We start from the raw sequence: 48788 nt of genomic DNA, 5'->3' as shown, positions 1-48788 counted from the left end.
ACGGAGCAGCCGCAGGAATCATTTCCATAAGGGCAACGACCCTGTAAAGGAGCAAGAAACGGCGTCCACCTCCTGAGAGGCCGAACGAAGGAATGTAAGGGCAAAGACCCCGCGTGACATGGGAGGGTAAGCCGTCAGGAGACAGGTGTGGATATCCAAAGTGCGATCACAGAACGTATCCTTGGGTTGGGGATGAATCCCCCGCTCTCTATTCCCGCCACCGGCTTCACCAGAAAATAATGTCATCCTTACATGACTTCTCCAGCTCTCAATCTGTCTATGGCTGAAAATCTTAGAACGAGTGAGTAAACAAGAGTATTTATTAATTTATAGTGGGAGTAACCTTAACTCATTTAACTATGACTTCCATTATACTGCGGCATAATTCTCATCCTAATGCTCCAGATAACGCAGCTGAATGATATCTCGTTCAGCCTTCTTAAGCCGCCCCAATGCCAGTTCCAACAGCTTCGACTGCCGCTCCAGTTCCACTTCCACTTCCCTGCCCGTATTCCATACTGCTATATTCTCCGTCGTCCGGCTTATTGCATTGGTAGATCCATGATTCCGAGGCTCCGGGTTGGCCGTGAGTGCCTCCTGGCGCCGCACGAATCCAATCTGTCGGTACACACGAACCGGTTCCAAGTATACTTCCACCAGGCGACGGGCCTCTGTTTCGTCGATCCGGAGGATGTCAAAAGCCAGTTGGATTGCTAATTTATACTTCGAATGAAGGTAAGTGATTGGACCCCCGTCCCGGCCAAGGCCAAGGTAGTGGGGGTCTTTGTATATCACTCTATAAATTTTTTTAACATAAATGTAGTTTATTCCATCGTGGCTAGTTATTTGTGGCAAAAAAAGGAAATTGGGCATATAACTATTTTGAACGCAAAAACACGATGAAAGTAGGAATCGAAAAATGAATTATTATCAATCTGGGTACAACTTTCCTTACCCAACTTACCCAGCGCAAACAGCATATCCTCAGACATCAGAAAGCAATTATTCACCGCGAGACAATACATTTTCAACACGCCGTATCCAATTCGATGCCGCAGGTGCAGATGGAAACAATTTAGATGTTTTCATTATCACTAATTCACTCGAACAGCCGATAGTAACTCTCGCAGACAAAAATGGATTCCCCTATGTTAGAGACTTCTATGCTAAGGCTATTGAACATCATGGATATAAAGGAATTCGTTTGACACTTCGTTTTGAAGGAGCAGCCCGCGGAGGTCGAGGATTTGCTGTCAATATTGCACTGCCTGGTATGAACGGAAACTTCGCTGTTTTTCCGATAAGTTAGGCACTGTTTGTAGTTACTTGAAGACTACATCAGATTATTCAATTCTAATATGTGCATTCCCCCTCCAATTCAAGGTAGGGGTTCTTTTGGGTTCTCTATTCACCTTCCGTTAAGCTTTTTCCGTAGCTCCATGTTCTCCTGCAGCAGGCACGCGTTTTTTTTCACGCAACGCTTCATATGACTCGAGCTAAAGATAGGCGCGCTCGATATTCGCCTGGTGTTTGGTAATCCTGCCGCCCTGCAGATGCTTTTCAATCAGTTGAGTTTTTCGTTCCATAACATGAAGCTCCTACTAACGCTTGCTCCGCTTTCTTTCACCGATTTTATGAATAATGTCAGCCAGAATCACACCGCTCTGGATCCTTTTAGATGCGTCCTCTTTTGTTCATGATGGCCAGCTGCCCTCGGGTAATCAGAATCAAATTATTGGGATCGAAGTTCTGCCTATCTCCATCCCCGAAAATGATTGCGTGTCCCTTCGGAACCAAGCGGCCGCTGTGCTACTCACAAACGATCAGGTGCTTCCAGCGCCACTTATTCGGATCAGCAATCTTGATGTCTACGTAATCATCCCCTTTTACCCTCTCAGAGCCCACAGGAACGTAATTATGAGGCTTATGCGAAAACTGAAATTAAAGAAAGCACGGTGGAACAACGCGAGGTCACACTTTTGTTGATATTTAAGCACATTTCGAAAATTAACATTAACAAAATTACCACTCGACAGTATCAAAAGATACTTCATAAATTATTTGATGACGCGAGTATTCGAAATCCCAGCTTGATAGCGTTAATTCGGTAACAAACATGATATTTGTAACACTAACGAGATCAGGGTAACCAAAATGCTCCATACCCCAAAAAAACAATATGTACCGGGCTAAGGTTACTCCTCCCAAGACGAATGGTTCTGTTCGTACGTTTTCCTTGGATGAGAGTATCATCAACAGGCTTAATGATTTCAAAGAAATTCAAAGCGCTAGACAATATCGTTTTATACAACAAAATTCAGATTCTTTTGACGGGAACTTCATCTTCTCCAGAGACAACGGTCGGCCGATCAGTCAGAAAACACTTAACAATCAATGCAAAGCATTGTGAAGTATACATTGATTCAATGGAGAATCACACCTCATATTTTTAGGCACACATGTAAACACGAAAAAAATAAAAAAAAGATGCCTCCGAAAAAGTGAAGATTCACTTTGGAGACATCCTTGATACTGAATGTTAGCAAGAAATGTGATTTTACGTGATTTACAACCCTCGAGAACACCTAAAAACCCTTTATTATCAACAGTTACAATGCTTCATTAAACTTGTCTGCTATTTTAGCACGGATTTTGGCAAAATTCTCTGAAAAGTCTTGGGTCTCATCGACGTCGATCCACTGAATCTCTTTCATGTGGCGAAACCATGACAACTGTCTTTTGGCGAATCGGCGGGTATCGCGTTTAAGTAGTGTCACTGCTTCATCCAACGTCATTTCGCCCGCGAGGTATGCGGCAATTTCCTTGTAGCCCAATCCCTGCATGGACACCAGGCTTCTGCTGTAGCCGCGTTGCAGCAGTCCTTCCACCTCAGTGACGAGTCCTTCCGCCAGCATCTGATCAATTCGGTCTTCAATACGTTTATATAGTATTTTCCGGTCCATTGTTAAACCGATCAGGCACAGCTCATACGGGGATTCCTTTTTCTGATCCGCATGGGATTCGGAAAGTGTGACCTTTGTCTGATGGTGAATTTCAAGCGCACGGATGATCCGGCGGCGGTCATTGGGATGCAGTCTGGCAGCGCTGACCGGGTCCACAGCAGCCAGGCGGGCATGCAGCGCCTCAGCTCCATGCGCCTCTGCAAAGGCATCCTGCTCGCTGCGGAATGCTTCGTCTGCTACAGCCTCTGAGAAGCGGAAACCGTAGCAAAGGGACTCAATATATAAGCCTGTGCCGCCTACTATAAAAGGAAGTTTCCCCTTCCGGCTGATCTCTTCGATCAGCCGCCCGCCCTGTTCCTGAAATTCAGCAGCAGAATAAGAATCCTGAGGATCATGAATATCGATCAGATGATGGGGAATTCCCATCATTTCCTCAGGTTTGATTTTGGCCGTTCCGATGTCCATCCCCCGGTAGACCTGCATCGAATCACCGGAGATAATCTCCGCATTATAGGCCTCTGCCATTTCAAGGCTAAGCCTGGTTTTGCCGACTGCTGTCGGGCCAAGCAGCACCAGAACCCTCCGTTTTGTCTCAGTTGTCAATGGATATCACCCCGTACGAAGTTTTGGCGCTGGCCCGAAGCAGCTCGGTGAAACCAAGCCGGGAGAATTCCCCGCTTAAGGCTTTTTCTTTCAAAAGAACCGTTTTGCGGGCGACTCTGACGGCCTCAGCGACACTCTCCGGTGACAGTGCCGCCGCATTCGCGAACTGGCGCAGAGGGGATATCGCCGCCGAATCCGTCAGCGGTACCCGGAACATGGGGTCAAAATAGACAATATCGATACTGTGATCCGGCTGTTCCCGCAAATAAGCCAAATGATCACTGTGCACAACACGCACCCGTCGGAGTGCAGCATTCACTTTTTCCTGTCCCGAAACATAATGGCTCATGCCTTCGAGAAGCAGCGCACAAAGCGGCAGGGAGCTCTCTAGTGCCGTAACCATGGATTCTTCGCCGCCGTGCACCGCAAACAGCAGAGAATCGCTGCCCAGTCCTGCCGTACAATCCAGCACACTGTCGCCCGGCACCATACCGGCGGCTTCCAGCATCGGATCATGCTCACCCCGGATAATCCGTTTAGCCCGGACAAAACCCATGCTGGGATGGAATTCCATCGGCGGCATGCCAGGAGTAATCAGCCGCACTGCCTCCTGCAGAACTACCAGAATCTCTCCGTCCCCGTATCGTTCCACCATCTTGGCCATGGACAATTTGCCTCTTTGCGCATAGATTGTACCCGTTTGTATGGCTAGGTTCTTGGCCCGTATTTCAATTTCCGGGATCGGGTCAAAGCCCGTTGTTATAATCATGTTGCCTCCGTTCCTGCTCACAACAAATTCCATTATTCAATTACATTACACGTTTGAACAGCTTCTCTAAATCATACGAGGAAAAGGATACCACAATCGGCCGCCCATGCGGGCAGGTATAGGGCTGACGGCAAGCAGCCAGACGTGAGAAAAGCGATTCCACTTCATGCTCTGTCAGCTTCTGGTTAGCTTTGATAGAGGCCTTGCAGGAGCAGAGAATCGATGATTTCTCACGCAGTTTCGCAAGGTCAATGGTACGCTCGCTCAGTACCCACTCCGCCATTTCTTCGATGACCGCTTTCTCATCCCCTTCCGGGAACCAATATGGAAGGGAGCGGACCAGAAAGGTCTGGCCTCCAAAGTGTTCCAGATACACTCCGGCCTGCTGGAACCAGTGCAGCCGCTCACTGAGCTGCCGGCTCTCGGATGGTGTGAACTCCAGTGTAATGGGCAGCAGCAGCTCCTGTGAAGCGTCTTCTGGACGTCCGAATTTCTCATAATAATATTCGTAATTCACCCGTTCATGCGCAGCATGCTGATCAATCAGATACAGCCCACTGTCATTCTGGGCAATAATATAGGTTCCATGATGCTGGCCGATATAGTTCAGCTCCGGAAACTGCGGAAGACCAGCCTCTTCACTGGAGGGCGGAGCATAGAGTTCTTCTGTGGAGGGCATCTGGCCCCGAGTGGCATTCGACATCGGGAACTGGCGGTAGCCCCCGGCACCTTCATTCGAACGCGTAACGGATGGCGGAGTGCTGGCGCCACTATAGGCTGTCGCTGTTTCCCGTGCCTGGAAACCCGTTCCTGAGGTATTGCTGTAGCGTGATTCTCTTCCGCCAGCAGCTCCTCCGAACAGTGGAGCATCGCTGCCGCCGCTGCTCTCACGGACCTGGGGAACCTGGGACTGGAGGCCGCTTAACGGTCCTTCGCTGCTTGACGAACCACCATGCCGCTCTCCTTGGGCAGATTCTATAGTACCGGTTGCAGCAGCAGGACCGCTGCGTGGATTAACCATGTCCTGGTCGATGCGGCTGCCTGTACCATCCTGAGGTGGCGGAACAGCTCCCTTCGAAAAAGCAAATTGCTCTTGAATAAAGGAACTGCTACCCTTGGAACCGATCATTTCTCTACCGGGCCGGGGGATCAGGCTCTGACCAAGCAATACCTTACGTATTTCCTGCTCAACAAAAGCGTAGAGCTCCACTTCTTTACTGAATCGGACCTCCAGCTTTGCCGGATGCACGTTGACGTCCACAAGCGAAGGGTGCATCTCAAGCTGCAGTACTAAGAGAGGGTAGCGGTTGATCGGCAGGAGTGTATGATAGGCCCGCATAATGGCTGCATTCAGGCCATTGCTGCGGATATACCGCCCGCCAACAATGGTAGTGACCGCATTGCGGTTGGAGCGCGTCCACTCCGGCCGGCTGACATAACCGGAGAGTCGGTAATCCGGATCTTCCGCAGCAACCGGCAGCATTGCTTTGGCAGCGGAGGTGCCGTATACAGCAGCAATAACCTGCAGCTGATCCCCGTTGCCAAGCGTATGCAGCAGCTGATTGCCGTTGTGATGAAGGGTGAAGGAGATGGACGGATGCGCCAGTGCCGTGCGGTACATCGCGTCTGAAATATGGCCCAGCTCCGTCTGTACGCTTTTCATATATTTCAGCCTTGCCGGAGTATTGTAAAATAATTCCCTTACCGCAAGATCGCTGCCCTTGCCGGAGGGCTCATCCTCATTCCGGATCAGCTTGCCGCCTTCGATATCGAGCGCTCTGCCCTTTCCATCCTCATTGCTTGATGTAAGCAAAGACAGCTTGGACACAGAAGCAATACTGGGCAGAGCTTCCCCGCGGAATCCCAGACTGGTGATTTGAAACAAATCCCTGCCGTTCAGGATCTTACTTGTCGCATGACGGTAGAAGGCAGTCTCACAATCCTCGGGATCAATCCCTGAGCCGTTATCCTTCACCCGGATGCTCTGTAGTCCGCCCTCCTCCACCGACACTTCTATGCGGGTGCTTCCGGCGTCGATGGCGTTCTCCACAAGCTCCTTTACTACCGAAGCGGGCCGTTCGACCACTTCCCCGGCAGCGATCTGGTTGGCAATATGCTCGTCAAGCACATGAATCTTGGCCATGTTCATTTCACCTCGCGAATAGGCTTTTTATAGATATATTACATTACTTAATTAACAAATAAACGGCCCTTGAAATAGAGCTACAATGATACTTATAGGGTCAGCTCTTTGGCTTTGATCTTCAACTCGTTCAACAGGCCCATTGCCTGTAGCGGCGTCATATTCATCAGGTCAGCCCCCTGAACGGCGGAGATCAGCTCCTTAAGCAGCGGATTCTCTTTTACGGTCGCCACTGCAGCCCCGCCTTTGCGGTTCTTGCGCGGTTCTTCTTCTCCAAAGATAGAGAGCTGTACAACTTCATTGTCCTCTTCACCTGCGGAAGAAGCAAGTGAGACGGCCGTTTCAAGCTGAGCCGCCGTTGTTGAAGCTTCGATAGTACCGCCACCAGAATGAACACTGCCGCTGCGCGCTGAAGAATAGGCTTGCCCAGCCGTGGATGGACCTCCTTCAGCATTTGGCTGCAGAGGTAGGACCTTGTTTTCCTGAATACCCTGCACGGTATGTTCATTATAGCCTGAGCCATAATTCAGCGAAACACTTCCCGGAGGGGCGGCCTGTTCAATGTTCTGAAGAAGGCCGTAGGCGCGGTCGATAATGCCTTCCGGAAGTCCTGCCAGCCGTGCACAATATATCCCGTAGCTGCTGTCCGCCGCTCCCGGTACGAGCTTGCGCAGGAAATTCACTTTATCGCCGCTTTCCTGTACGGCCATTGAATAGTTGCGGAGCCCTGAGAGGCTCTGCTCCAGATGGGACAGCTCATGGAAATGCGTGGAGACCAAGGCCTTGCAGGCAATGGTATCATGCACATATTCGATGACCGCCTGGGCAATCGCCATCCCCTCACTGGTCGAAGTGCCACGGCCCAGCTCGTCTATGATGATTAGGCTGCGCGATGTTGCTTTTTCCGTCATCACCTGGATATCAGCCATCTCCACCATAAAGGTGCTCTGGCCGCCGATCAGGTCATCCGCTGCACCGATACGCGTAAAGATGCGGTCAATAAGCGGTACCTCGGCACTGCCGGCTGGCACAAAGCAGCCGATCTGGGCCAGGATGCAGATGAGGGCGACCTGGCGCATATAGGTGCTTTTACCCGCCATGTTCGGGCCGGTGATCAGCAGGATATTTCCTTCTGCCTTGCTTAAAGTGCTGCCGTTGGCAATAAACGCCGAATCCTTCAACACCGCCTCTACTACCGGATGGCGTCCGCTTTCCAGCCGCAGATCATAACCGTCGGAGAGCTTTGGCTTCACAAAACGGTGCTCGGCACTGACCGCTGCCAGGCATTGGTAGACATCAATTTCGGCCACCTTCTCGGCTAGTGCCTGAAGGCGGGGAATCTGCGCCCCGATCCGGTCGCGAAGTTCGATGAACAGACTGTATTCCAGATCAGTCATTTTGTCCTGTGCCTCCAGGATCAGAGCCTCTTTCTCCTTCAGTTCAGGTGTAACAAAACGCTCTGCATTTGCCAGCGTCTGCTTGCGTTCATACCGGCCTTCCGGTAAAGAGGAAAGATTGGAGCGCGTAATTTCAATATAATAGCCGAATATTTTGTTATATCCGATCTTTAGGGATTTGATGCCCGTGGCCAGGCGTTCTTTGGCTTCCAGCTCTGCAATCCAGCGTTTGCCGCTGCTGCTCGCTTCCCTCAGCTCATCCAGACGCTCATGGTAGCCTGTTCGGATCATTCCGCCATCACGCACCGATACCGGCGCATCTTCAACGATGGCTGATTCGATATCCTCACGAAGCTCCGCGCATTCATCCATACTGGCTCCGATCTCCTGCAGAGTTGCCGAACCGGAATCCAGGCACATTTCCTTCAGCGCGGGAATCTGGGCGAGCGACAGTTTCAGCGCATTCATATCCCGGCCGTTGGCGCTGCCAAAGGCGATCCGTCCAACCAGCCGTTCCAGATCATAGATCTCTTTCAGCGCTCCGCGCAAATCCTCTCGGACGATAAACTGGTTGTACAAATAATCGACTGCCTCCAGCCGGCGCTCAATCGGGGCACGCTGGAGCAGCGGCTTATCTATTCTGCGGCGCAGCAGTCGGGCGCCCATGGAAGTTTCGGTCCGGTCGAGAAGCCACAGCAGCGAGCCTTTTTTGGAACGCTCACGCACCGTTTCGGTCAGTTCCAGGTTGCGCCGGGTGAACGGATCCAGAATCATATAATTACCCGGCTCGTACGGTGAAATCTGGCTCAGCTGGCCCAGAGAACGCCGCTGGGTTTCGCTCAGGTAAGAGATCAACAGCGCAAGGCACTGGCCCCGCTCCTTCTCCAGGCGCACCCAGGCGGCTTCGCCGAACTGACGGCGCGCCAGCTCCTCTTCGCGTTTCTCCCAAGGCGTATATACGACCGGTTTTGCCAGCAGCGAGGCCTCACTCCGCAGCATGTCCAGCAGCGCTGCATCCCCGATAATCTCGGCAGGTTCATAGATGCCGATCTCATCCCTCAGCCATTCATCACCCGCGAGCACGGAAGTGACATATAGCTCACCCGTGGTCAAATCACAGGCAGCCAGCGCCATCATCCCGTCCTCCTCGGTTACACAGACGAGGTAATTGTTATTTTTGTCGGAGATGATCTTGCCATCCATTACCGTGCCCGGTGTCACTACGCGGACGATGTCACGACGAACCATCCCCTTGGTGACTGCGGGATCGTCCAATTGCTCGCAGATGGCAACCTTGTAGCCTTTTTCAATCAGGCGCTGTATGTAACCTTCGGCGGCATGATAAGGCACTCCGCACATGGGAATGCGCTCTTCGCCTCCGCCTTCGCGGCCCGTTAATGTAATCTCAAGCTCCTTGGAGGCCAGTATCGCATCCTCAAAGAACATTTCGTAGAAATCACCCAGACGGAAGAAAAGGAAAGCGTCCTTGGCTCCTTCCTTTACTTTTAAATACTGCTGTATCATCGGCGTATAATTTGCCATCTTCAACCTCCATACCTGCATCATACTGTTCTCTATTATAGCAGAAACTCGCCCGGCAAAGTCACCCTGTGCATGTTCGTCACACCTGTGGCCTCTGCTCCTGAGCTGAAATTCCATCTGCACCGCAGGCTGTAATCCACAGTGAAAACAAAGTAATCCTTGGGCCACAAGGCTTGGAATGGTGTGCTTTTAAGTCCTGATGCAGTAAAATCACTATAGAAGATGAACTTAAAAAAACAAAAATGGACAAAATCCATAATAATAATCCAGAGTTCAACTTCGTAAGTGTTTTAACATTTCATAGATAGATCCGAGGAGGGAATCAGCATGATCCGTAAACTGGGTGAGGCCGACCGGGAGCCGTTGATGTCGCTGCTAAGCAACGATCCCGCAATCAATTTGTTTATTATCGGAGATGTAGAGAACTTTGGGTTTGAACAGGACTTCATGGAGCTCTGGGGTGAGTTCAGAGAAAATGATGGCCGGCTTAACGCCGTGTTGCTGAGGTTTTTCGGCAGTTTTCTGCCCTATGCGGACGGCCCCTTCGATGCCGCGGGATTTGCAGCGCTGATGAAGAGGAGTCAAAAATTCGAGATGGTATCAGGTTCTGCGAAGGTGGTTAGGGCTGTTGCCGAACATTTGAGCATCCGGACGGAGAAGCAAATGAGGTTCGCCGAACTCCGCAAGCTCAGCAGTACAGTACATACAGCCGCAGCATCAGCACATGTTATCCAGAAGGCAACCGTTTCCGATGTGGAAGCGATCTGTTCGCTTACGGATCAAATTGAGGAATTCATAAGCAACCCGGACGATTCGCGCAAAAGTCTGCGAAAAACACTGGAGACCGGCACAGGCCGGACCTATTATATCGAACAGAATGGCCAGGTGATTGCTACGGCCTCCACCTCAGCGGAAAGCTCCATGTCAGCGATGATCGTGGCCGTTGCCACCCACCCCGCATTCAGAGGACAAGGATTAGCCAGCCAGGTGGTGGCCCGTTTATGTACCGACATGAAGACAGAAGGCAAAACGCCTTGCTTGTTCTACGACAATCCGCAGGCCGGCCTGATCTATCACAAACTTGGTTTTCAGGATATTGGGTTTTGGACGATGCTGTACATCTAATAAAAGCTAGAGCCTGTGGTGGGTCACGCTAAAATGGCAGAACAACAGACGACTATTGAAAGAAGAAGACAGATACCACTGAAATCAAGAAATAGTCGGGCACCTGTGAACACTTGCAGAGCGTTCACAGGTGCTTTTTGCCGCACCAAAGCCCGCGGATGTCGCGTGATTCATCCCAGGTCTGTTCAGCGGCAATACTGCTGAACAGAGGCTCTATATAGCGAGCGGCCTGCCCATAGCCAGGCAAGGCGCGAATCTGCGCTGCAAGCGGGGGGAACACAGCGCGCAGCGGGGACTTGTCGCCGCTGTAGTAGGCGGCGTGCAGGTCATCCCGGTCGAGCGGGCGTAGCCTCAGGTCTTCATAGCGGCTCACGATCAGGTGAGCCAGGAAGACCGCCCCCTTCGCGATGACCGGGGACACCAGGAAGCTCGGCAGGGTCCGGTATTCAAAGCCGCCATGCGGCTGAAGCCGGAAATCGCCGAGCCCCCCGTATCTGGGACGCCGTGCCGCTGCACGGGCGTCCTCCAAGAGCATCAGCGGCAGCGCGAGATAGTTGTCGAGCGCGCGCAGGAGCGGCGCGCACAGCGCCACGCCGCTAAAGTGCAAATGGCCGCCGAGGGCCCAGCCCGCCAGCGGCATGCCTCCCGCCCGCCAGCGCAGCGAGCGGTCGGCGATGAGCCGATCCGCCGTGCGCGCGGCGGACATCAGCTGCGCCAGCAGCGCGCGCGGTTCCCCGCGCGGCGCAGGGCGCAGCTCGGCGACCGGGAACGTGCCCCGCGTTCCCGGAGGTCCGGCGTCGCAGCCGGCGACGCCGTCCGTGGGCAGGTACCGCGACGCCGGCACGACGCGGCCCGTGGATTCCCGGAGCAGGAGGAACTCCGGGTCCATGCCCAGCAGCAGCCCGGGACGGCCGGGCTGCTCCAGAGCCAGGGAGCGCGTCAGCGCCAGCGATGCTGCGCGGTAGGGCTCCGGCAATGCCCCGCTGGCGGCTGCCGGAAGCGGAGTCACCTTATCTACTCTGTAGCGGCGGCCACCCATAGCTTTCAGCAGCAGCTCACCGCTATCTAGCCCAAGGCAGTACAACGCCTTTACCGCGGTGTCCCTTATTTTCCCCGCCGCACCGCGCCGGTGGCCGGAGGATACAGGATAGGCTGCCCTTCCTTCATCCATCCCGGAAGTTCCCAGTCTCCCGGCCGTGACTGTACCTTTTACAGGAGGTAATGACGCTGGATTCATCGCTGCACCCGTCCCCAGCGGCCGAATTTCAAGAACCGTCAGATTGAATACAAGGACCCGATAGTACTGACTGTAAAGATTTTCTCCCGGTGCCATTCCATATGTATTCTCCCCTGTGCCTGAACTGCCGCCCTGTGTAAGCAAAGCTTCCAGGCCACTGCGTTGAAGCCTGTCTTCCCGTTGGGCAGCAGATAATTTCTGGTAGACCCGAAGACCTTCATTCATATCTCCGCCTCCTTCTGAAAACTACCGTAATAAGGCAGCATCATCCCTCTTTAAATTGCAACTGCTGCACGCAGATAAATAAAATAAAAAAAGGAGGGCATTCGCCCTCTCGCCGCCGCCCTCACTACATATAATGGATCATAACCCATTCGATAATCAGTTGGCGGCGGCGCTCCTCTTCCTTACAGCTCATCATCCAGGGCGTCAGGGTCCAGATCCTCATAATCGAAGCTTTCACCGTCAAAGTCATAATCCTTGTCTTCCGGATCGTCGCTTTGATCGGTGACAAACACGCGGACTTTGGTCTCAGCCACCAGTTCCGCCTCGAACTCCCGTTCTACACGCAGCGTCACACTTCCTCCTCCTGGAGAAACGCCCGCTTCCACACAGTTGGGTTCCTGCGTTGCCTCCGCAGAAACCTCGACCGTGGAAGCACGGTGTCTGGGATCCAGGTATGACAGTGGAATAAGTTCCACATAGGAGACCGTTTCCTTGGCTACCTCGGTCTGCTTGTTCTTGTCATACGAGTACCAGATGTTCACATCGTAAGTACCAATTACTTCGATTCCGTTCCCGGCGGCAACCGCTTCGTACTGGTGGTTGATAATCCAAGCCCCCAGAATACTCGTCGGATGGTGTGGCGGAGTTACGGTATGGGTTGCTGTAGAGAACTTACGACCTTTGCCGCAAATTGCCTTCGTAATGATCTCCCTTGTTTGACGTTTATGGCTTAATGACATCTTTAAACCTCCTCCATACAATCATTCACTATCAAGTGTATGCACGTTCTGGGCATTTGTTGATTGTTAGAGTAGAAATAAATTTGGGTAAGCCCTCCAAGCCGCTGCCCGGGAAGAGTTATACTTCATTTTATTGTGAAATTTGTCTGGATATGAGTACATAATCGAATTCCCGCCACAAGAAAAAAGAAAAAATACGTTTTCACCCGCAGCCTCCTGAATATCTCCAATTCGCAAAAAAACCCCGCAAATACTCTGCGGGGGTCCTTTTCATCTATTCTATTGCGGTAGGACACGTACAATTCCAAGGGTTCTGTGCTTGCTGAGATCAATGAAATCCTCACCGATATTTACCAAAGGACGAAGCGGATCATGCGCCAGAATCATAATAATTTTACCAATCTGTCCGTCTGTTAGAAGTGCGTCGTTGCCTATCATGGACTGCATCAGCTTATTGATAAATACACTGCAAATATAAGGGTCAAGCTTGCCGAATGAGTTATCCTCCATTTGCTTAAGGACTTCATACAGAGGTGCTGCTGAACGGTAATAACGGTCAGAAGTCATGGCATGAAATATATCCGTGACGGCTACGATTTTGCTGAATTCCGTAATGCGGTGTCCCAGCACCCCGAACGGATAGCCGCTGCCGTCCATTCTTTCGTGGTGCTGAAGTGCCACGAGTGCCTGCATATGCGACGTTCCTACCGTATCTCTGATCATCTCGTAGCCGAGCGTAGTATGTTTTTTCATGATGGTAAATTCCTCTTCATTTAGAGGCCCCGGTTTGGTAAGGATTTCGGCCGGAATCATGATTTTGCCGATATCATGAAGGGTTGCGGCAATCGTCAGCATGCCCAGGTCTTCCGGGCTTAGCTTAAGCCACTTCCCAAGAAGTGTGGATAATATGCCTACAGCAACATTATGTCTGTATGTATAGTCATCTTTAGACTGCAGTGCAGCCAATATCCCGAAAAAATCATTCTTCTCACTGACTTGCTGGATGAAAGGAATGACCTCGTTTCTTAGCTCCAGCATAGGAAGCCGTTTGCTCTTGGTATAGCGGAACTGCTCAAAAATATTCTCCATAGCTTCTGTACAGTCATCCACTGCCAGCTGATAGAAAGCCTCACTGTCCAACTGAATCACATCATGCGGCTGGAGAATAATCCGATGCTGGGTGATTAGCCGGATATGCTCCGAGCTCAGCAGTGTCATAGCAGGTAATACAAAGACACCGTTGTGATTAAATAGATTGTCTATAAGCTGTTTGCCTATATATTGTTCGTTGCTGTTATTCATCTTCCTCACCTGCCAGTGCAGAATTATTCACAAGATGTGAAGTAGCTGCTGTAATTTGGAATATATGCCGCCCCATTCAGCTTGTAATACTATGATGTCCTGGCTCTGAATCCTATTGAACGCAGCCTTAAATAAGCACACGCATTTTGCTCCTATATCTTTTATCGTTATTTCGTACCAAAATGTGAATACCTAAATTCTTCCTTCAGCCTTATGCTGAACTAGGCCGTTTCACCGGTTTGATATCAACCGGCATTTTATACCTTTTGGCGATACTCAGATACAGTGAGAGCTCACGGCATAACTGCAGAATAGCTGAACGGACCTCGAATTCCTCACGGGTTTCCGGCAGATCCATTCTTTGAAATTCCTGCTCCAATACTTCCAGCAGTTTTTCGGTCCGGCCCGTATATTCTTCAGCCAACACATCATTGCTGAGTTGATCGAACAAATCTGCAACCATGTCCCCGTGAGGCAACTGCCGGTAGACCTGCGAGAGGAGCTGCATCATATTCTGAATCGATTCGAGCTGTTCCTTGCGCATATAAAAGTAAACATTCCAGGCTTCATCCGGATGAATCACATGGTTCTCCATTTCTCTGGAGGCTGCTGTCAGCCCCCGCTGTACCGCTTCATTCGCACCGATCAGTTCCTTACCGTCCCAGAGATATCCCGGGTCACGGAGTGTACGAGCCATCTGTGTAAAAATAACCGAGAAGTAGCCGTCCACCTCTTTACGGATGGCAGCAATGACACTTCCGGTCTGAGGCATATAAATCAAATTAATCAATCCGGCAGATCCAAGGCCGATGAACAAGAGCTCAATCTGCTGCAGCAGTACATGTACCGACAACTCAGCTTGTCCAAATACCCGGAATACGATAACAGAGCTGGTAACAATCCCCTCCTTGTAGCCGGATTTTACGATCATCGGGAACCCGATGAGTACATACATCCCGAGCACCCAATAATGGAATCCCAGGAAGAAAAACAAAATACAGCCGAAAAAAAGTCCCACCAGCGATGCCAGAAACCGCGCTGTGATCGTACGCAGACTTCTTTTGCGTGTCGTTTCCACACCCAGAATCGCGAGCAGACCCGCACTTTGCGCATTCGGGATGCCCACAGCGGCTGCCAGCAGGATCGACAGCAGTGTAGCAGCCGCTGTTTTGATAACTCGAAATCCCATGAAAATACCTCTCCTTGCGATCTTGTAAGTCAAGCAGTTCCAGTTTAGAATCATTCGATGCATTACCCGGGAACGCCAGCTTATTATGTTAACTATAAGTTTCAAGTGAAGATATAGACATGGTACAAGATTTTGCGAAGCTGCACAATATGACATATTTTTCACCGTCGTGACAAAATCAGCTTCTCCACATATACCACCAGTTGATACATGGCAGTGGCCACAGCGGCAATAATCAGCAGACTGGACATCACAAGTGTGAAATTGAACACCTGAAAACCGTAGATAATCAGATACCCAAGACCGGATTTAGCCACCAAAAACTCGCCAACAATGACACCCACCCAAGACATGCCCACATTCACCTTGAGCGTGGATACGACCGTGGGGAAGGAAGCCGGCAGGATCACCTTGCTGAATATCTGTACCCGCGAGGCCCCAAACGACTTTGCCACCTTCACCAGATTCGGGTCCACGCTGCAAAAGCTGTTATACACCACAAGTGTTGTAATTATTACCGTGATAGACAACGTTGTCACCACTATCGCCGTAAAGCCTGCACCGAACATTACGATAAAAATCGGCCCCAGCGCGACCTTCGGCATACTATTAAATACAACCATATACGGATCAAGCACTGCCGATAAAAAAGGCGACCACCAGATCACGATGGCAAGAAGTGTGCCTAGAAGTGTCCCCAGCACAAAGCCGACAACCGTTTCGCCAACCGTCATGCCCAGATGCGGCCATAGGCTTCCGCTAACCATATCACTCCAAATCTGCCTGAAAACCTTGGTGGGGTAGCTGAACAGCAGCTCATCCAGCCAGCCCAGCCGTGCCCCTGCTTCCCAAAGAACAAAGAACAGCACGAGCAGACTGCCGCGGACACCCGTCACCCGGGCGCGCCATCGCCGTTTTTTCTTCTGATACTGAGCATGCTTCTCTTCCAGCCATGACGCACGGGAGGCGGCTAATTCAATTTGTTCAACGGATTTCATGAGTCTTCCCTCCCTGCAAGCTCCATTTCCTTCCACACCTCATGGAAAAGCTCCGCGAACCCCGGCAAGTCCCGTGCATATAGTGGAGGTGTGCGCCTGATCGCTTCAGGCACGATAAATATCTTGCGGATCTTTCCGGGATTCGGTTGAAGCAGGACCACCCGGCTGCTGACAGCAATGGCCTCTGACAGATCATGGGTAACCAGAATAGCCGTTGTTCCGCGGCTGCGAAGAGTCTCTGAGACCAAATCCTCAAGTTGCAGCTTAATTTGGTAATCCAGCGCGGAGAAGGGCTCATCCAGCAGCAGCAGCCCAGGGTCTGTAGCAAGGGTCCTAACCAGTGCCACCCGCTGGCGCATCCCTCCTGACAGCTGAGCCGGGTAGGAATGCTCTTTGCCGGCCAGCCCCATTTCACCAAGCCGTTCAATGGTTTTGCGTCTTGAGTTCTCATCGAGATTGCCGGTCAGCTCCAGCCCCAGCAGGGCATTATCCAGAATGGTCCGCCAGGGAAATAGGTAATCCTGCTGCAGCATGTAGCCTACCTCAGGAGAAGGGCCGTTGACCGTGCGTCCGCTCACGGACACTTTCCCGCGCGAAGGCTGAAGCAGTCCGGCAATGATCGACAGGAGCGTGGTTTTACCGCAGCCGCTGGGTCCGACCAGACTGACAAATTCACCCGCTTCCACATTCAGACTGAAGTTCTCGATGGCAAGCGACGCCTCGCGGTCCCCCAAATAGGCATGCGTCACTTCCTTTAACTGCACAATGGGAAGCATATCACCCCTCCTAAAAGTTTTGTTAGCATCAGCTACTCTGATCTGCTTCGTACAAAACTAGCTTCGGAAGCATTAACTTTAAGTTTTGTTAGCATCAGCTACTCTGATCTCCTTCGTACAAAACTCACTTCGGAAGCATAAGCATTCTCGAATCACTTCACGCTGGCTTCAGCTTTTTCGGCAAAACTGTTGTTGACGATCTTGGCTGCCGGAACCCGCTCCTTCAATTCACCGGCGTTGTCCATAACGTCCAGCAGATTATTCCATTCTTTATCGTCGATGACCGGATTAACAGCGTAAGTATCCTGTTCCTTGTAGCGCTTGACCGAAGAAATCACAATATCCCGGTCTGTTTTTTCAAAGTAAGGCAGGATCGCATCGGCAATTTCCTCCGGGCTGTGCGCCTTCACCCAAAGCTGGGCACGCTGGATCGCGTTCGTGTATTTCTGTACCGTATCGCTGTTTTTGCTGATAAAGCTTTGTTTGGACATAAAAACCGTATAAGGCAGATAGCCGCTTTCCAATCCAAAGGAAGCTACCACCCCGCCACGCTTCTCACGCTCAAATATGGAGGCCGTTGGTTCAAAGAGCTGAACATAATCTCCCGTACCTGAGGCGAAAGCCCCGGCAATATTAGCAAAATCAATATTTTGAATCAGGGTGAGGTCCTTCCCGGAATCAATTCCCTTCTGCATCAGCGTAAATGCACCTGCCATTTGTGGCATTCCGCCTTTTCTTTGGCCCAGGAATGTACTCCCCTTCAATTTGTCCCATTTGAAATCCGCATCCGGCTTACGCGCGAACAGGAATGTGCCGTCCCTCTGTGTCAATTGGGCGAAATTAATGACAGGATCATTCGCTCCCTGCTGAAAGACATATATTGAAGTTTCAGATCCTACGAGCGCAACATCAATAGCCCCGGACAGCAGAGCAGTCATGGTTTTATCTCCGCCCGGAATCGTCTGCAGCTCTACCGCCAGCCCTTCATCTTTGAAAAAATTCTGCGACAATGCGACATATTCAGGTGCATAAAATACCGAACGGGTTACTTCACCAACCTTAACTTTCACTTCAGCAGAGTCTCCTCCACATCCGGCGAGCACAGAAAAACATAAAGTGATGATCATGAGCGACAATGGAATTTTTTTCCTGATATTCATCCTTCATTCCCCTTTCCTCCAGGGTCTTCGCCCTTGCTTAAGCATATGCGCCTGCCTAAAGAATGGTTAACTGACATAGTGTGCAACGTTTGCACTACATTCAAGCGGTTTTTATAAGCATTTTGCTGTGTATACTCAAGTGTTCGTTTTCGATGATCCTTCAAAATCATTACATAAACTGTGATAACCGGGAAAATAAAGAGATAATCATAGATAGTTCAGCTTAATTGCTTCACATTCAAGTGATTACTAGTTATTCAATCGTTTTTATTGAGTGCAAACGTTTTACCATAAACGATTTTTAAACTAACATATTAGTAAAGCGCTTACTTGAATACATATTAAAGTTGTTATCCGTTTGGAAGGAGAATCCTATCATGTTTCATTTATGTAAACGTGCCGATGCTCGGCGCTTTCTGTCTGTGGTTGCCATCTCGGGCCTCTCTGCCGCTTTGCTTGCCGGATGTTCAGGAGGCAGAGCCTCTGAAGCCGGTACCTCACCCTCTAATTTAGCTTCGAATGTGCCATCTGCTTCCCCCCGCTCCTTATCCGCTTCACCAGCTTCCCCATCCAATTCATCCGTTACCTCCGCTGCGGCGGTTGATGAACAGCCCTCTACGGTTTTTTATGAAATTTTTGTCCGTTCCTTCTATGACTCTGATGGTGACGGTATTGGCGATCTTAAGGGAATCACCGAGAAGCTTGACTATCTCAATGACGGTAATCCTGCGACAAAAGACGATCTCGGAATCGGGGGCATCTGGCTGATGCCGATAAATCCATCCCCCAGCTATCACGGTTATGATGTTACAGACTACCGAAGCATCAACCCCGATTACGGAACTATAGAGGATATGCAGAATCTGCTCACAGAAGCGCACAAGCGTGGAATAAAGGTCATTATGGATCTGGTAGTCAATCATACCTCCAGAATGCATCCATGGTTCGTGGACTCCGCCAAAAATAAGGACGGAAAATACCGGAATTGGTATGTTTGGGCGGAGGACCAGCATCGTCCTGTAAGCGGAACAAGTGCGGCGGGCAGCGGCAATCCGTGGCATCCTCTCTTAGGCAGCCATTACATGGGTACCTTCTGGGACGGTATGCCGGATCTGAATTTCGATAATCCGCAAGTCCGGAGCGAGATGAAAGATATCGGAACGTTTTGGCTGAAGCAAGGGGTGGACGGTTTCCGTCTGGATGCTGCAAAACACATATATGAGGATCTGCTATCTGATAAAAGTGCAGCTACAACGGCAAAAAACGTTGCCTGGTGGCAGGAATTCCGTCAGTCCATGAGTAAGGTGAATCCGGAGGCCTATATCGTGGGTGAGGTGTGGGAGAATTCCGCAGTTTCTGTAGGAGCTTATCTGGATCATGCATTCAATTCAGGGTTTAATTTCGGGTTGGCTGAATCCTTGATAAATTCTGCCAAAACAGAGAAAGACAGCGGCGTAGCCTTTACACTTGAACGAACCTACAAACTATATTCCCAGCTCTCGGGTAATGCTTTCACAGACGCAACCTTTCTGACCAACCATGACCAGAACAGAGTAATGAGCCAGCTGCAGAACCAGCCTCAGCATGCAAAAATGGCTGCGTCAATGCTGCTGACCCTGCCCGGCAATCCTTTTATATACTATGGTGAAGAGATTGGAATGCTTGGTGTCAAACCGGACGAAGGTATCCGGGAACCCATGCGCTGGACAGCAGGCCAACCGGCCAATGGACAAACCACTTGGGAACCGGGAAGCAACAACGATGATAAATCCGGTGTTAATGTAGCAAGTCAGCTGAATAGCAGCGACTCACTGCTCGAACGATACCGGCAGCTCATTTCAATTCGGGGTGAGATTCCGGCGCTGCGGGACGGAGACATCCGTGATTATCCTTCTGGGAATGCAGGAGTTATGGCTTACGAGCGGATTACTTCAGGACAGCAAATCTTGGTTGCCCATAACCTGACGGGTGAATCGTTGTCCATCACGATCCGTCCGGGAACCGGCAAACACCCGTATCTGAAGATTATCAAAGTTATTCCTGGCACAGCCCGTTTGGATCAGGCGACACTCACAATTCCACCCTATACTACTGTCATTATGGAGTAGATACTTGTGATGGCCTAACTAACCACTTATGTAATGCAGAGCATACCTGTGGTCTGGTGAACGGTGCAGCAATCAGCCAGTCCTCCGAAACCCTGGAACTGATCCGAATCAGCCAGCTATCGGCAATATCCTCAAGATAGGAAGCCCGTTCAAAAGACCAGCCACCTTTTGTCCGTGTGCAGAACCTAAGCTCACTGGTGGCGGTGGGATTTTTCATTGCCTTAGCCAACAAGGGAGAATGGACAACATCACCTGTCTCTGCAGCCAATCGCTCAGACAAAAAATACAATGTACAGGTGGCCGCTTGTTTTTGCAGCTCCTCATACTTGCGTCTTGACATCAACAGCGCAGGGTTTTCCTGACCCATGTCAGCTGTCTGTTGAAAGCAGTTCATCAGATAATAGCAAGCTCGTTTAATTTCTTCCGGTGTCTTGAGCTCATAGCTGAAGGCATCGGGGTCTTTTAGATAGGATAAATGTACTTTGTCCTTGCAGGCCAGCAGGCAGAAATCCTGTACGTAATCCCCTTCGCTAAATTCCAAACGGCATATCCTGTCCGCTAAGACTCCCTTTTGCAGCACCTCCTTAACTCTTTTATCACCCGATGTTTCAGGGAACAGAAAATGCGCTAAATATAACGTATCATGGTTATTCACATCAATGTTTCCTTCCCGGAAAAGGCTTAAGCTATAAAACTTGTAATCTTTATGTTATCATAAGCTAATTTTAAGGTAAAATTAAGAAAGTAAGGGTATGATCAATAACATGAAATACTTGTAGCGAGGTGATTTCAATGAGAATGCTCATCAGTTTTCAGAACAAGATTGTACCTGTGTACTTCACTACAGAAAACAAACAGCCCACCCAAAAAGTACTTCGACTGCTTAACAGTACGCTGGAACTCAAAATTCAAAAGGGCAAAAGCGCCCTGCAGAAATGTTTGAATTCTCTGATTAGTATCGAAATTAAAGGCTCTGAAGCTATATTGCACAGTTACAGTGAAAATGATTCATTGGCATTATCCCTCTATTAATAGAGGGATTTTTTTTGTATACATTAAAGAAAAAGAGCACATTCCTTATCCAAGGAACATGCTCTGCTGAATATATTGGGCAGTATTTCTCATGAGAGAAACGTGAGACTAACTGATCCGATGGAGATTGGTTTTCTCTTGTTTTTCGGCTTTCTGAATCCGCAGCTTGAACAGCTTCACTAGGTTGCGCCGGGTATGCTCTTCGTGACAGCTGTCCAGTTTTTTTATAATAAAACGGTCAATGGACATGTCAATCGCTCCTTTGTTTGGATTCCTTTACAGCTATATCTGAGAGGAAATCATTTCCTGATCTCCTGTAACTCCTATTTAACCGGGACCCCGTTTCCTTAAACCCGGCCTCAAAATGCAAAAAAAACCTTGTAAAAAATAAAATTACTATATATTGAGTCGCAGAACCCAAAACCATTCAACATGCCCGGAGATGTGGTAGCTGTGCAAAGAAAAGCGCTTTGGTGTCGAATAAAAAAATTTTATCTTATGGATATTTACAAACAAATAATTAAATGCTATATTAACGTTAGTTAATAAATAAACGAAACTTAAGGAGAAATCATAATGTCAAACGTACTTTTCATTAAAGCAAATAACCGCCCAGCAGATCAAGCAGTAAGTGTTCAACTGTATAACGCTTTCCTGGCAAGCTACAAGGAAACTCATCCGCAGGACACAATTACAGAACTTGATTTGTTCGCTGAACAACTTCCATACTACGATAACACATTGATTACAGGGATGTACAAGGCTGGTCAAGGCTATGAAGCTACTCCTGAAGAAGCTGCCGGCGCTGCTGTAGTAAAAAAATATATTGATCAATTCCTGGCTGCAGATAAAGTAGTGTTTGCCTTCCCATTGTGGAACTTGACTGTTCCAGCTGTTCTGCATACGTACATCGACTACCTGAGCCAAGCTGGCATTACTTTCAAATACACCGCTGAAGGTCCAGTGGGTCTCGTGACTGACAAAAAAGCAGTAATCCTGAATGCCAGAGGCGGCGTTTATTCTGAAGGTCCAGCTGCTACTGCAGAAATGGCTGTGAATTATGTCGCAGGCATGCTGAACTTCTGGGGCTTCAAGGAAACAACTCAGGTGATTATCGAAGGACACAACCAGAATCCGCAGCAATCTGCAGAAATTATCAATAACGGCCTGGAATTGGCTAAATCTGCAGCTGCATCGTTCTAAATGGTGAGACAGCGTTAAAAGTCCGGTAAGAATTTAAGCATCCGCACTTTTTACAGATATCTCCTCTTTCACATCATCCGGACTTTTATTTATATATAGTTTGGCGGGCTGCTAATTTAGCCGTTTCCGCCAGACAAAAGTCAAGGGACCCTTACAGCCGTTCAACGGCTGCAAGGGTCCCTTTCGTTCTATGCAGATACTTCGATCATAAATCGTCCAGCTCACGGCGCCAGCTTGAATTCCGGGTACGGCTACTTCCCGCCTTCGTTGCAGCAGCAGCAGTTTTCCGCTTGTGCTTCACCTCTTTGCTGCTCTGATACTGCAGTTCCCGCTGGGTTTTGCGGTAGTTCCAGAGCCGTTTCTCATCCAGTTCCCCGCTTGCCACAGCCTCAAGTACAGCACAGCCTTCTTCCTGTTCATGCCTGCAGTCACTGAAACGGCACTCGGCGGCAAGTACGCTGATATCGCTGAAGGCAAGATCAAGTCCGCCTTCATCCTCCCATAGCTGCAGCTCGCGCATCCCTGGAGTATCCACAATGATTCCGCCATCCGGCAGGACGAACATTTCCCGGTGGGTTGTTGTATGCCGTCCCCGGCTGTCTCCTTCTCTTACGTCCTGTGTAAGTTGAAGATTACGGCCGCTTAGCCAGTTGACCATCGTTGATTTGCCGCAGCCTGAGGAACCGGTAAGAGCTACGGTCTGCCCTGGGCTGATATATGGCAGCAGTTCTTCCCGCCCGTCCCCAAGCAAAGCACTGACTGCATGGATGGCTACACCTGGCGCCGTCCGCTCCATCTCCGCGATTTTACTCTCCGCATCCAGGCAGAGATCAGCTTTGGTTAACAAAATGACCGGATTCGCCCCGCTGTTCCAAGCCATAATCAGGTATCTCTCCATCCGCCGGACATTGAAATCATCATTCAAGGCGCTGACCAGGAACAATGTATCAACATTAGAGGCTACGATCTGCTCATCCAGCGTATTTCCCGCTACCTTCCGGGAGATTACACTATGACGGGGCAAGACCCCATGAATCACGGCATGTTCGCCGCCATCCTGCATCACCAGAACCACCCAATCGCCGATGGCCGGATATTCTCCGGAGTCCGTCAGTGTGTGTCTAAGCTTGCCGGCCAGTTCGCCCCAAGTTTCCCCGGTCTCTGCCATCACGCGGTACTTGCTGCCGAAGTCCCCGATAATTCTTCCCGGTACATATTCCTTCCCTTCATATCCATTAAGTTTATCATTCCACTTGCTCTGCCAGCTCTTGTTCCAGCCGTATTGTTCTATTGTCATTATTGCCTCCTGAATGTTTTTGTTTCGAATTTTTTAATGCAACCTGACTGATACTGTCTCTTTCACATACTTCCCGGAACACAAAAAAACCGCCGGAATCCTCATTCCGGCGGCAGCTCCCACATAGCAATTCTTTTGCCTTTGGCAAGAAAATTGCTTATAAAAGCATATACGAAAAGTGCGGGCTCTCCCCTGTGAAGGGACAGTCCAGTAATTTCCGTGCGCGGCAGTTACAGCAAAAACAAACGCTGCAATATACACACGCAAAAAAGCCGCCGGAACCGATACGGTTCCCGGCGGCTCTAAAAGGCATCATAGAGCTTGCCTGCTAAACTGCAATCCTTACACTGCAGCCGCTGTTCCCGGAAGACACGTATCCTGAGCAGTATTTACCGATAACGAAGTAACCGTATAAACTGTCATATAACATCGTCTCCTTCCGAACTAATATGGTGTAATGATAAACGGAGCTGCATTATATTGTCAACCCCGCAATCATACGCCGCTATATTATAGTCTTCAGTTCATCCAGCTCATGAATGGTTTTCCAAGGATGGGCATCCAGCTGTTCATCCCACGGATGATTGCGTTTTAGCCATATGGTCTCCATTCCAGCCTTGGCTGCTCCCCAGATATCATTTACCGGATGGTCCCCGATAAACAAGGTTTCTTCTGCGGCTGCACCCAGCCTATCCAGTGCGTGCCGGTAGATCTCCGGATCAGGCTTGCTGATCCCAACCTCTCCGGAGATCACGATCGCCTTGAAGTACCCGCGAAGCTGAAGCAGATCGATTTTGCCATATTGGATATCCTTCTTGCCGTTCGTCACCAGACCCAGGATATATCCGCGCTCCCGGCAATATTCCAGAATATGGGCAGCATGCTTCATAAGCGCTCCGTGAGTAATATAAGTCTTGTCATAATATGCACGTATGTCTATAGCTGATAGTGGTTTTTGCCAGGGCAATACGTCACTTAGTTCGGCAAAAAAACCATCCTTATCCCGGTATCCGTCCGCATCTCTGAGGATGATGTCCTCCACAACCCGCTCTGCCTCTTCCGGCTCCAGATGGCCCAGAAAATCCTGCACGAACTTCCGGCTAAAGCTGCGAAATGTATGGTCGCGGTCCATTAGCGTGTTATCCAGATCAAACAGCAAAGCTTGTACTTTTCTCATTCCAAGTTCCCCTTGTTCCTCGAATTTCATTCCGTAGCAGTCAGAAATCCATTGTACTATGGGGGAACGCGCAAAGAAAAGACCATTCCGGTAAAAGAGGTCTTCCCCCTTCAACTGAACAGTCCGCGGATTCGTATCCCATTATTCAAAATGCTCCGGCCGATGCGTTAGCATCATTTCCTCTTCGGTAATGTATAAGGGAAAAGGCGGAGTTTCCTTCAGATACCGTTCACTGGCGAGCAGCCGGTAATGCACCTCGGGTAACCAGGCATCCTCAATCAGCGGGAGCTTGCCAGTATCACTGATATAGTTATCTACAGCCGATTGCACCAAATCCAGATAATAAGGCACGAGCTTGTCAGCTTCCTCAAAAATCTCAAAGGTCTCGCGGGACATATAAAACTTTTGCTGGGGTATACCGCCTAAATAACGGGTAAGCCGGCTTAGATCAATGCTTTTATCCTCTAATAATAGAGCCGTACGGTTGATAGGAGCGGGCATATCTTCTTCAAATTGCCTTACAGCCTGCTTGATCTGCGGTAAGGTAACAGTGATAGGGACAGTGGACGTATTTTTCTTGGCGCGCTTGAATATCATACTGAAAGTCTCCTTTCGAAGTATATGTCAGATAACGCTTACAATTCCATTTTATTCGTTATTCAGACATTTAATCAGCTTGCCTGTCTTTTGTCACAGAAAATACCCAATCTTTAGATCATTATTTGACATTTTCCCAATGTGTCCATAACTCGGGCGGATTCAGTTCATAGTGTTCATTCTGCCGGTACATGAATTGATGCATAATGAACTCGCGGCGAATGGTTGCATAGTCTTCATGGAATGGTTTAATGAACTCGTTGATCTCTTTTTCCGTATAGACTACGCCCGGCTCCAGCTTTTCGACCATATACTGCAGAGCAATCAGCTTCTTCTTGTACTGAGCGGGGATCTGCCGCAAGCGCCCGTCTTTGGCGAAGAAATTACGCAGCACCGAATCCTTCAGGCTTGTATCTGGTGACTCTTTCTCCATATCTTCCACCCCCTTGGAAAAAATAAACTTTAGTGATGCATCCGAACCGGCCTGAATAAACTCGGGATTCAGCATAAAATATACCGTGTTCTTGTCTCTACGCTCTGTGATTAGCGCGGCTTCCCGCAGTTTCGCGGCATGATGCGTCACGGTGGGTTGCGATAAATTCAGCTTTTCTGCCAAGGCCTGCCCGTGAACCTCCCCTTTGGACAGCAACAGAAGAATCCGTAAACGTGTTGGGTCAGACAAAGCTTTGTGGTAATTTACAATTTTATCAAGCTGCAATGAGGGCACTCTCCTATACAATACAATTATCCAAAATTAACAGAATGAATATAGTTTAGATATATATCTAATTATATCGCATTCCATGGACTGGAGCAAGTGTTATCACCCGGATTTACGGGAAGAATGGCGAAAATTTTAAATTTAGGGTACGCTTTATAGAAAAAGCAAGTTATTATTCGGGAGGCTTGAAGCTTAATGAAAGATGTCATCATAATCGGAGCAGGCCCATGCGGATTATCCGCTGCTATTGAATGCCAGCACCAAGGATTGTCCAGCCTGATCATCGAAAAGAATTTCATTGTCCACTCCATCTATCTCTATCCGACCAACATGCAATTCTTCAGCACCACTGCGCTGCTGGAAATCGGAAATGTTCCTTTCACCTCACCCAATGACAAACCTTTCCGCCATGAAGCACTGGTCTACTACCGGCGTGCTGCGGAACAGCATGGTCTGGAAATTGCCGCTTACGAGGAAGCCTTGTCCGTTCAGCCATTGGAAGATGGGACCTTTGCCGTACATACACGCAACAAACGGGGAGAAGCTCATACCCGCACGGCTGCCAACATAGTGATCTCTACAGGATATTTTGACCAGCCGAACCTGATTGGAATTCCAGGAGAGGAGCTTCCCAAGGTCACCCATTATTTCGGCGAAGCCCATCCCTATACGGGGATGAAGGTAACCGTAATCGGCGGCAGCAATTCTGCTGTTGATGCTGCACTGGAGCTCGTACGCGTTGGAGCCGAGGTGGATATGGTCTACCGGGGAGCTAGCATTTCTGAGAATATTAAGCCCTGGGTTCGTCCGATCTTCGAGAGCATGGTTCTGAAGGAGAAGATTATTCTGCACGTCGAGTCACGGGTGACTGAAATTACACCAGGATCGGTAATCATCACCAGCCACAGCGGCGATGTAACTGAACTGGATAATGACTTTGTGCTGGCCTTAACAGGATTTAGACCCAGCAGGACGTTACTCTCCTCCGCTGGAGTAAGCATGGACGATAGCCAAGATAAACCGGCCTTTAATCCCTCTACCATGGAGAGTAATGTACCCGGGCTTTACATCGCAGGGGTTATTGCCTCCGGACGCAATGCCAATGAGGTATTCATCGAAACCGGACGCGGGCACGGGCAGTTGATCGCGGATCATATCGTCTCCAAACGTCTGGCCAAGTAGGTTCCACCTCATAAAAATACGCATAGCTCGATCTAAATGGTTGTTAAAACATTGGGCATATTAGAAAAAAAGGAGTGTGCCGCCTGCTATGGATATAACCTCTTTATTACTTCTCGGTTTTGCAGCACTGGGCATTATCAGTAAAAATTCACCTATTACTATCGCAATGGTTGTTCTGCTGCTGCTGAGGGTGCTTGGACTTCAACAGACTTTTCCCTGGCTGGAAAAGTACGGTCTGACGGTTGGGATTATCGTCTTGACGATCGGTGTGATGACTCCACTGGCCAGCGGGAAAATCTCGCTGGACACCATTTGGCACTCCTTTCTGCATTGGAAGTCGCTTGCGGCAATCGCTGTCGGCATCCTGGTGGCCTATCTTGGAGGCCGGGGCGCTCTGCTGATGGGCAGTCAGCCTACAATTGTTGCCGGTCTTTTGATCGGGACCGTCCTCGGAGTAGCTTTATTCAAAGGAGTTCCCGTAGGACCGCTGATCGCTGCCGGGATTTTGTCACTGCTGATCGGAAGAGGCTAATCATTTACAACGCAAACACCAAAAAGCTGCAGGTTCGCTCAATGCGCCCGCAGCCTTTTTTAGATTAATGCTATCCTTCAACCCTGTACTTCTTCTCCAATTCCGACTGGTAATGAGGATCGTAACGGATTTGCCTTCCGGGTGTGCAATCGAGCAGCTCTTTGTTCCCATAATGATCAGGATGCTTAGGGTTATGCGGATAATGCTCTTTTACTTTTTGGACGATCTCATCATCCATAAGGGGCAGACCTGCCTCTTCTTCATTTGAGATCATGAGAGGAACAGGGAGTGAATATTCCCGTTCCTCGCCACTTTCCTCCAGACAGGACACCGTTAATATTAGCTCTGTCCATCCGCAGCCAATCGGCTGTAATGTATAAATCTCCAGCAATAACTCGCTTGGTGATTGCAGGGACTCAAGGATAATTTGACGGTCTGCACCCACAGGGTATTCTCCGGCAGCTCCAGTCCAGTAGATCCCCTTGGGAAGCTGCAGCCGGACTTCTGCATGTTTCACACCGGTTAACGGTGCCAGCCGGATCCACAGATGATTCATTCCTTCTTCATGCTCAAGAAAGGACTTGGCGAAGCGTATCTCCAGCGGAAGTGAATTTTCAATCATTGTTTGTTCTCTCCTTTCAGCAGCCGGGTCACAGCCTCAATCATCTCTGATTTCAGTTGCGGTGTGATCAGCGGACTTACCGTGAGCACTACATCTTCGTTAATCACCAGCGTCTCGTGCTGCAGAATGTGCTCCGGCTGGTAGAACCTTAACCGGGCACCGATGCTGGCAACTTCCTCGGCAGTGAGCGCAGACAGCTTCATTTGAATATCCGCCAGGGACTCCCCGCTCTTGGATAAGGTCAGAATCGCCCGCAAAGATTCCAAGTGTCTTTCGGTATATACTCTTTTATTCCCCACTAGTTCCAGGGGCGGCAGCATCCCTATCTGAGTATAATACCGGACCGTTCTTAAATTTATATCCGCATCCTCCTGCTGGAGAATATCAGCCAATTGCTTACCTGTGTACACATTCATCAGGTTCATCTCCCGTTATAAATCGCCTTATCGCAACAAGTTACACTCGAGTGTATTGGTTACAGTATACTGTAACTTAAATCGATATGCAACGGTTTTGCTGGAAGGTTCAAGTTCACAAAAAAACGGCCCCTTTAGGGACCGCTTGATCTTGACTCACACCATCTTAAGCATCCAACCTCTGTACATTGAACAGCCGGGCATAACTTCCGTCCAGCGCCATAAGTTCCTCATGAGTTCCCCGTTCGGTAATTTCCCCATTCTCCAAAACGACGATCTGATCCGCATGGGTGATCGTAGATAGTCTATGAGCCACAATTAATGTGGTACGCTCCGAAGCCAGTGATTGCAGCGCCTGCTGGATCAAATGCTCGGATTCCAAATCAAGTGCTGAAGTGGCCTCGTCAAGAATCAACACTTTGGGATCTTTCAGGAAAACACGTGCGATAGAGACGCGCTGCTTCTGTCCACCGGATAGCTTCACTCCGCGTTCTCCCACCTCTGTGTCATACCCATCCGGCAGCTGCATAATGAAATCATGAGCATTCGCAGCCCGTGCAGCCGCGACAATCTCCTGCTCTCCCGCTACGGGATTACCAAAAAGGATGTTATCCCGCACCGAGCCGCTGAAGAGAAAGTTATCCTGGAGCACCATCCCGACGGTCCGCCGCAGGCTCTCCTGTGTCAGATTCCTGACATCCTGACCGTCCATGCACAGACTGCCTTCCGTAATATCATAGAATCGCGGGATTAGACTGATCAAAGAGGATTTCCCTCCTCCGCTCATCCCGACAAAAGCCACTGTCTGTCCCGGATCGATGCGAAGTTCAATATTTTTCAGCACCCAGTCATTCTCATCGTTGTATTTGAACCACACCTTCCGGAACTCTATGGCTCCTGATGGCGCCACCAGTGGCTTGGCACCCGGTTCATCGATGATATCATAAGGCTCATCCAGAAGCTCCATTACCCGCTCCAGTGATGCGGACGCTTGGGTCAGCACGGTTGAGGAATTGATCAGACGACGCAGAGGCGCGTACATCCGGTCCAGATAGCCGAAGAACGCCACAAAGGTCCCGAGCGACAAATTCCCGTGAATAACCTGATACCCCCCGTATCCGATCACCAGCAGCGGCGCGATATCCGTAAGGGTGTTGATGATGGCGAAGGTTACAGCATTCCAGCGCGTCTGGGCCATCGCTTTTTCCAGAAACTTGCCGTTGATGTCTTCGAACTGCTTCTTGTCCACCTTCTCCATAGTGAAGCTGCGGATAATCGCAATCCCTTGAATCCGTTCATGCAAATACCCTTGTATCGCGGCAAGCGCCTGGGAACGGTCCTTAGTTAGCAGCTTGAGACGCTTGTAAAGCGTGTTCACTGCAATGCCATACAGCGGCAGTATAGCAATCGATACGAGGGCCAGCACCGGATTCAGATAGAACATAAAGGCCAGGGCGAACACCAGTGTGAACATATCCAGCCAGACATTCATCATGCCGACCTCAACAAGATTTTTACTTTGCTCAACGTCATTGATAAATCTGGAGATCGCTTCGCCGACTTTAGTATTCTGATAATAACGAAGCGAGAGCCGCTGCAGATGTCCGTACAGTCTGTTGCGCATGTCGAACAACACTCTGCTGGTAATCAGCTGGGCAAAATACTGGCGGTAATACTCCACTGGACCCCGGATAATTACGAACAGCACAAGTGAGCCCCCAAGTATAGTCATCAGCTTCGATACCCTCGCCGCAACAGAGAGTGCCGGATTGTTCAGCAGGTCATCGACCACATATTTGAGGATGAGCGGCAGGGTAAGCGGAATACTGAATTTGATCATGCCGATGAACAGGGTAAGGACAATCCATTTCATGTAGGGCCGTACAAAAGTATAATAAGATTTCCATTGCTTCACAAAAAGTAGCGTCCTTTCTCTTTACCGTGTTGATTGGGTACTGTTGACATTTTCGTTCCACAGTGTTTTTATATTTTTAAGTCCATAGGTACGCGTTCAACTCTAAATAGCAGTACCCGAACTTCAGGAGGATAACGATGTCCAGACAATTTGTGACCGAAGCCGTCATGATGGCGATTTACGGCCAGCTTCTCATTCCGCGGAGCCCCGTAGAATATATAGTGCCTTACACTACCGTAATGGAATTATACGAACTGCGGGACAGCAACGAACCTCTGATGAGCCATGCAGAGGATGACCAGCATGTGAAGCTCAAAATCCGCGAACTTATTGCTTATTTCGAGGAGCCGCTGAATTCCAAAAAAATCAACCGCTGCCTGAACATTCCCTGGGCCAAAAGCTCCGGCATCCTGCTGGGCAGCCACGCACAGATCACTATTATCAACAGTGTCGATAACGCCACGTATGGAGAAGCGTTCGATCCGATTGAAACGGAGCTGCTGCTGACCTCTCAGAGGGAGAAAGTGCCGATTCTAACCGATCAATTCGAGCTGATTCAGCGCATTATTGAAGGTGGTGTCCCTGTTCAGGTGTTTGATATTGATGATTTTGATTTTGCCATGGAGGAAGAAACCTTCCGCAGCTCGCACTAAGCTCTTCCCGCTCATGCAGCATGCGCAGTCACGCTCTAGCCACCACACAAAAAGCCCTGCCTTTTGGCAAGGGCTTTTTGTCCATATCAGCATCCCGCTGCATCATTCGTTCTGAACCCCGGCTACCGCCTCAGGTTTATACACATACTCAATATCATCCTCGGCTTCCGAATACACAATGGACAGGCTATAACCCTCCATATACCAAAGATCCTGCTCTTCCATATAAAAAATAATTCCCGCCTGATCCGTCTGCACAGCAGGACGACCTGGAGGCTCATCCGCAATTCCCAGCGAGAAGCCTGGATGTAGTCCTCCTCCCGAGCTGTAGCGGGGAAATAAACGGATGTAAGCCCCGTCCCGCAGTAAAAGTTCCCGCTTGAACCAGGCGGCGGCGTCTTTGCTGATTTCCATCTTCATCTGTGTAAGCACCTCCTGTATATACTAATCATACTGAAATTATGACTATATTCCAAATCATTTAAGCGGATATCATTCTACAGCTTATTCGAAATTTATTCAAAATTACATTTGACAATTCTTCAGGCCGGGTGATAAACTCTGAACATAACGAATCGTCTTCAAGTTATTACCAAAATTAATGAAAGGGGTGAGCGCGGTGTTTAACCTTGTACCTGTATATTTCCTCACTATTGTCGGCACGCATACACAACTGAATACCGAAGCAGCCCCAGCAGTGGAAACCTCCTGAGATTCATGCGCGTTATGCGTAGCGTGTGAAATCAAATTAGGCAATTCTCTTCCATGTCTCTGTGCTGCATTACAGCACCGTGGACATGATAGCTGATGTAAATTACAGGCATATCATCCGTTACCGGATGGTATGCCTTTTTGTATGCTGGTAAGAGTTGCCACTTTCATTAATCACCACCATCTTGAGCGTTTCTTAAAAGCCGACAATCATTTCAACACGAAAGGAAGGGATTTCCCTTGTTCTCCGTTCTCCGCAATCTCGGCTGGTTTTTCCGCCGTGAAAAAAAACGCTATGCTATTGGACTCATTTTACTGATTGTAGCCGGTGTTCTGGAGCTTCTGCCCCCCCGCCTGCTGGGCAACGCCATTGATGACATTGTCAGCGGTTCAATCACCGCAAGTTCACTCATGAAGTACATTGGCATGATTGTTCTCATGCTGCTGATTATCTATTGGATCACCTACATATGGATGCACAAGCTTTTCGGAGGGTCCAACCTGGTAGAGCGCCTTCTGCGCTCCCGCTTCATGAATCATCTGATGACCATGACTCCTTCGTTCTTTGAACGCAACCGTACGGGTGACCTGATGGCCCGTGCCACCAATGATATCCGGGCTGTCTCGGCAACCGTTGGCTTCGGGATGCTTACACTCGTCGATTCCACCATCTTCCTTACTGTCGTGCTCCTCGCCATGGGTTTCCTGGTTAGCTGGAAGCTGACCCTTGCGGCTGTACTGCCGCTGCCGCTTATTGCGATCGCTATGATCTTCTACGGAAAAGCCATTCATGACCGCTACAGTCTGGCGCAGGATGCTTTCGGAGATATGAACGATCAGGTGCTGGAGTCAGTATCCGGTATTCGCGTCATCCGCGCTTATGTACAGGAACGGCATGACGAGAAGCGTTTTAGCGACATTACGGAAGATGTCTACCACAAGAATATGGCCGTAGCGCGGGTTGATTCCTTCTTCGAGCCAACCATCCGGCTGTGCGTCGGACTCAGTTACATTATCGCTCTTACTTATGGGATCTATCTTGTTTTCCGCAATCAAATTACTTTGGGAGATCTGGTCTCCTTCAATATGTACCTTGGGATGATTGTCTGGCCGATGTTCGCCATTGGTGAGCTGATCAACATTATGCAGCGCGGCGGGGCTTCACTGGAACGGATCGACGAAACGTTGAATTCAAAACCAGATGTGCAGGATATTGCCCATCCGGTTCTTGTTGCTGAGCCAGCCACTATTGAAATGAAGGACGTAACCTTCCGTTATCCCTCTTCAACGATCGATAATCTGAGCGGGGTCAGCTTCTCCCTCACCCAAGGCCAGACCCTCGGCGTAGTCGGCCGTACCGGGAGTGGGAAGTCCACCCTGCTCAAGCAGCTGCTGCATGAATATCCGACAGGCCAAGGAGAAATTCTGATTTCGGATGTGCCAATAGGGCAAATCGCCTTGGATCAGCTCCACAGCTGGATGGGGTATGTACCGCAGGAACAGATTCTATTCTCCAAATCCGTACGTGAGAATATCCAGTTCGGTCACCACGGAGCCAGCGATGACCGCATTCTGGATGCGATCACAGCAGCAGCATTCCAGAACGATCTTGGTACCTTATCCGACGGTCTGGATACCTTGGTCGGTGAACGCGGTGTCTCCCTCTCCGGGGGCCAGAAGCAGCGCGTATCGATCTCCAGAGCTTTTATTGCCAATCCTGACATTCTGATTCTGGATGACGCACTGTCCGCCGTTGACGCACGGACTGAAGCCAAAATTATTGAGAACATCCGTGAGGAACGGGCTGGTAAAACTACATTAATCTCGACGCACCGCCTGTCCGCTATTGAGCATGCTGACTTGATTGTCGTGCTGGATAATGGACAGATTACCGAGCGCGGGACCCATCAAGAACTGCTGGACATGAACGGCTGGTACCGTGAGCAATTTGACCGGCAGCAGGTAGAGAACAACCTGACCAATGAATAATGGGTTCTATCCATCCAAGGTGCAATAGTAACAAAACTTAAGCGTATGCTTACGAAGCGAGTTTTGTACGCAGTGAAATCCATGAAGATACGCTTACAAAACTTTTAGGAGGTGTCACCGTTGACACAGAGTACAGGCAAACGCCTGCTGCAGTATGCTTTAACTGCCAAAAAGACGTTTATCGCAGCCCTATTGCTGCTTACCATCGGAGTGGCGGCCGAGCTCGCTGGCCCATTTATCGCCAAGAGCATGATCGATAATCACATGCTGGGCATCGAGAAGCCCTACTTCCAGACCCCTTCATCCGAGGAAGCAGCTGAATATAACAACATCTACTACAAACGCGGTGACCGTTTTGCACCGGGTGAGGCCAAAGGCCAGGAGGTCCGCCTGCTTCAGGAAGGCAGATCCTTCTACTTCATCAATGAACCGGTAGCGCAGCCTGACGGCGAGCGGACCTACCGTGATGGCTCACTATATATCAAGCATGGAGATTCAGAAGCTGTCTACCCGGCTGTGAAGCTGTCGGCGGACGAACTGTTTTCCTTTTACAAACCCGAACTACCTGGAATCTATGAGCTTGTAGGCTTGTATGCCCTTTTCCTGGTGATTTCGATCTTTGCGGAATTCGGCAAAACCTACTGGCTGCAATCCTCGGCCAATCAGGTAATCCGCAAGCTGCGGACCGATGTGTATGCGCACATCCAGCGGCTGCCGGTTTACTTTTTTGACAACTTGCCTGCCGGCAAAGTCGTGTCCCGGGTGACGAATGATACGGAGGCGGTAAAAGATTTGTTCATTGCCGTACTGTCTAACTTCAGCACAGGGATTATCAATATCTTAGGCGTGTACGTAGCCCTGTTCCTGCTGGATATCCGTCTGGGCCTGGTGAGCTTGTTCATCGTGCCGATTGTGGTTCTCTGGATCATCCTGTACCGCAAGGTTGCCACCAAATACAATACCATTATCCGATCACGCCTTAGTGAGATTAACGCCATTATCAATGAATCGATTCAGGGGATGTCAATCATCCGTATCTTCCGCCGCCAGAAGCAGAGTAAGGAAGAATTTGAGAAACTCAATGACGATTATTTGAAATATCAGAACAAAATGCTGAATCTGAACGCCTTTACTTCCCACAATCTGGTGAATTCGCTGCGCAGCCTCTCCTTTGTGCTCGTCCTGTGGTACTTCGGCTTTGGCAGTCTGGGCGGTTCTACCTTTGTGTCACTAGGTGTGCTGTATGCTTTTGTTGATGTACTCGGACGGATGTTTCAGCCGATTACCGGGATGGTCAACCAGCTTGCCAACCTTGACAGCTCCATGGTTTCTGCGGGACGGGTGTTCACGCTGATGGACGAACCGGGTGAACCGGTCACCGATGGAAGTATGCCGCGTTACAAAGGAAATGTGGTATTCAAGGATGTCTCTTTTGCCTATAAAAAAGACTTCGTCCTGAAGGACATCTCCTTCGAAGCGCGTCCCGGTGAGACTGTGGCCCTTGTAGGCCATACCGGATCCGGCAAAAGCTCGATCATCAACTTACTGTTCCGCTTTTACGATCCGCAGCGCGGCACCATTACGATTGACGGTGAGGAGGTTAAAGGCATACCGAAGCAGTGGCTGCGAAGCCACATGGGTATCGTATTGCAGGACCCTTACCTCTTCACGGGCACCATCGCTTCAAATGTAAGCCTTGGAGATGAGCGAATTTCCCGTGAACGTGTGGAACGCGCACTGCGCGAAGTGGGTGCAGACAAACTGCTGGCCCATTTGCCTCAAGGCTTCGACGAGCCGGTGGTCGAGAAAGGCAGTACCTTGTCGGCAGGCCAGCGCCAGCTGATTTCGTTCGCCAGAGCGTTATCCTTTGATCCGGCAATTCTGATCCTGGATGAAGCCACCTCCAATATCGACACGGAAACAGAGAGCCTGATTCAGGAAGCGCTCGAGGTACTCAAGAAGGGCCGCACTACCTTCATCATTGCCCACCGCCTCTCCACCATCCGCAGTGCGGACCAGATTCTCGTTCTGCACCGTGGAGAGATCGTAGAGCGCGGCAGCCATGATGAATTAATGGCCCTCGGCGGAAGATACTTCCGCATGTATCAGCTGCAACTCGGTGCTGGCGGAGGCTCGGAGCTTCCGGCTCCCGCTCCGGATCATCGGTTAGAAGCCGTCTTACAGCCATCCATAAAACAAGTGTAACAGTACGGCATCGTTCTCTAGGATGGAGCCCATACCACAATCAGCCCCTGATGCAGACCTTTGGCATCAGGGGCTTTTGTATGCTTGTGCAGAGAACATTTGTTCCGTATAATGAAAACAATACATAAGAACGGGGTGGAAACAGTGATCACATATTCGCTCAGCAAACGGCAAGCCCGGCAGTTCCTGCTTCAGCATCAACGGCTCGTCTCCGGCGGCTCACCTCAGGGTAAGGCTGCCATTTACGACTTCGTCCGCCATGTGGGCTGCATTCAATATGATCCGCTCCGAATTGCCGGTCATAATCATGAGCTTGTGCTCCAGGCGCGGATTCCGGGTTTCGTCCCGGAGCTTGCTTCGGAGCTGCTCTATAAGGACAGACTGCTGGTCGACGGCTGGGACAAGAATATGTCGATCTACTGCACGGAGGACTGGCCGTACTTTCAGCGCCGCAGAGATATGGCAGCAGAACGTTATCAGGGTAATGAGGCACTTGGAGCTATGGTGTCACATGTACGGGAAGAGCTGATCCGGCGCGGCCCCCTCTCGTCACTCGAGCTGGAGAGCAAGGACAAGATTGATTGGGCCTGGGCACCGGCACGGCTATCCCGTGCGGCGATGGAGAGCATGTATTTCTGGGGTGAAATATCCGTTCATCACCGCGTACACACTCGCCGCTATTATGATTTCACGGCGAAATTACTGCCTGAGCATCTGCTCAGCACCGAGGATCCCAACGTGACGTCTGAGCAGCATTACGACTGGTATGTGCTGCGCAGGATAGGCAGCATCGGCCTGCAGTGGAACAAATCCGGCGACGGCTGGCTGGGAATTGCAGGCTTGAAGAGCAAGGAACGGACAGCCGCAATTAATCGGTTGCTGCAAAGGGACTCCCTCCGCGAAGTTCGCGTCGATGGCCTGAAACTTCCGCTATACATGCGGACCTCAGATGCCCATGTATTGGAAGAGATATTGGCGAACGGCGGTACCCTTAATCATAACGAAGCCGGCGTTGATTTCGCCGCCGCACTAGCTCCGCTTGACAATCTGCTCTGGGACAGAGAACTGATCAAGCAATTATTCGGATTCACTTACCGCTGGGAAGTATACAAACCTGTCGCTGAACGAGAGTACGGTTATTATGTGCTGCCACTGCTTTATGGAGACCGTTTCATTGCGCGCTTTGAACCGGTGATGGACAAGAAAAACAATGTGCTGAACATTTTGCGCTGGTGGTGGGAACCGGATACGGGCTTAAGCGCGGAGATGATCCCCGCGCTTACATCAGCTTTAGAGTCGCTTGCAGAATGCACACGGGCCTCGTCGATCCGGTTCGCTCCCGGAGTGGCGGTGAGCAATGGGCTTCAGGCTCTGGAATCCCGCTTTCAACAATAATTCAACTATTCAAATCAGATTTTCTTCTTCAAGACCCAGTTTGCTATACATTTCAGTGCAGTAGCCCTGCAGTTTGATCTCAAGCCTCCTGGCTTTATTCTTGAAACGCTTCAGTTCACGAATCATATGCGCTCTGCCCGCAGGTGTGAAGGTCTCCTGAATTCGCTCTTTGAAATAGTCGTGTACAATATGATTACGCTGCTTCCATACAGCCTGAAGCTGGTTGGTTTCCTCTTCCGAAAAAGGGAAGTGATGCTGGATTTCTTTGATGAGCTGGCCGAGTGAATTGCTGAGCTTGCGCTGATACAGTTCTGCAAGATCTGCTTCTGTAGGCGTTTCTCCCTGAGACAGCTTCGTTAGGAGCAGCAGGTTAGTTAACTGCTGCTCCAGTGCCTGGCAGTAGTAGACAGCCAGGCCGAAATAAGCAAATAGCTCTTTGGATTGTTCACTCTCCGGTATGTGTGTATCCTTCATCTTTCCTCCCGTTCCTCTTTCTGTCTAGTATTTTACATCATTATAAGCTTTTGCTGTCATCCATACGGCTGGAGCGGTATAGATTGAATCTAGTGAACAGCACGATATAGATCAGTGCATGCATGAAAACACCCAGCACATGTATAAGGGGCAAATCATCCGCATTCATTAGGGCATCCATAACCGGATATGCCGGTGGTAGCAGAATATAAACGAAGGGACCTGGAATGAGCTCACTCAGCTTATGGCTGCCAATGGATAAAATTACAACTGTAAGCATTAGTCCCGCGGCATAACTCGTTTTGGTTACCCAGGAAGCCTGGAGGTACAAGGATATAGTCACACCCAGCAATCCCAGGAGCGCATGCCCGGCGAATGCGATAACTATCCTGTATAGACCTGCCGGTTCATCAAATTGTCCTGTAAGCACCGGATACGCCACAATCAGCAGGTCAAGCAGCAAGATCAACGCGCCTAAGGTAAGGAGAGTACCGGTGTTATATCGGAGTTTGCTCCTTGCTTGAACGATTGAAATCTGCCGTTGCACCGGATGCTCATGATTCAACAAGCTTAGACCTAACCAGGCAGAGCCCACAAACAGGATAATGGATGTGGCGGCATAGCTGTTCATCACGGGATTAGGTTTATAGGAGTAAAGGAGCAGCACAGCGATAACTGTAAAAGCAGCAGGACCGAAGTACCGCTGTGAAGCAGTATAGCTGCGAAGCATATAGAAAACAAGCCACCTCATCCCGCTGTTCCCCCTTTGACTGGTTTGGGGTCCATCCATTGCTCCAGACCACCAGCACTCAAACCGCCGCAAGGTTCTACAGATACTACTGACCCTTCTGCCTGCAGGATGTGGCGAAGATAATCATCTGCAGCTGCAATCTCTAGAGTCGCTGCTAAATAATCTCCCGGTGTACCATCCAGTGGATGTATGGAAATCACCCCGGGCATGTCCATAATCTCTGCTTTTCGTTGCTCTGAAATGCCTTTGCAAACTATGTAAACAGCGGGTGTCACCCGCATTTCCTCTTGGCCATGGATGGTTGTAACCGTTCTGCCAGCATGCAGGACATGTACGCTGTCAGCCAGAGCTTCAATGGTCTGCGGCTCATGGATGGAGAATACAATCCCCGTCCCGCTGCGCTTCAGCTCCTTCAGATGGCCGATCAGTGTATGCTGCGCGGGAAGATCAAGTCCTGACATCGGCTCGTCGAGCAGCAGCAGCTGCGGGTGTGCGATCAGACTTTGGATTAAGTTCACTTTTTGCAGCATTCCTTTGGAAAACCCGTCCATCCGCTGTCTGCGAAACTCTTCCAGATGAAACATCTCCAGCAATTCTGCCATTCTGGCTTCTGCTTCAGCTAATGCAAGACCCGCAATCCTGGCCATGCTGAGTAAATAATGCTCTGCCGACATCTTTAGCCCCGGAAAAGCTTCAGGGGCATACCCCGTGGCAATCCTGCGCCCGCTGCGCACCATAGTCCCGGAGGATAACTTTGTCAATCCGGCAAGAATGGAGAGCAGTGTGCTTTTTCCCGAACCATTCCGGCCAATAAGGGCCGTTGCCGCTCCACCTTCCACAAGCAAAGATACCTCACTCAACACAGCACGCCGGTCATAAAGCCTTGTAGCCCGGATCAGCTCAATAATTGGCGTTGGACCGTCCGTCTGCTGGCTAGTACCGATATCGGCAAGAGACATACCGCTATCCTCCCCTTCACTTTCTTCATAACCATAAATTCGCCGGGGCGGCTTCGATTTCCTTTTAAACCTGACAAATGATTCATAATCACAGCAAAAAACCAGAACCCCACAGTATGGACTGCTGGAGCCTCTGGTCTTGGAATACTTCTGCTAGAACCTTATATAAAGGGATTGGAAACAGGATTAAGCATATACCTCTACTGCGTCACTGATCAACCGGCAGGCGATTGCAGTGGCACGACAGGAATCAATACATCCCTGACAATGGGTATGTACATGCTTGCTGCTCTCATCCGCACAACGTTCGCAAATTTCTGCGCACAGGCGGAGAATTTCTGCAACGAACGGACTTTGACGGGTCATGGCCTGGACAGCGAATGAGCAAATATCCGCACACTCCCTGTCCAGTCTAATGCTCTCACGAAGCGAGGCAAGATCGTATTCTTTTAGGCTTGCGACGTAGCTATAGTTACAGGCATTCATAGTTTGAATACAAGCGTCGATGCACTCCTGATATTGAATTCGGGTCATAGCCTTTTACCTCCTGCAATTATTATAGGGTATGCCTATGTATTAACCTGCAAGAATAGGAACGAACCATTCTCCTGCCGGGAGGAATTCCCCTACAAGCTTCTCTTTACAGCCGCGGGCCTAGCCAAAATGCGCTTCTCCAACTGGAGAAGCCGGGTACGAAGGTCACTGGAAGAAAAGTGCTCACCGATGAATACCGCCACATCCGGCACTTCACCCTGAGGGGTGATTTTCATGAAATCAGCCTCTCTGTAGGCATACTGGAACAGAAACCGGCTGGAGGTATCACTGAAGGTAACAATTCCTTTTGCACGGTAGACATCCCTAGGGAGTTCCTTGACAAACTGTTCGAATTCCTCGCTGTTCACTGGGCGTTTGAAATAGTGGGTATACGCCATCACATGGTCATGGGTAGAATGTGAAGCACCCGTCCATTCAGTATCCTTACTTGTAAGATCCTGATCCTCTGACTCCTGAAGCTCATCGCCTTCCCCGAAGCGGGCTTCGGTATGAATGCCGCCAAGACCATCCAGCAGCTCTTCTGGTTCAAGCGCACAGCGGACCGCAGGCAGGATTTCCGCATAAGCGTTCCATTTGCGCAGAATCTCAGTAACCTCTTCCGCTTCCTCCTTCGTCACCCGGTCGGTCTTGTTCAGAATCAGCACTGAAGCGCAGCGGATCTGTTCCTGCATTAACCGGTAAGTCGCACCTTGCTGGGAACGGTACAGCTCAATCAGATGTGCAGCATCCACTACGGTAATCAGACCTTTCAGCTCCACCAATTGATACAATGAGATTTCAGTAACTGCATCTACAATCTCAAGCGGATTCGCTGCACCGGTCGCTTCAATGACAACCACATCAGGTGACTCTTTTTTAATCAGCGTAGCAAGCTCTGTGCTGAGATCGCCGCGGATGGAGCAGCAGATACAGCCACCGAGCATTTCCGCCATCGGAACCGACTGCTCGACCAGCAGCCCGTCCAGATTCACCTCACCCAGCTCGTTCATCACTACCGCGGGTTTGAGCCCCAGGCCCTTCCAGTGGTCCAATAGGCGCTGCAGCAATGTTGTTTTGCCGCTTCCCAGAAATCCTGACAATATATAAACCGGCATAGCCTGTTCCATGTTTCATCTCTCCCTGACAAAATTCCGTTATGGTAGCGAGTGTACTACAAGTGCCTTTACGGTGCAAGGCGACAGCTGAAGTATAGGGTCCATTATCGGCCCTACTCCTCCAACTTGTCTTTGCCACGTTAATCCCCTATCATGGGGAATAAATTGATAAATTGATGAAGAAGGAGTTGGTCCGCTTGTCATCCGTTGATGAACACCGGCGCGAAGCGCCCCAAAGTGTGACCTGTTATGTCATAACGGTCTCGGACACCCGCACACCGGAAACCGATACCGGAGGCGCGCTGATCAGAACTATGCTCGAAGAATCAGGATATGTGGTCATTGGCAGTACGATCGTCAAGGACGATTATGAAGATATCCGCGAGCTGGTCTATAAAAGCTCCGTTCACTCAGGCATCGAAGCCGTGCTCTTGACCGGTGGAACGGGAATCTCCCCACGGGATACCACTTATGAGGCTGTGGCTTCCTTACTGGACAAAACACTCCCTGGCTTCGGAGAGATCTTCCGGCTGCTCAGCTTCACCGAAGACATCGGCTCCGCAGCTATCCTCAGCCGGGCGATTGCCGGTACCATCGGCAGCACAGCAGTCTTCTCCATGCCCGGATCAACTGGTGCGATCAAGCTCGCTATGGAGCGGCTGATCGTCCCGGAGCTAAGACATGTTATGCGGGAAATCTATAAACGTTCGTAGAGACCGGTTCCATAAGTCATGACAAACAACCCGCATGTATACAGGGTGGCTTACCACTCTTTTACAGGCGGGATGTTTAAGAACCAGCTTTGGCACAATGTTGCGACTTCTCTTACTCTTCGGGAGGGTCTGCGTGAATATCCGTATCTGGCGCCGTGTTCACCCAACGCAAGAACGTTACCTTAAGCCCGGCACGGGTGGGGGCGCAGACAAACGGACCTGCCTTTTTCCCAGTCTCATATGGAAAACGCGCCACCCGGATCGTCCGCCAAGGATGATTCTCTGTTCTGGCTCTGATGACTACCGCATCATTCATCCGTGAGGCCCGGACCGTAACCACCTCTCCAGCCCATTCCGCTACAGGTGACAGCGACCAATCGGAATAAACGTCGGTCACAACCGCACCGATATGAGGTACACCGTCGTTCAGCTCTATTCCGGCTTTGATCCAAACCTCAGGACTGAGCCACAGCATGATCCCTGCCTGATCATACAGCTCTGTAAACCCATGCAGTGAAAAGCTGACCTCAACAGCATCACTGTCCTCCCAGGGAGCCAGGAGCGCGTGCCCATTGACATGCTGGAACCCGTACATTGTTTTTTCCCAATAATCGCTGCCCTCTGCTGCTGTTACAACGAATACTCCATCCTGTACCTCAGCCGAGACTGGATGATTGCTCCAATCTCCACTCAGCCAATCCACTGTTCTACTCATATAGAGACCTCATCTTTCCGCTTATTCATTACAACATTGATCTTCTCTGAGCTAATAAGCATTATAACAATATATCCCACAAGGATGAACGGAAGAATCACAAACGAGCTGCGGGCGGCAATCCATCCCAATAACGGCGGCAGAAATGCACCTCCTGTATACGCCATAGCCATTTGATAGCCCATAATTCTTTGGGAATGTTCCTTCCCGAAGCGGGTGGGTGTCTCATGGAGCATGCACGGAAATATCGGCGCCGAGCCAAGTCCCACAAGAATAAATCCAAACAGGGAATATACAGCCGGCAATGGCAGTAACAGCAGCAGCGCACCCAGCATCGAGATCAATATACCGGTACGAATAAGCTGGCGATTATTAAATCTGAAAGTGACAAAACCGGTGACCAGTCTGCCCACTGTTATCCCCCCATAATAGAGAGATACCCAGCCAGCAGCCGTTGCTGCTGACAGTCCCTTCTCATTGACCAGAAAGCTGCTGCCCCAGAGTCCAAGCGTCGCTTCTACCCCGCAGTAAAAAAGAAAGGTAACCAGCGCCAGCTTCACACCCTTGATGCGCAGTATACCTGCTACAGGAATCTGCGGCGAGATGACTTCCTGCTGAACATCTGTTGCTGCTGCCATTGATTCACCTGTCGGTTCTGCCCGCTTCCAGAGCGGTAGGGCAATGAACAGCAGTACAACCAGCACAAACTGAATCAGGCTGACCGTCAAATATCCTTGCCGCCAGGAATCACCCGCAGCAATATAACGCGACATTATAATGGGCCCAAGCATAGCGCCTACACCCCAGAAGCAGTGAAGCCAGCTCATGTGGTGGGCTTTGTAGTGGGTTGCTACATAATTATTCAGCCCGGCATCAATGGAGCCAGCACCGAGTCCAAGCGGAAGGCATAACACAGCCAGCCAGATGATCGAAGGCGAGTACGAAAAGCCGAGTAAGGCGAGTGCAGTCACAGCAACGCTGATAAAAGTAACTTTCCCCGTGCCCAGCTTCTGCAGCACCATCCCACTAGCCAGACTAGAGATGATTGTACCCGCGACAACGATCATGGAGAGTAGTCCCGCAACATCCACCGGTGCTGCGAAATCGGGACGCATCATCGGCCAAGCCGCTCCAAGCATCGAATCCGGCAAGCCAAGACTGATAAAAGCCAAATAAATAATAATGAGAAAAATAGTAGACATGGAAGTCAACCGCCTATACTCCAGATTTGGTCAATTGCAGCCCTGTCTCCAGGGTTGATAGTGTTGAAACGATCATTCCTTGCAAATAATCTCCAGCGAAATCCATACTGAGCACAATATGAGGAACCGCACCAGGCGGCAGCAACTCTGCACATTGTTCCGTAATACCAATCAGATGTCCCTCCTGTAAAAAGCTGCCGTATAGTACCACCGACCCCGGGTTTAGTACACTGCTGACCGCAGACACCAGCCTGGAAATGGCGTAAGTCAGCTTCTCCGGTGAGGACTGCCATTCACTGCTGCCCCAGGCAATACCCAAAGGGATATTGGCCACTTCCCCGGCAAAACCACTTTTCCCTTTCTGAAGTCTGCCGTTCATAATAATCCCAGCCCCTGGCGGAAAACGGTCAGGAAAGTATAAATAGATTGCTGGAGCGTCTGTCTCCATCTCAGTTCTGCTGTAGTTTCCGATTGCCGCAGCGTTGACATCATTCTCGATAATTACCTGCTTCTGGTAACGCTGTCTGAAATGTTCCGCTACTGGGATACCGCGCAGTGTATCATAATCTGATACCACCAGTCTTCCATCTGCTTCTGCACCCGGCAGTCCAAAACCAATCGCCCCTATAGCGGGAAACCGCTTCAACACTTCATCAATGATGACTTCGAAGCAGATCAGATCAACCTTTTGCACAGGTATGCTCGCCTCATGCAGACAACGCCCAAAGAGTGTAACCACGGTGCAGCGGATACTGATCCCTCCAAGCTCTTCAAATGGGAACAGGATCAATGCCAAGGCATGCTCATCATTGTATATGTACTGCTGGGCAGGTCTTCCCCCACTGGATGAAATTCGCCCCGCCTCCACCACCTCGCTATGCTGGATTAAAATTTCAAGCACTGTACCGACTGTAACGATGCTCAGGCCTGTTCCCTCAGCAATCTGCCGTTTGGTGGCTTGTTTACATTCCTTCAGAACACGCCGCACCAGGTTGATATTCACTTCCTTAATAACCAGAGCGTTTCCTCCGATATTCATCATTACTGTTCACCCCACTTATTATAATACTTTATAAAAGTGTTTTATTAAATAGTTTTTTTCGTGAGGTTTTGACATAAAAAAGCCCGGCAGATCAATTCTGCCAGGCCCGTCTATTTATTGATGAGTACAGATGTTATTCGTCCTATAAATCCGGGTGCTCGTGTTTGGCTTTGAGACGGTTCCAGCGACGCTGTACTTCACCCTCGAAGGCGCGCAGCGCCGGTTCGTTTTCGGGCTTGAGAAGATGACGCGTTTTGCCCATTGTTTTCAGCCATGCAGCAACATCCACGCGCTTGTCTTTCTCTTCCGGATTGTACGTAATCGTCGTCGTGCCCTGCTCTACTTCATAGAGCGGGAAGAAGCAGGATTCCACTGCCAGCGATACAATATTCGTACCGTCCTTGTCTTCACTCATCCAGTTCAGCGGACATGCAATAAGAATCTTGCCATAGACCAGACCCTCATTCTGGGCATACCACTGGGCTTTGGCCGCCTTCTTAAGCAGATCCTGCGGGTAAGCCTCACAACCGGTAAAAACATAAGGGATGTTGGTGGCTGCCATAATCTGAGCGGTATCCTTATGCTGGGTTACTTTACCCTGCTGTGTTTTGCCGATGCTTGAAGTCGAAGTCCGGTGGCCGAGTGGTGTGGAATACGACTGTTGGGCGCCTGTATTCATGTATCCCTCGTTATCGTACTCAACAATAATCATCTTGTGACCGCGTAGTGCAGCACCGATAGCCGGACCCATGCCGATATCCATGCCCCCGTCACCAGTTACCATGACAAAGGTAAAGTCTTCCTGTATTCCCAATCCATCCAGTTCTCCGCGGCGTTTGCGTTCCCAGAACATCTCCACGACACCAGACAATGTAGCTGCACCATTCTGGAACAGGTTGTGGATGAACGTCGATTTATGAGCTGAATAAGGATAACCGGTCGTTGTGACCATTGCACAGCCCGTGTGATACAGGGCAACAATATCCCCTTCAATTCCTTTGAAGAACAGCTCCAGACCTGAGAAAATACCACAGCCCGGACATGCGCCGTGTCCCGGTGATAGCCGTCTCGGTTTCTTCATCAGGCTGCGGATTGGCGGAACCTTCACACTAAGCTTACCTGTCTCTTCGTTCTGCTTCACGGTGATAAGACCTGTCTTCAGTGATTCAAAACTCATCGGCTTCAGCAGACGCTTCGGCGCTTTGTCCGGCGTTCCAGGATTGTGGCCATAGTAATCAAACGGAATTTCCACACGGTCAGCAACAACTGCATCTATTGCCAATTGGAAGAAATGATGTCCGTCTTCGGCATAGAAGTCCTTGCCTCCCAGTCCATAAATCCGGCTGATTACTTTGGTGGTTGTATTTCCGTAAGTGAACAGCGCTGCCTTGATCTCGTTAACCATGTTGCCGCCATGTCCGCCGACGGAATCCGCACGGTCACCGACCGTAATGGCCTTCACATTCTTCAGCGCTTCAGCGATTTGCTTCTGCGGGAAAGGGCGGATCATGTTCGGAGAGATGGCTCCGGCTTTGATCCCCTGGAGGCGAAGCTGGTCCACAACATCCTTGATGATCTCCGAGGCGGAGTTCATCAGGAACACGGCAACATCGGCATCTTCCATCCGGTACTGCTCGATCATCGGATAGTGTCGTCCGGTCAGCTCAGCGAATTCCTGGGCAATCTCTTCGAATACCTCTCCGGCATTGTACATCGCAACAGATTGCTGATAACGGTTATTAATATAATCCGGTTCGTTCATGTACGGTCCTACGGTAACTGGATTGTTGCGGTCCAAGGTGTCTGTGAAGCCCGCTGGGGGCTGTTCGCCAACAAACTTGTGAACATCCTCCCGATGGGCAAAGGCTTGCACGCGCCGCTTCTGGTGAGATGTGAAATAGCCGTCAGATGCGACCATTACCGGAAGTCGGACCTTGGCGTGTTCAGCCAGCTTCAGGGCCATCAGATTCATGTCGTAGACAGATTGAGGATCACGACACATCAGAATCGGCCAGCCGGTATTGAGGGCAAAATATAGATCGGAGTGGTCACCGTGAATATTAAGGGGACCGGAGATCGAGCGGCAGATCAGGTTCATGACCATAGGCATGCGCGTACCTGCTTGTACAGGTAATTGCTCCAGCATGAACATATAGCCTTGGGCACTGGTTGCGTTGAATACGCGTCCGCCTGCAGTTGATGCGCCGTAACAGATCCCCGCAGAGCTATGCTCACCATCGGAAGGTACAAGCATGATGTCGTGCTGTCCGCTGGCTTTCATAGTATCCAGGAACTGGGCCACTTCAGTAGATGGCGAAATCGGAAAATAGCCCATCACGTGATAGTTGATCTGATGAGCAGCATATGCAGCCATTTCATTACCGGATTCATATAGGAATTTCTGCTCCACTTTGGTGGAGCCTACTTCTTGTTCATAATCAATAGCCATTATTCATTCCACCTTTCTTCCAAGGATTAGACCTGTGTAATCAGATCAAATTGGTGATGCACTGTGTGGGTGTCCGCATAGCCTTCCTTCTCACGCTGGCTTGACAGTGCGGATGTCGGACAGGCATCGACACATTTCAGGCAACCCTTGCAATATTGATAATCGATACCCGTCAGGAACATTTGTGAACGGCCCTTGCGGTCAATCCGTTCTTCCCATACAAAGCACTGATCCGGACATACCGTATCGCACTGAGCACAGTGGATGCACGCTTCGTTCTCATACGCCGGGATCATACCGGAGCGGGAAATACTCAAATTTTTCAGGAAGGTGCTCCCTGGATTAATAATAGATCCGCCAATCGGCTGTGTATCATAACCCAGAACTCCAATATCGGAACGGACATATTCAGGCATGCTATCCCCTGCAGCCAGCTCAAATTGCATAAACTTCACTTCATTATAACCGCGGTCAAATGTTGTGATGGCTGACTCGACAGCCTGGGGATATTTTTTGCCAAGGGACTTCTCAATAACATCCTTCATCGTTGCGGTATCAAGAAATGGACAAAGCCGGAACAACGCACCCAACATTGCCATATTCACGCGATTCTTCTCTTTCAGTGCAATACTTGTTGCATCAATTACGGCAATGGTTCCGGCTTTCATCTTCAGGAGCTCTTTCAGCTCCTCCGGCGATTTGGCCGAATTCACGAGTACGGTGCTCTGCTCATGAATACCACTGGTCACGTTGACTGTCTTGGCCAGCGCTTCATGGAATACACCCACAACATGTGGACGTTCCACAGGAGAGGTGTCGCGGATAGGTGTGTTCAGATCACAGAAACGGATATGCGCCTTAACAGCAGACCCCTTCTTCTCCGAGCCGTAAGATGAGAAGCTGACACCAT

General features: G+C 50.0%; 46 protein-coding genes (1 of these 46 only partly in view). 13 read left to right on the top strand and 33 right to left on the bottom strand.

The window, feature by feature from the left end; genetic code table 11:
- Positions 1-393: 393 nt before the first annotated feature.
- A complete protein-coding gene (locus A3848_RS32390; RefSeq protein ID WP_178382029.1) occupies positions 394-795 on the bottom strand; it encodes a hypothetical protein in 402 nt (133 codons plus the stop codon).
- Between the two features lie 124 nt (positions 796-919).
- Between A3848_RS32390 and A3848_RS17660 the strand changes: the two genes are divergently transcribed.
- Positions 920-1309 (top strand): hypothetical protein, encoded by a 390-nt coding sequence (locus tag A3848_RS17660; RefSeq protein ID WP_074086233.1) that lies wholly within the window; start codon positions 920-922, stop codon positions 1307-1309.
- A 365-nt stretch (positions 1310-1674) separates the two neighbouring features.
- On the opposite strand, the gene A3848_RS33020 is transcribed toward A3848_RS17660, so the two are convergent.
- Positions 1675-1797 carry an HNH endonuclease gene (locus A3848_RS33020; RefSeq protein ID WP_083612210.1) on the bottom strand — a complete coding sequence of 41 codons (123 nt, stop codon included), beginning with the start codon at positions 1795-1797 and terminating at the stop codon, positions 1675-1677.
- Between the two features lie 158 nt (positions 1798-1955).
- On the opposite strand from A3848_RS33020, the gene A3848_RS33445 reads away from it, so the two are divergent.
- Entirely contained in the window at positions 1956-2111 is a 156-nt protein-coding gene (locus A3848_RS33445; RefSeq protein ID WP_178382028.1) for a hypothetical protein, read from the top strand.
- Positions 2112-2609: 498 nt separating this feature from the next.
- On the opposite strand, the gene miaA is transcribed toward A3848_RS33445, so the two are convergent.
- The 4 genes from miaA to mutS all read right to left on the bottom strand — a co-directional run bounded on the left by miaA (position 2610) and on the right by mutS (position 9417).
- Positions 2610-3566 (bottom strand): tRNA (adenosine(37)-N6)-dimethylallyltransferase MiaA, encoded by a 957-nt coding sequence (gene miaA, locus A3848_RS17650; RefSeq protein ID WP_074086232.1) that lies wholly within the window; start codon positions 3564-3566, stop codon positions 2610-2612.
- A complete protein-coding gene (locus A3848_RS17645; RefSeq protein WP_074086231.1) occupies positions 3556-4335 on the bottom strand; it encodes a class I SAM-dependent methyltransferase in 780 nt (259 codons plus the stop codon). Before A3848_RS17645 ends, miaA begins: the two co-directional genes overlap by 11 nt.
- 40 nt (positions 4336-4375) lie before the next feature.
- Positions 4376-6478, bottom strand: a complete 2103-nt coding sequence (mutL, locus tag A3848_RS17640) for a DNA mismatch repair endonuclease MutL (protein ID WP_074086230.1) — start codon at positions 6476-6478, stop codon at positions 4376-4378.
- 92 nt (positions 6479-6570) lie between these two features.
- Positions 6571-9417, bottom strand: coding sequence for a DNA mismatch repair protein MutS (gene mutS / locus A3848_RS17635; protein WP_074086229.1), 2847 nt, complete (start codon positions 9415-9417; stop codon positions 6571-6573).
- A gap of 327 nt (positions 9418-9744) precedes the next feature.
- Here mutS and A3848_RS17630 point away from each other — a divergent pair, with 327 nt between their 5' ends.
- Positions 9745-10542 (top strand): GNAT family N-acetyltransferase, encoded by a 798-nt coding sequence (locus A3848_RS17630; protein WP_074086228.1) that lies wholly within the window; start codon positions 9745-9747, stop codon positions 10540-10542.
- 124 nt (positions 10543-10666) lie between these two features.
- Here A3848_RS17630 and A3848_RS17625 read toward each other — a convergent pair whose 3' ends face one another.
- The 7 genes from A3848_RS17625 to A3848_RS17595 all read right to left on the bottom strand — a co-directional run bounded on the left by A3848_RS17625 (position 10667) and on the right by A3848_RS17595 (position 18169).
- On the bottom strand, positions 10667-12004 hold the full coding sequence (locus tag A3848_RS17625; RefSeq protein WP_074086227.1) for a putative amidoligase domain-containing protein: 1338 nt from the start codon (positions 12002-12004) through the stop codon (positions 10667-10669).
- 182 nt (positions 12005-12186) lie between these two features.
- Positions 12187-12744 carry an outer spore coat protein CotE gene (locus A3848_RS17620; protein WP_074086226.1) on the bottom strand — a complete coding sequence of 186 codons (558 nt, stop codon included), beginning with the start codon at positions 12742-12744 and terminating at the stop codon, positions 12187-12189.
- Between the two features lie 279 nt (positions 12745-13023).
- Positions 13024-14046 (bottom strand): HD-GYP domain-containing protein, encoded by a 1023-nt coding sequence (locus tag A3848_RS17615; protein WP_074086225.1) that lies wholly within the window; start codon positions 14044-14046, stop codon positions 13024-13026.
- 211 nt (positions 14047-14257) lie between these two features.
- The gene (locus A3848_RS17610; RefSeq protein ID WP_074086224.1) at positions 14258-15235 is read right to left on the bottom strand and encodes an aromatic acid exporter family protein; all 978 of its coding nucleotides are present in this window, start codon (positions 15233-15235) and stop codon (positions 14258-14260) included.
- 161 nt (positions 15236-15396) lie between these two features.
- Positions 15397-16233, bottom strand: a complete 837-nt coding sequence (locus A3848_RS17605; RefSeq protein ID WP_074086223.1) for an ABC transporter permease — start codon at positions 16231-16233, stop codon at positions 15397-15399.
- On the bottom strand, positions 16230-17009 hold the full coding sequence (locus A3848_RS17600) for an ABC transporter ATP-binding protein (protein ID WP_074086222.1): 780 nt from the start codon (positions 17007-17009) through the stop codon (positions 16230-16232). Before A3848_RS17600 ends, A3848_RS17605 begins: the two co-directional genes overlap by 4 nt.
- 152 nt (positions 17010-17161) lie before the next feature.
- Positions 17162-18169 (bottom strand): ABC transporter substrate-binding protein, encoded by a 1008-nt coding sequence (locus tag A3848_RS17595; RefSeq protein WP_074086221.1) that lies wholly within the window; start codon positions 18167-18169, stop codon positions 17162-17164.
- Positions 18170-18546: 377 nt separating this feature from the next.
- Between A3848_RS17595 and A3848_RS17590 the strand changes: the two genes are divergently transcribed.
- Complete coding sequence (locus tag A3848_RS17590; RefSeq protein WP_074086220.1) at positions 18547-20277, top strand: alpha-amylase family glycosyl hydrolase; 1731 nt, start codon at positions 18547-18549, stop codon at positions 20275-20277.
- Here A3848_RS17590 and A3848_RS17585 read toward each other — a convergent pair.
- Entirely contained in the window at positions 20267-20932 is a 666-nt protein-coding gene (locus A3848_RS17585) for a hypothetical protein (RefSeq protein ID WP_074086219.1), read from the bottom strand. The genes A3848_RS17590 and A3848_RS17585 overlap by 11 nt on opposite strands.
- Positions 20933-21069: 137 nt before the next feature.
- Here A3848_RS17585 and A3848_RS33015 point away from each other — a divergent pair, with 137 nt between their 5' ends.
- Positions 21070-21309 (top strand): hypothetical protein, encoded by a 240-nt coding sequence (locus A3848_RS33015; protein WP_074086218.1) that lies wholly within the window; start codon positions 21070-21072, stop codon positions 21307-21309.
- Between the two features lie 108 nt (positions 21310-21417).
- Here A3848_RS33015 and A3848_RS32385 read toward each other — a convergent pair whose 3' ends face one another.
- Entirely contained in the window at positions 21418-21558 is a 141-nt protein-coding gene (locus tag A3848_RS32385) for a hypothetical protein (RefSeq protein WP_167374650.1), read from the bottom strand.
- Between the two features lie 327 nt (positions 21559-21885).
- On the opposite strand from A3848_RS32385, the gene A3848_RS17575 reads away from it, so the two are divergent.
- The gene (locus A3848_RS17575) at positions 21886-22512 is read left to right on the top strand and encodes an FMN-dependent NADH-azoreductase (RefSeq protein WP_074086217.1); all 627 of its coding nucleotides are present in this window, start codon (positions 21886-21888) and stop codon (positions 22510-22512) included.
- Positions 22513-22717: 205 nt separating this feature from the next.
- Here A3848_RS17575 and rsgA read toward each other — a convergent pair whose 3' ends face one another.
- The 4 genes from rsgA to A3848_RS17555 all read right to left on the bottom strand — a co-directional run bounded on the left by rsgA (position 22718) and on the right by A3848_RS17555 (position 26301).
- Complete coding sequence (gene rsgA, locus A3848_RS17570) at positions 22718-23809, bottom strand: ribosome small subunit-dependent GTPase A (RefSeq protein ID WP_074086216.1); 1092 nt, start codon at positions 23807-23809, stop codon at positions 22718-22720.
- 505 nt (positions 23810-24314) lie between these two features.
- Positions 24315-24986: an HAD family hydrolase gene (locus A3848_RS17565; protein WP_074086215.1), complete on the bottom strand. Its 672-nt coding sequence runs from the start codon at positions 24984-24986 to the stop codon at positions 24315-24317.
- Between the two features lie 141 nt (positions 24987-25127).
- On the bottom strand, positions 25128-25583 hold the full coding sequence (locus A3848_RS17560; RefSeq protein WP_074086214.1) for a DUF3939 domain-containing protein: 456 nt from the start codon (positions 25581-25583) through the stop codon (positions 25128-25130).
- Positions 25584-25704: 121 nt separating this feature from the next.
- Positions 25705-26301 (bottom strand): DUF2087 domain-containing protein, encoded by a 597-nt coding sequence (locus tag A3848_RS17555; RefSeq protein WP_074086213.1) that lies wholly within the window; start codon positions 26299-26301, stop codon positions 25705-25707.
- Positions 26302-26499: 198 nt separating this feature from the next.
- On the opposite strand from A3848_RS17555, the gene A3848_RS17550 reads away from it, so the two are divergent.
- On the top strand, positions 26500-27486 hold the full coding sequence (locus A3848_RS17550) for a YpdA family putative bacillithiol disulfide reductase (RefSeq protein WP_074086212.1): 987 nt from the start codon (positions 26500-26502) through the stop codon (positions 27484-27486).
- 88 nt (positions 27487-27574) lie between these two features.
- Entirely contained in the window at positions 27575-28018 is a 444-nt protein-coding gene (locus A3848_RS17545) for a DUF441 domain-containing protein (protein ID WP_074086211.1), read from the top strand.
- Positions 28019-28088: 70 nt separating this feature from the next.
- Here A3848_RS17545 and A3848_RS17540 read toward each other — a convergent pair whose 3' ends face one another.
- From A3848_RS17540 to A3848_RS17530, 3 genes are all read right to left on the bottom strand, one after another.
- Complete coding sequence (locus A3848_RS17540) at positions 28089-28640, bottom strand: hypothetical protein (RefSeq protein WP_074086210.1); 552 nt, start codon at positions 28638-28640, stop codon at positions 28089-28091.
- Positions 28637-29056, bottom strand: coding sequence for a MerR family transcriptional regulator (locus A3848_RS17535; protein WP_074086209.1), 420 nt, complete (start codon positions 29054-29056; stop codon positions 28637-28639). The genes A3848_RS17540 and A3848_RS17535 overlap by 4 nt, the downstream gene beginning before the upstream one ends.
- 166 nt (positions 29057-29222) lie before the next feature.
- Positions 29223-30971, bottom strand: a complete 1749-nt coding sequence (locus A3848_RS17530) for an ABC transporter ATP-binding protein (RefSeq protein WP_074086208.1) — start codon at positions 30969-30971, stop codon at positions 29223-29225.
- A gap of 137 nt (positions 30972-31108) precedes the next feature.
- Here A3848_RS17530 and A3848_RS17525 point away from each other — a divergent pair, with 137 nt between their 5' ends.
- Complete coding sequence (locus tag A3848_RS17525) at positions 31109-31624, top strand: ADP-heptose synthase (RefSeq protein WP_074086207.1); 516 nt, start codon at positions 31109-31111, stop codon at positions 31622-31624.
- A 102-nt stretch (positions 31625-31726) separates the two neighbouring features.
- Here the strand turns inward: A3848_RS17525 and A3848_RS17520 are convergent, their stop codons facing one another.
- On the bottom strand, positions 31727-32044 hold the full coding sequence (locus A3848_RS17520; RefSeq protein WP_074086206.1) for a HesB/YadR/YfhF family protein: 318 nt from the start codon (positions 32042-32044) through the stop codon (positions 31727-31729).
- Positions 32045-32575: 531 nt separating this feature from the next.
- On the opposite strand from A3848_RS17520, the gene A3848_RS17515 reads away from it, so the two are divergent.
- From A3848_RS17515 to A3848_RS17505, 3 genes are all read left to right on the top strand, one after another.
- Positions 32576-34324, top strand: coding sequence for an ABC transporter ATP-binding protein (locus A3848_RS17515; protein ID WP_074086205.1), 1749 nt, complete (start codon positions 32576-32578; stop codon positions 34322-34324).
- 120 nt (positions 34325-34444) lie between these two features.
- A complete protein-coding gene (locus A3848_RS17510) occupies positions 34445-36529 on the top strand; it encodes an ABC transporter ATP-binding protein (protein WP_074086204.1) in 2085 nt (694 codons plus the stop codon).
- Between the two features lie 111 nt (positions 36530-36640).
- Positions 36641-37924: a winged helix-turn-helix domain-containing protein gene (locus tag A3848_RS17505; protein ID WP_256702437.1), complete on the top strand. Its 1284-nt coding sequence runs from the start codon at positions 36641-36643 to the stop codon at positions 37922-37924.
- A gap of 9 nt (positions 37925-37933) precedes the next feature.
- Here the strand turns inward: A3848_RS17505 and A3848_RS17500 are convergent, their stop codons facing one another.
- The 5 genes from A3848_RS17500 to A3848_RS17480 form a co-directional block, all read right to left on the bottom strand.
- Positions 37934-38398 carry a hypothetical protein gene (locus A3848_RS17500; protein WP_074086203.1) on the bottom strand — a complete coding sequence of 155 codons (465 nt, stop codon included), beginning with the start codon at positions 38396-38398 and terminating at the stop codon, positions 37934-37936.
- Positions 38399-38438: 40 nt separating this feature from the next.
- Positions 38439-39149, bottom strand: a complete 711-nt coding sequence (locus A3848_RS17495) for a hypothetical protein (protein WP_074086202.1) — start codon at positions 39147-39149, stop codon at positions 38439-38441.
- Positions 39146-40108, bottom strand: coding sequence for an ATP-binding cassette domain-containing protein (locus A3848_RS17490; RefSeq protein ID WP_074086201.1), 963 nt, complete (start codon positions 40106-40108; stop codon positions 39146-39148). The genes A3848_RS17495 and A3848_RS17490 overlap by 4 nt, the downstream gene beginning before the upstream one ends.
- A 186-nt stretch (positions 40109-40294) precedes the next feature.
- Positions 40295-40642, bottom strand: coding sequence for a four-helix bundle copper-binding protein (locus tag A3848_RS17485; RefSeq protein WP_074086200.1), 348 nt, complete (start codon positions 40640-40642; stop codon positions 40295-40297).
- 92 nt (positions 40643-40734) lie between these two features.
- Positions 40735-41769, bottom strand: a complete 1035-nt coding sequence (locus A3848_RS17480) for a CobW family GTP-binding protein (protein ID WP_074086199.1) — start codon at positions 41767-41769, stop codon at positions 40735-40737.
- A 164-nt stretch (positions 41770-41933) separates the two neighbouring features.
- On the opposite strand from A3848_RS17480, the gene A3848_RS17475 reads away from it, so the two are divergent.
- Positions 41934-42470 carry a MogA/MoaB family molybdenum cofactor biosynthesis protein gene (locus tag A3848_RS17475; RefSeq protein WP_074086198.1) on the top strand — a complete coding sequence of 179 codons (537 nt, stop codon included), beginning with the start codon at positions 41934-41936 and terminating at the stop codon, positions 42468-42470.
- Between the two features lie 112 nt (positions 42471-42582).
- Here the strand turns inward: A3848_RS17475 and A3848_RS17470 are convergent, their stop codons facing one another.
- The 5 genes from A3848_RS17470 to A3848_RS17450 all read right to left on the bottom strand — a co-directional run.
- The gene (locus A3848_RS17470; protein ID WP_074086197.1) at positions 42583-43185 is read right to left on the bottom strand and encodes a DUF1349 domain-containing protein; all 603 of its coding nucleotides are present in this window, start codon (positions 43183-43185) and stop codon (positions 42583-42585) included.
- Positions 43182-44387: an MFS transporter gene (locus A3848_RS17465; RefSeq protein ID WP_074086196.1), complete on the bottom strand. Its 1206-nt coding sequence runs from the start codon at positions 44385-44387 to the stop codon at positions 43182-43184. The genes A3848_RS17470 and A3848_RS17465 overlap by 4 nt, the downstream gene beginning before the upstream one ends.
- Before the next feature lie 13 nt (positions 44388-44400).
- The gene (locus tag A3848_RS17460; protein WP_256702436.1) at positions 44401-45426 is read right to left on the bottom strand and encodes an ROK family protein; all 1026 of its coding nucleotides are present in this window, start codon (positions 45424-45426) and stop codon (positions 44401-44403) included.
- 145 nt (positions 45427-45571) lie between these two features.
- Positions 45572-47878 (bottom strand): thiamine pyrophosphate-dependent enzyme, encoded by a 2307-nt coding sequence (locus A3848_RS17455; protein ID WP_074086194.1) that lies wholly within the window; start codon positions 47876-47878, stop codon positions 45572-45574.
- A 26-nt stretch (positions 47879-47904) separates the two neighbouring features.
- Positions 47905-48788 carry the 3' portion of a 2-oxoacid:acceptor oxidoreductase family protein gene (locus A3848_RS17450; protein WP_371916096.1) on the bottom strand. Its footprint extends 127 nt past the window's final position, so 884 of the gene's 1011 nt are visible here — the last part of the coding sequence; its start codon lies off the right edge, out of view — the gene reads right to left on this strand; it ends in the stop codon at positions 47905-47907.

Source organism: Paenibacillus sp. P32E (assembly GCF_001909085.1).
GTDB lineage: Bacteria > Bacillota > Bacilli > Paenibacillales > Paenibacillaceae > Paenibacillus_AQ > Paenibacillus_AQ helianthi.
Note: the sequence above shows the minus strand (reverse complement) of the source record. Positions and strands in the feature narration are given on the sequence as shown.

Coding starts and splice junctions, on each gene's coding strand:
- A3848_RS17660 (WP_074086233.1), top strand. CDS start 920: ATGAATTATTATCAATCTGGGTACAACTTTCCTTACCCAACTTACCCA.
- A3848_RS17645 (WP_074086231.1), bottom strand. CDS start 4,335: ATGATTATAACAACGGGCTTTGACCCGATCCCGGAAATTGAAATACGG.
- mutL (WP_074086230.1), bottom strand. CDS start 6,478: ATGGCCAAGATTCATGTGCTTGACGAGCATATTGCCAACCAGATCGCT.
- mutS (WP_074086229.1), bottom strand. CDS start 9,417: ATGGCAAATTATACGCCGATGATACAGCAGTATTTAAAAGTAAAGGAA.
- A3848_RS17630 (WP_074086228.1), top strand. CDS start 9,745: ATGATCCGTAAACTGGGTGAGGCCGACCGGGAGCCGTTGATGTCGCTG.
- A3848_RS17625 (WP_074086227.1), bottom strand. CDS start 12,004: ATGAATGAAGGTCTTCGGGTCTACCAGAAATTATCTGCTGCCCAACGG.
- A3848_RS17620 (WP_074086226.1), bottom strand. CDS start 12,744: ATGTCATTAAGCCATAAACGTCAAACAAGGGAGATCATTACGAAGGCA.
- A3848_RS17615 (WP_074086225.1), bottom strand. CDS start 14,046: ATGAATAACAGCAACGAACAATATATAGGCAAACAGCTTATAGACAAT.
- A3848_RS17610 (WP_074086224.1), bottom strand. CDS start 15,235: ATGGGATTTCGAGTTATCAAAACAGCGGCTGCTACACTGCTGTCGATC.
- A3848_RS17605 (WP_074086223.1), bottom strand. CDS start 16,233: ATGAAATCCGTTGAACAAATTGAATTAGCCGCCTCCCGTGCGTCATGG.
- A3848_RS17600 (WP_074086222.1), bottom strand. CDS start 17,009: ATGCTTCCCATTGTGCAGTTAAAGGAAGTGACGCATGCCTATTTGGGG.
- A3848_RS17595 (WP_074086221.1), bottom strand. CDS start 18,169: ATGAATATCAGGAAAAAAATTCCATTGTCGCTCATGATCATCACTTTA.
- A3848_RS17590 (WP_074086220.1), top strand. CDS start 18,547: ATGTTTCATTTATGTAAACGTGCCGATGCTCGGCGCTTTCTGTCTGTG.
- A3848_RS33015 (WP_074086218.1), top strand. CDS start 21,070: ATGAGAATGCTCATCAGTTTTCAGAACAAGATTGTACCTGTGTACTTC.
- A3848_RS32385 (WP_167374650.1), bottom strand. CDS start 21,558: ATGTCCATTGACCGTTTTATTATAAAAAAACTGGACAGCTGTCACGAA.
- A3848_RS17575 (WP_074086217.1), top strand. CDS start 21,886: ATGTCAAACGTACTTTTCATTAAAGCAAATAACCGCCCAGCAGATCAA.
- rsgA (WP_074086216.1), bottom strand. CDS start 23,809: ATGACAATAGAACAATACGGCTGGAACAAGAGCTGGCAGAGCAAGTGG.
- A3848_RS17565 (WP_074086215.1), bottom strand. CDS start 24,986: ATGAGAAAAGTACAAGCTTTGCTGTTTGATCTGGATAACACGCTAATG.
- A3848_RS17560 (WP_074086214.1), bottom strand. CDS start 25,583: ATGATATTCAAGCGCGCCAAGAAAAATACGTCCACTGTCCCTATCACT.
- A3848_RS17550 (WP_074086212.1), top strand. CDS start 26,500: ATGAAAGATGTCATCATAATCGGAGCAGGCCCATGCGGATTATCCGCT.
- A3848_RS17545 (WP_074086211.1), top strand. CDS start 27,575: ATGGATATAACCTCTTTATTACTTCTCGGTTTTGCAGCACTGGGCATT.
- A3848_RS17540 (WP_074086210.1), bottom strand. CDS start 28,640: ATGATTGAAAATTCACTTCCGCTGGAGATACGCTTCGCCAAGTCCTTT.
- A3848_RS17535 (WP_074086209.1), bottom strand. CDS start 29,056: ATGAATGTGTACACAGGTAAGCAATTGGCTGATATTCTCCAGCAGGAG.
- A3848_RS17525 (WP_074086207.1), top strand. CDS start 31,109: ATGTCCAGACAATTTGTGACCGAAGCCGTCATGATGGCGATTTACGGC.
- A3848_RS17520 (WP_074086206.1), bottom strand. CDS start 32,044: ATGAAGATGGAAATCAGCAAAGACGCCGCCGCCTGGTTCAAGCGGGAA.
- A3848_RS17505 (WP_256702437.1), top strand. CDS start 36,641: ATGAAAACAATACATAAGAACGGGGTGGAAACAGTGATCACATATTCG.
- A3848_RS17500 (WP_074086203.1), bottom strand. CDS start 38,398: ATGAAGGATACACACATACCGGAGAGTGAACAATCCAAAGAGCTATTT.
- A3848_RS17495 (WP_074086202.1), bottom strand. CDS start 39,149: ATGAGGTGGCTTGTTTTCTATATGCTTCGCAGCTATACTGCTTCACAG.
- A3848_RS17490 (WP_074086201.1), bottom strand. CDS start 40,108: ATGTCTCTTGCCGATATCGGTACTAGCCAGCAGACGGACGGTCCAACG.
- A3848_RS17485 (WP_074086200.1), bottom strand. CDS start 40,642: ATGACCCGAATTCAATATCAGGAGTGCATCGACGCTTGTATTCAAACT.
- A3848_RS17480 (WP_074086199.1), bottom strand. CDS start 41,769: ATGGAACAGGCTATGCCGGTTTATATATTGTCAGGATTTCTGGGAAGC.
- A3848_RS17475 (WP_074086198.1), top strand. CDS start 41,934: ATGAAGAAGGAGTTGGTCCGCTTGTCATCCGTTGATGAACACCGGCGC.
- A3848_RS17470 (WP_074086197.1), bottom strand. CDS start 43,185: ATGAGTAGAACAGTGGATTGGCTGAGTGGAGATTGGAGCAATCATCCA.
- A3848_RS17465 (WP_074086196.1), bottom strand. CDS start 44,387: ATGTCTACTATTTTTCTCATTATTATTTATTTGGCTTTTATCAGTCTT.
- A3848_RS17460 (WP_256702436.1), bottom strand. CDS start 45,426: ATGAATATCGGAGGAAACGCTCTGGTTATTAAGGAAGTGAATATCAAC.
- A3848_RS17455 (WP_074086194.1), bottom strand. CDS start 47,878: ATGGCTATTGATTATGAACAAGAAGTAGGCTCCACCAAAGTGGAGCAG.